Origin of the sequence: Xanthomonas sp. A1809 (assembly GCF_017746015.1) — a bacterium.
GTDB lineage: Bacteria > Pseudomonadota > Gammaproteobacteria > Xanthomonadales > Xanthomonadaceae > Xanthomonas > Xanthomonas euvesicatoria.
In genome coordinates, this window is the sequence record NZ_JAGHWZ010000004.1 from 135224 (window position 1) to 192894 (window position 57671).

The 57671-nt window shown below is 65.9% G+C and carries 38 protein-coding genes (1 of these 38 cut by a window edge); 14 read left to right on the forward strand and 24 right to left on the reverse strand.

The annotated features are described in order from the left end of the window. The 3 genes from hmgA to hppD form a co-directional block, all read right to left on the reverse strand. On the reverse strand, positions 1–929 hold the 5' portion of the coding sequence (hmgA, locus tag J7396_RS04500; protein ID WP_065628705.1) for a homogentisate 1,2-dioxygenase. The gene continues 385 nt to the left of window position 1, outside the view; the window shows 929 of its 1314 coding nt (coding positions 1–929); the start codon lies at positions 927–929; its stop codon lies off the left edge, out of view. A 66-nt stretch (positions 930–995) separates the two neighbouring features. Further along, the gene (locus J7396_RS04505) at positions 996–1388 is read right to left on the reverse strand and encodes an endonuclease domain-containing protein (protein ID WP_209261058.1); all 393 of its coding nucleotides are present in this window, start codon (positions 1386–1388) and stop codon (positions 996–998) included. Between the two features lie 178 nt (positions 1389–1566). Further along, positions 1567–2682: a 4-hydroxyphenylpyruvate dioxygenase gene (gene hppD / locus J7396_RS04510; RefSeq protein WP_008575541.1), complete on the reverse strand. Its 1116-nt coding sequence runs from the start codon at positions 2680–2682 to the stop codon at positions 1567–1569. Between the two features lie 122 nt (positions 2683–2804). Here hppD and J7396_RS04515 point away from each other — a divergent pair, with 122 nt between their 5' ends. Further along, entirely contained in the window at positions 2805–3293 is a 489-nt protein-coding gene (locus tag J7396_RS04515) for a MarR family transcriptional regulator (protein WP_008575539.1), read from the forward strand. 370 nt (positions 3294–3663) lie between these two features. Here J7396_RS04515 and J7396_RS04520 read toward each other — a convergent pair whose 3' ends face one another. The 3 genes from J7396_RS04520 to J7396_RS04530 form a co-directional block, all read right to left on the reverse strand. Then, positions 3664–4254 carry a thioredoxin family protein gene (locus tag J7396_RS04520; RefSeq protein WP_008575538.1) on the reverse strand — a complete coding sequence of 197 codons (591 nt, stop codon included), beginning with the start codon at positions 4252–4254 and terminating at the stop codon, positions 3664–3666. 11 nt (positions 4255–4265) lie between these two features. Beyond that, positions 4266–5786 (reverse strand): oligopeptide:H+ symporter, encoded by a 1521-nt coding sequence (locus tag J7396_RS04525; RefSeq protein ID WP_209261059.1) that lies wholly within the window; start codon positions 5784–5786, stop codon positions 4266–4268. 249 nt (positions 5787–6035) lie between these two features. Further along, a complete protein-coding gene (locus J7396_RS04530) occupies positions 6036–6932 on the reverse strand; it encodes a tryptophan 2,3-dioxygenase family protein (RefSeq protein WP_008575535.1) in 897 nt (298 codons plus the stop codon). Between the two features lie 447 nt (positions 6933–7379). On the opposite strand from J7396_RS04530, the gene J7396_RS04535 reads away from it, so the two are divergent. The 5 genes from J7396_RS04535 to J7396_RS04555 all read left to right on the forward strand — a co-directional run bounded on the left by J7396_RS04535 (position 7380) and on the right by J7396_RS04555 (position 15168). Then, the gene (locus J7396_RS04535) at positions 7380–10961 is read left to right on the forward strand and encodes a lamin tail domain-containing protein (RefSeq protein ID WP_209261060.1); all 3582 of its coding nucleotides are present in this window, start codon (positions 7380–7382) and stop codon (positions 10959–10961) included. 177 nt (positions 10962–11138) lie between these two features. Next, on the forward strand, positions 11139–12227 hold the full coding sequence (pdhA, locus tag J7396_RS04540; protein ID WP_209261061.1) for a pyruvate dehydrogenase (acetyl-transferring) E1 component subunit alpha: 1089 nt from the start codon (positions 11139–11141) through the stop codon (positions 12225–12227). Further along, on the forward strand, positions 12220–13290 hold the full coding sequence (locus J7396_RS04545; protein ID WP_011346140.1) for an alpha-ketoacid dehydrogenase subunit beta: 1071 nt from the start codon (positions 12220–12222) through the stop codon (positions 13288–13290). Before pdhA ends, J7396_RS04545 begins: the two co-directional genes overlap by 8 nt. 1 nt (position 13291) lies before the next feature. Next, positions 13292–13675: an SH3 domain-containing protein gene (locus tag J7396_RS04550; protein WP_008575527.1), complete on the forward strand. Its 384-nt coding sequence runs from the start codon at positions 13292–13294 to the stop codon at positions 13673–13675. Next, positions 13672–15168: a dihydrolipoamide acetyltransferase family protein gene (locus J7396_RS04555; protein WP_065628860.1), complete on the forward strand. Its 1497-nt coding sequence runs from the start codon at positions 13672–13674 to the stop codon at positions 15166–15168. The genes J7396_RS04550 and J7396_RS04555 overlap by 4 nt, the downstream gene beginning before the upstream one ends. A 242-nt stretch (positions 15169–15410) precedes the next feature. On the opposite strand, the gene J7396_RS04560 is transcribed toward J7396_RS04555, so the two are convergent. Continuing rightward, entirely contained in the window at positions 15411–15818 is a 408-nt protein-coding gene (locus J7396_RS04560) for a hypothetical protein (RefSeq protein WP_244669533.1), read from the reverse strand. 758 nt (positions 15819–16576) lie between these two features. Here J7396_RS04560 and J7396_RS04565 point away from each other — a divergent pair. Then, positions 16577–17869 carry a DEAD/DEAH box helicase gene (locus J7396_RS04565; protein ID WP_209261062.1) on the forward strand — a complete coding sequence of 431 codons (1293 nt, stop codon included), beginning with the start codon at positions 16577–16579 and terminating at the stop codon, positions 17867–17869. A 435-nt stretch (positions 17870–18304) separates the two neighbouring features. Here the strand turns inward: J7396_RS04565 and J7396_RS04570 are convergent, their stop codons facing one another. The 5 genes from J7396_RS04570 to J7396_RS04590 all read right to left on the reverse strand — a co-directional run bounded on the left by J7396_RS04570 (position 18305) and on the right by J7396_RS04590 (position 24697). Continuing rightward, a complete protein-coding gene (locus J7396_RS04570; RefSeq protein WP_008575519.1) occupies positions 18305–18640 on the reverse strand; it encodes a DUF6172 family protein in 336 nt (111 codons plus the stop codon). Between the two features lie 178 nt (positions 18641–18818). After that, the gene (locus tag J7396_RS04575) at positions 18819–19742 is read right to left on the reverse strand and encodes an oxidoreductase (RefSeq protein WP_209261063.1); all 924 of its coding nucleotides are present in this window, start codon (positions 19740–19742) and stop codon (positions 18819–18821) included. Between the two features lie 15 nt (positions 19743–19757). Next, positions 19758–22856: an efflux RND transporter permease subunit gene (locus J7396_RS04580; RefSeq protein ID WP_127168078.1), complete on the reverse strand. Its 3099-nt coding sequence runs from the start codon at positions 22854–22856 to the stop codon at positions 19758–19760. Continuing rightward, entirely contained in the window at positions 22853–24001 is a 1149-nt protein-coding gene (locus J7396_RS04585) for an efflux RND transporter periplasmic adaptor subunit (protein ID WP_209261064.1), read from the reverse strand. The genes J7396_RS04580 and J7396_RS04585 overlap by 4 nt, the downstream gene beginning before the upstream one ends. Before the next feature lie 78 nt (positions 24002–24079). Further along, positions 24080–24697: a TetR/AcrR family transcriptional regulator gene (locus tag J7396_RS04590; protein ID WP_008575513.1), complete on the reverse strand. Its 618-nt coding sequence runs from the start codon at positions 24695–24697 to the stop codon at positions 24080–24082. 88 nt (positions 24698–24785) lie between these two features. On the opposite strand from J7396_RS04590, the gene J7396_RS04595 reads away from it, so the two are divergent. Beyond that, entirely contained in the window at positions 24786–26294 is a 1509-nt protein-coding gene (locus J7396_RS04595; RefSeq protein ID WP_209261065.1) for an efflux transporter outer membrane subunit, read from the forward strand. 125 nt (positions 26295–26419) lie between these two features. Here the strand turns inward: J7396_RS04595 and J7396_RS04600 are convergent, their stop codons facing one another. Together J7396_RS04600 and J7396_RS04605 are read right to left on the reverse strand one after the other, a co-directional pair. After that, complete coding sequence (locus tag J7396_RS04600; protein ID WP_003486419.1) at positions 26420–26851, reverse strand: VirK family protein; 432 nt, start codon at positions 26849–26851, stop codon at positions 26420–26422. 230 nt (positions 26852–27081) lie between these two features. Next, positions 27082–28491, reverse strand: a complete 1410-nt coding sequence (locus tag J7396_RS04605; protein ID WP_008575506.1) for an FAD/NAD(P)-binding protein — start codon at positions 28489–28491, stop codon at positions 27082–27084. A gap of 377 nt (positions 28492–28868) precedes the next feature. Between J7396_RS04605 and J7396_RS04610 the strand changes: the two genes are divergently transcribed. Further along, the gene (locus J7396_RS04610) at positions 28869–29627 is read left to right on the forward strand and encodes an SDR family oxidoreductase (RefSeq protein ID WP_209261066.1); all 759 of its coding nucleotides are present in this window, start codon (positions 28869–28871) and stop codon (positions 29625–29627) included. Positions 29628–29797: 170 nt separating this feature from the next. On the opposite strand, the gene J7396_RS04615 is transcribed toward J7396_RS04610, so the two are convergent. The 8 genes from J7396_RS04615 to glgA all read right to left on the reverse strand — a co-directional run bounded on the left by J7396_RS04615 (position 29798) and on the right by glgA (position 43057). Continuing rightward, positions 29798–30430: an NAD(P)H-binding protein gene (locus J7396_RS04615; protein ID WP_029818445.1), complete on the reverse strand. Its 633-nt coding sequence runs from the start codon at positions 30428–30430 to the stop codon at positions 29798–29800. 16 nt (positions 30431–30446) lie between these two features. Continuing rightward, on the reverse strand, positions 30447–32609 hold the full coding sequence (gene glgX / locus J7396_RS04620; protein WP_008575501.1) for a glycogen debranching protein GlgX: 2163 nt from the start codon (positions 32607–32609) through the stop codon (positions 30447–30449). Between the two features lie 117 nt (positions 32610–32726). Continuing rightward, positions 32727–32912: a DUF2934 domain-containing protein gene (locus J7396_RS04625; RefSeq protein WP_008575499.1), complete on the reverse strand. Its 186-nt coding sequence runs from the start codon at positions 32910–32912 to the stop codon at positions 32727–32729. Positions 32913–32933: 21 nt separating this feature from the next. Then, the gene (gene treY / locus J7396_RS04630; protein WP_209261067.1) at positions 32934–35543 is read right to left on the reverse strand and encodes a malto-oligosyltrehalose synthase; all 2610 of its coding nucleotides are present in this window, start codon (positions 35541–35543) and stop codon (positions 32934–32936) included. After that, entirely contained in the window at positions 35540–37489 is a 1950-nt protein-coding gene (locus tag J7396_RS04635) for a 4-alpha-glucanotransferase (RefSeq protein ID WP_065628473.1), read from the reverse strand. The genes treY and J7396_RS04635 overlap by 4 nt, the downstream gene beginning before the upstream one ends. Next, positions 37486–39243, reverse strand: a complete 1758-nt coding sequence (treZ, locus tag J7396_RS04640; protein ID WP_209261068.1) for a malto-oligosyltrehalose trehalohydrolase — start codon at positions 39241–39243, stop codon at positions 37486–37488. Before treZ ends, J7396_RS04635 begins: the two co-directional genes overlap by 4 nt. Positions 39244–39245: 2 nt before the next feature. Continuing rightward, positions 39246–41477, reverse strand: coding sequence for a 1,4-alpha-glucan branching enzyme (locus tag J7396_RS04645; RefSeq protein WP_057681064.1), 2232 nt, complete (start codon positions 41475–41477; stop codon positions 39246–39248). Further along, positions 41474–43057 (reverse strand): glycogen synthase GlgA, encoded by a 1584-nt coding sequence (gene glgA, locus J7396_RS04650; RefSeq protein WP_008575489.1) that lies wholly within the window; start codon positions 43055–43057, stop codon positions 41474–41476. The genes J7396_RS04645 and glgA overlap by 4 nt, the downstream gene beginning before the upstream one ends. 487 nt (positions 43058–43544) lie before the next feature. Between glgA and J7396_RS04655 the strand changes: the two genes are divergently transcribed. Then, positions 43545–45173, forward strand: a complete 1629-nt coding sequence (locus J7396_RS04655; protein ID WP_014089156.1) for a GGDEF domain-containing protein — start codon at positions 43545–43547, stop codon at positions 45171–45173. An 86-nt stretch (positions 45174–45259) separates the two neighbouring features. Here J7396_RS04655 and J7396_RS04660 read toward each other — a convergent pair whose 3' ends face one another. Beyond that, the gene (locus J7396_RS04660) at positions 45260–46201 is read right to left on the reverse strand and encodes a DUF808 domain-containing protein (protein WP_184423296.1); all 942 of its coding nucleotides are present in this window, start codon (positions 46199–46201) and stop codon (positions 45260–45262) included. A gap of 243 nt (positions 46202–46444) precedes the next feature. Here J7396_RS04660 and J7396_RS04665 point away from each other — a divergent pair, with 243 nt between their 5' ends. Together J7396_RS04665 and J7396_RS04670 are read left to right on the forward strand one after the other, a co-directional pair. Beyond that, the gene (locus tag J7396_RS04665) at positions 46445–48163 is read left to right on the forward strand and encodes an AarF/UbiB family protein (protein ID WP_033478989.1); all 1719 of its coding nucleotides are present in this window, start codon (positions 46445–46447) and stop codon (positions 48161–48163) included. 569 nt (positions 48164–48732) lie between these two features. After that, positions 48733–50841: a phosphoglycerol transferase I gene (locus J7396_RS04670; protein ID WP_209261069.1), complete on the forward strand. Its 2109-nt coding sequence runs from the start codon at positions 48733–48735 to the stop codon at positions 50839–50841. 96 nt (positions 50842–50937) lie between these two features. On the opposite strand, the gene J7396_RS04675 is transcribed toward J7396_RS04670, so the two are convergent. Next, positions 50938–53439: a DUF3772 domain-containing protein gene (locus tag J7396_RS04675; RefSeq protein ID WP_206516367.1), complete on the reverse strand. Its 2502-nt coding sequence runs from the start codon at positions 53437–53439 to the stop codon at positions 50938–50940. A gap of 464 nt (positions 53440–53903) precedes the next feature. On the opposite strand from J7396_RS04675, the gene J7396_RS04680 reads away from it, so the two are divergent. Continuing rightward, positions 53904–54245 carry an HPF/RaiA family ribosome-associated protein gene (locus tag J7396_RS04680; RefSeq protein ID WP_007974834.1) on the forward strand — a complete coding sequence of 114 codons (342 nt, stop codon included), beginning with the start codon at positions 53904–53906 and terminating at the stop codon, positions 54243–54245. Between the two features lie 1426 nt (positions 54246–55671). Then, positions 55672–57231 carry a hypothetical protein gene (locus tag J7396_RS04685; protein ID WP_209261070.1) on the forward strand — a complete coding sequence of 520 codons (1560 nt, stop codon included), beginning with the start codon at positions 55672–55674 and terminating at the stop codon, positions 57229–57231. The last annotated feature ends 440 nt before the right edge of the window (positions 57232–57671 follow it).

Genomic DNA, 57671 nt, shown 5'->3' on the forward strand with positions numbered 1-57671 from the left:
AAATCCATGTTCGCCGTTCCGTGCGTGTCGCTGGGTGAGGTCAGCACGGTGAAGATGCTGGGATCGGGATGATCGAAACTGATCGAGCCGATGGTGTTGAAGCGACGCAGGTCGTAACGATAAGGCGCGTAATTGCCGTGCCAGGCGACGACATCCAGCGGCGAGTGACCGATGTCGGCACGCCAGAGATGGCCCTGGAATTTGGCCACCAGTTCGAACCTGCCTTCGCGTTGTTCGAAGGCGGCGCGAGGTGTCTGGAAATCGCGCGGATTGGCCAGGCCATTGGCGCCGATCGGTCCCAGGTCCGGCAGGCGCAGCAGGCCGCCGAAGTTTTCGCAGACGTAGCCACGCGCTTCACTATCGAGCAGTTCCACCCGGAAACGCACACCGCGCGGTATCACGCCGATCTGTTGCGGCTCCAGTTCGAGCACGCCCAGTTCGGTGCAGACCCGCAACCGGCCGAGCTGCGGCACCAGCAGCAGCTCGCCGTCGGCGTTGTAGAAGAAACGATCGCGCATGGAGGCGTTGGCCGCATACAGATGCACGGCCACGCCGGTCATCGCCTCCGGGCTGCCATTGCCGGCCATGGTGTACAGGCCATCGACGAAATCGGTGCGCGTGGCCGGCAACGGCAACGGACTCCAGCGCATCTGATCCGGCGGCACCGGGCCGCCGCCGAAGTCGTTGTGGAGCCGAGACTGCTCGATCAGCGAGAAACGCCCATGCACCGCTGCCGGACGAATGCGGTACAGCCAGCTGCGCCGGTTCTCGCCGCGTGGCGCGGTGAAGGCGGTGCCGGACAACTGCTCGGCGTACAGGCCATGCGCCACGCGCTGCGGTGAGTTCTGCCCGACCGGCAGACTGCCGGCCACCGCCTCGGTTGCGAACTCATTGCCGAAGCCGGTCATGTAGGAAGTCTGGTCATGCATGGGCGTGGGCTCTTCGGTTGCGGCACCACCGTTGCAGGGAGGTGCGATGTTAGAGAAACGCAATGTTCAAGCCCCTCTCCCACCGGGAGAGGGCTTGGGGTGAGGGTACGGCGTCGCGACTATCGTGAAGATCGCCTCAACCACAGCATCCAGCGAAAGCAACACATCGTTATTCCAAAAGCGCAGCACGATCCAGCCTTTCGATTGAAGCCAACGCGTCCTTGCCTGATCGAAGGATGCCTGATGCTGCGATCCGTCCAACTCAACAATCACCTTAGCTTCAATGCAACAAAAGTCTGCGATGTACGGTGGAATCGGATGCTGACGTCTGAACTTGAAGCCTTGTAGCTGATTGCTTCGCAGACGGCGCCAAAGTGCACGCTCTGCGTCGGTCATGTGGCGACGCAATGCGCGTGCGTGGGCACGGGTGACGGTAGGCAATGGCGGTTTGATTTTCATCGCTCCACCGTACCCTCACCCCAACCCCTCTCCCGTGGGGAGAGGGGCTTCAAGCACGTCCGTTTTCATGGGCTTTTCTTATTAGACAGCCTGGTCTTGCTGAGGTGGCGCTCGAGGGTCTTGCTCCAAGCGAATCCCGAATCCCGAATCCCGAATCACCAATACCCAATCCCCGCCCTCAAAGCACCCCGCGCTTGATCTGATCGCGCTCGATGCTTTCGAACAACGCCTGGAAATTGCCTTCGCCAAAGCCTTCGTTGCCCTTGCGCTGGATGATCTCGAAGAAGATCGGGCCGATGCAGTTGGTGGTGAAGATCTGCAGCAGCTTGCGCTGCTTGGTATCGGGGTCGGCGTCGATCAGGATCTTGTTGCGGCGCAGGCGTTCGACATCTTCGCCATGTGCGGGGATGCGCAGGTCCACCACATCGAAATACGTGTCCGGCGTATCCAGGAAACTCACGCCGGCGGCGCGCATCTTTTCCACGCTGGTGTAGATGTCGTCGGTAAAGCAGGCGATGTGCTGGATGCCTTCGCCCTGATACGCGTCCAGATACTCGTTGATCTGGCTCTTGGGGTCGGAGGATTCGTTGAGCGGGATGCGCACGATGCCGTCCGGCGCGGTCATCGCCTTGGACACCAGGCCGGTCTTGGCGCCCTTGATGTCGAAATAGCGGATCTCGCGGAAGTTGAACAGGCGCTCGTAATAGTCCGACCAGCGCTGCATGTTGCCGAAATACAGGTTGTGGGTCAGGTGGTCGATGAAGGTCAGTCCGAAGCCGGCCGGGTGCTGGTCGGCACCGTCGATCGGCTCGAAATCGGCGTCGTAGATACTGCCGGCCTCACCGTAACGGTCCACCAGGTACAGCATGCAATCGCCGATCCCCTTGACCACCGGCGCCGGAACCGCGCGGGTGTCGGGCTTGTTCTGCACGGCTTCACCGCCGTTGCCCAGCACCGTCTGCAGCACGGTCTCGGACGGGGTGCGGAAGCGGATGGCAAAGCCGCAGGCGCAGGGGCCGTGCGCGGCGGCGAAATCGGCAGCGAACGAATCGGGATCTTCGTTGAGCAGGAAGTTGACCCCGCCCTGGCGATAGACGGTAATGGGGCGGCTGCGGTGACGCAGCACCGCGCTGAAGCCCATCTTGCGGAAATAATCGTGCAGCTGTTCCCCCTGGCCGGCCGGTGCGGCGAATTCGACGAACTCGAAGCCGTCGATGCCCATCGGATTGTCGAAGGTGGTGACCTGCATGCCAGGATCGGGGCGGGTTGCAGTGGTGTTCGGTTGTGCGCTCATCTTCGTTTCTCCACGCTTGGGGGGCCGCAGGGCTATGCGGAGTAGCAGAAGACCCGCGAGAATGCGCAGGCCACCCTCGGTTTGTAGTTGCAAATGAAACCAAAATCAAGACACAGTGCAACATGAGCGATCTCGACAGCCCCCACCCGCCGCAATATCCCGTGCTGCTCAACCTCGAGCAGTTCCTGCCGTATCGCCTGAGCGTGCTGTCCAACCGTATCAGCAGCAACATCGCCAAGGTATACGGCGATCGTTACGGCATGGCGATTCCCGAGTGGCGGGTGATCACGATCCTGGCGCTGTATCCGGGTTCCTCGGCCAGCGAGGTCTCCGACCGCACGGCGATGGACAAGGTGGCAGTCAGCCGCGCCGTGGCGCGCCTGCTGGAGCGCGGCTTCATCCGCCGCGAGACCCATGGCGACGATCGCCGCCGCTCGATGCTGGCGTTGTCGCCGGCCGGGCGGCAGGTCTACGAGACCGTCGCGCCGCTGGTCAACGAGATGGAACAACGGCTGATGTCGGTGTTCAGCGCCGAAGAACAGCAGGTCCTGGAAACGCTGATCGACCGGCTGGCCAAGGACGGGCTGCCGCGCATGGCCAGCAAGGACTGAACAGCGCTACGCCGGGAGCCAATGCGTGGTGCCTTGGCGCCGCACAGGATCGGATCCGGTTGCAATCGGCGCTGGCGCATGCGCTGGCGCAGCACTGGCCTCGATGCCGTGCCGCGGCGCTGTCGCGCGATTTCGATAGATTGTCGGCGCGCTCGGAAACGACTGTTCGCTGGCTCGCAAATCGCGCATTGACGCAGCGCATCGCATGCCGGTGTGGCTGCCGTCGCCAGCAAGGCCTCATCACATCGCGCCAGGGCTGCGCGCGTGGAAGTCACAGGCTGAGTTCGCGCCGGGCGATAGCCATCGGCACGATGCAGACAAAAACCCCCGCAGCAATGCGGGGGTTTTTGTGTGACGCGTTCGCCCAGCATCAGGCCTGCGGTGGCGCCCACTGCTTGAGGAAATCGAACAGCTTCTTGCGGTCGAAACCCTCGCCCTTGCGCAGCTCCGGGCCGGACTGCGTGGTCAGCAGCTTGCCGTCGCTGTCCAGCACCAGCAGCGACGGGGCGTCGTTGAGCTGGGCGAACGCCGACAGGAAGGCAGCGTTCTCGTTGGCTGCATCGCGGTTGACCTTGACCACCACGAAGTGCGCGTCGCGGAAGCTGCGCAGCTCCGCATCGCCGCCCATCAACTCGTCCAGCGCCTTGCAGGGCTCACAGGCGGCATTGCCGACATTGAGCACGATGCGCTTGCCGCCGCGCTTGGCCTCGACCTTGGCCGTCTCCAGATCGGCCGCCGGATCGCGCGAGGGGTCGTATTGCGCATTGAGCGCAGCGGCCGCGGCGATGTCGGCCGCGGTCGGCGTGTTGCCCGAAGACACCGGCTGGCTGGGATCGGCGCTGGGCGGCTTCTGCATCGAGGTATCCAACGGCTTGGGCGCCTCCTGCGGGCTGCTGGTCTGCCCGCAGGCGCTCAACAGACCGGTCAGCAGCAGGCCACAGACAAGGGGTTTGATCGGCATCGCTGTTCTCCTCACTTCACACCATGCATCAATTTATTGATCAGCGGCGCGATCAGGAACAGCAACGCGCCGGCGCCCACCAGCGCCCAGAACCCGAACGTATACCCACCCAGCGCCGAGGACACGCTCATGCCTTCGTTTCCGCTGACATGGCCGGCGAAAATGCCCGACAGGTTGTTGCCGATGCCGGTGGACAAAAACCAGCCACCCATGCCGAAACCGACCAGGCGTACCGGGGCCAGCTTGGTCACCATCGACAGGCCGATCGGCGACAGGCACAGCTCGCCGACCGACTGGATGACGTAGACCATGAACAAGGTCCAGAACGGAATCTTGCCGGCGTCGTTGACCAGGCTGGACAGCGCAAACATCAGCAGCAGGAAGGCCAGGCCGTTGAACAGCAGGCCCAGGCCGAACTTGCGCGGAATCGACGGATTGAAGCGGCCGGACTTGACCCAGATCCACGCGATGACCGGTGCCAGCGCAATGATGGCGATGGAGTTCACCGACTGGAACCACGCGGTGGGGAAGGTCCAGCTGCCGAAATTGCGGTTGACGATGTTGTCGGCCAGGAAGGTGAACGAGCTGCCGGCCTGTTCGAAGAACATCCAGAACAGCACGTTGAAAGCGAAGATGATCAGCATCGCGATCACCTTGTCGCGCTGTACCTTGCCTTCACGGATGCCTTCCACCAGCAGCATCACCGACAGGCCGATGAACAGCACCGTCAGCACGATCTGCAACACGTCCGCACCGACGGCGAGCAGGAAGTACACGCCCGGAATCGCCAGCAGGCAGCCCACCAGCACCATCAGCACGCGGCCCATGCCCTGCGCACCCGGCGCCGGTGCGCCGATGCCCTTGAGCTGGACGCGGCCGAACCAGAACCACACCAGGCTGATCAGCATGCCCACGCCGGAAGCCATGAACACCATCTTGTAGGACGGCATGACTTCAGTGCCGAACACCTTTTCGGCCAGCAACTGGGTCAACACCGGCGAGATCATCGCGCCCAGGTTGATGCCCATGTAGAAGATGGTGAAGCCGCTGTCGCGGCGCGGATCGGCCACCGAATACAGCTTGCCGACCATGGTGGAAATGTTCGGTTTGAACAGCCCGTTGCCGACCACCACGGTGGCCAGGCCGATCTCGAACATGGTGTGGTCGGGAATGGCGATCAGGAACAGGCCGGTCGCCATGACGGCCGCCCCGACCAGGATCGAGCGCTGGTAACCGAGCACGCGGTCGGCCACGTAGCCGCCGAAGATCGCCGCCGCGTACACCAGCGCCAGGTAGGCGCCATAGGTCCGCCCCGCCGGCGCCTGGCCGGTGGCATCGCCATTGAAGAACTGCGCCACGATGTACAGCACCAGCGCCCAGCGAATGCCGTAGAACGCAAAGCGTTCCCAGAATTCGGTCATGAACAGCAGCCACAACGGCCGGGGGTGGCCGAGCAACGTGGGGAACTCGGGAGGCGCCGGCGGCTGCGGCGGTGTGGAGGCGGATGTCGGCGCGGTCGCGTCAACGCTCATAGAGGTCCCTTGCGTATTCAGTGATGGCTGGGTGCACCGAGGCGAGCCCGGGCGACGCGCGAGGATCACTTAGACGTCATGTACGCGTCAAATTCGCCGGAGTCAGCTGCCTGATGGCCGTGGGTGGAGTTGGCGGAATTTGGCCGCGTGCTGGGGCACCAGGGGCCGGCGTGAGATCGCGCCGGCCCTGTTCCGAAAGCACAAGCGCTTGCGTGCGCTTGCCTTGCCCTTGCGCATGCCTGGCCTTGCTCAGCCCTGCGCGGCGTCCGGGGCGCCTTGCGGGGGGCGGCCGTCCACGCCCACCGAGGTGCGCACGTCGAACAGTTCCGGGAAGAACGTCAGCGCCAGCGCCTGCTGCAGGAAGCCGACGCCGCTGGAGCCGCCGGTGCCGCGTTTGAAGCCGATCACCCGCATCACCGTGCGCATGTGGCGGAAGCGCCACAGCTGGAACTGGGTTTCCACATCCACCAGGTCCTCGCACAGCGCGTACTCGCGCCAGTAGCGGTCGGTGTTTTCGTAGATGCGCTCGAAGACCGGCCGCAGGCTGTCGTCGGCCACGTGTGCGGCGGTCCAGTCGCGGGCCTGGTAGTGCTGCGGAATCGCGTGACCGAAGCGCGCCAGATAGCGCAGGAACTCCTCGTACAGGCTGGGTGCTTCCAGCGCCTCGCGCAGCCGCGCCTGGCCGTGCGGGTCGTAGGCGAACACCTGCAGCATCTGCGGGTTCTTGTTGCCGAGCAGGAACTCGATGTAGCGGTATTGCAGCGACTGGAAGCCCGACGACGGCCCCAGCACGTCGCGAAACCCCATGTACTCGCTCGGGGTGAGCGTTTCCAGCACCGACCACTGCTCGGTCAGTTGCCGCAGGACCTGCTTGCTGCGCGCCAGCACCTTGCGGCATTGCCAGACTTCGTCGCGCTGCAGATGCACGATGGCCGCGCGCAACTCGTGCGCCAGCAGCTTCAGCCACAGCTCGGAGGTCTGGTGCTGGATGATGAACAGCATTTCATCGTGATGCGCCGGCTCGGACAGGGGCTGCTGCGCAGACAGCAGTTGATCCAGCCGCAGATACCCGCCGTAGGTCAGCCGCCCCTCCAGGTCGGTGTGGATGCCAGGTTCCAGGTCACGCAGGTTCTTGTCGACGGGCATGGCATCGCGCTGAAGATCGGGCCACGCAGGGTAACGCAGCGGCCGGGATTCGGGATTCGGGATTCGGGATTCGGGATTGGCGGATGGCGGATGGCGGATGGCGGATGGCGAAGCGTATTGGCCCACGGCTATCGCCGGCCCTGGCTGGCTGCTTGCAGCCCTGGCGGGATTGCCTGAGGGGATCGGGGCCAGCGAGATACGTGCGCAGGTGCCTCGTAGAAAATCCGTATGCACGATTGGCACGCCCGGGCCTCAGCGTCGAGCCCGCTTCCTTCAGCTTTGAACCACTTGGCAGGCGCCCGGTGCGGTCTCAGCCACTGCGCCGCTGTCACCATATCGTCAACCTAGGTCTGCAAATTCATGCAGAATCGAACGGCGCTGCCGGCCAGGGACGTGGCCGGACCAGGGGAGCGTTTCACGTCTCAAGGATCAGGGGACTCTCATCTCATGCATGTGTTGCAGCGTCGTGCAGCCGTATTTCTGTGTGCGCTGGCCGTGGCCGGCCACGCCAATGCCCAGGTCGTCATCAGCCAGGTCTACGGCGGTGGCGGCAATAGCGGCGCCACCCTCCGCAGCGATTTCATCGAGCTGCACAACATCGGCGGTGCCCCGGTCAGCCTGGATGGCTGGTCGGTGCAGTACGCCTCCGCGGCCGGCAGCAGCTGGCAGGTCACCCCGTTGGCGGGCACTGTCCCGGCCGGCGGCTATTACCTGATCAAGCAGGCCGACGGCAGCGGCGGCAGCGTGGCGCTGCCCACGCCCGATGCCATCGGCACGCTGGCCATGAGCGGCACCGCCGGCAAGGTGGCGCTGAGCAATAGCGCCTCCGCGTTGAGCGGCACCTGCCCCACCGGCAATGCCGATCTGGTCGGCTATGGCAGCACGGCCAGCTGCGCCGAAGGCAATGCGCCCACGCCGGCCCCCAGCAACACGCTGGCGGTGCTGCGCGGCAACGACGGTTGCACCGATACCGACAACAACGCCGCCGACTTCGCCACCGGCGCGCCTGCCCCGCGCAATGCCGCCAGCCCCGCGCGCCTGTGCAGCGGCGGCAGCCAGCCGGTCGCCACGCTGGCCGATGTCAGCCAGGCCGAAGGCAATGCCGGCACCCGCAGCTTGGTGTTCACCCTGAGCCTGAGCCAGCCGGCCGGTGCGGGCGGGGTGAGCTTCACCGCCGCCACCGTCGATGGCACCGCCACTGCCGGCAGCGACTATGTCGCCCTGCCCGCCACTACCCTGCGCATCGCCGCTGGCGAACGCAGCGCCACCATTTCCGTCGATGTCCTGGGCGACACCACGCCGGAGCCGGATGAAAGCTTCCGGCTGCAGATCAGCGGCCTCACCGGCGCGCTGCCGGCCACGCTGAGCGCCACCGGCACCATCCTCAACGACGACTTCAGCCTGTTGCCGATCCACGCCATCCAGGGCAAGGGGGCGCGCTCGCCGCTGGAGGGCCAGGTGGTGGCCACCTCGGGCATCGTGACGGCACGCCGCAGCGCCGGGTTCTTCCTGCAGGCGCCCGATAGCGAAGCCGACGCCGACCCGTCCACCTCCGAAGGCGTGTACGTCTACACCGGCAGCGCACCGCCGGAGGCGGCCGCCATCGGCAACCGGGTGCGCGTGCAGGGCACGGTGATCGAATACGTGCCCACCGCCGACCCCACCCAGCCACCGCTCACCGAGATCGGCGGCAGCCTGACCGTGCTGGCCGATTCCACCGGCAACCCGTTGCCGATGCCGGTGGCGTTGAGCGCGAACTTCCCCAACCCCAACGGTGCCTTCGATCAGCTCGAAGCGCTGGAAGGCATGCGTGTGGCCGCCGCCAGCCTCACCGTCAATACCCCCACCGGCGGCAGCGTCAACGAGACCAACGCCACGGCGACCAGCAATGGCGTCTTCCATGCCGTGGTCACCGGCGTGCCGCGCGCCTACCGCGAGCCGGGCGTGCAGTTGCCCGACCCGCTGCCGGCCGGCTCGCCTGCCGGCGTGCCGCGCTGGAATACCAATCCCGAAGTGATCGCGGTCGGCAGTGCCGGCGTCGGCGCCGAGCGGCTGGATCTGGCCTCCGGCTGCCAGGTGCTCGATGTGGTCGGCCCGCTGGATTACAGCTTCCGCCGCTACACGCTGTATCCGGAACGCACCCCGCAGGTGAGCTGCAACGGTGCCGACCAACCGCGCCCGGCACCGGTACCGCAGGCCGACGACGTGGCCGTGGCGACCTACAACATGGAGCGCTTCTTCGACGACCAGAACGACCCGGCGATCGGCGAACCGGTGCTCACGCCGGCCGCCTTCCAGGCCCGCCTCAACAAGGCCTCGCTGGCGATCCGCAACTACCTGCACACGCCCGACATCCTGGGCACGGTGGAAGTGGAAAACCTCAGCGTGCTGCAGACCCTGGCCGCGCGCGTCAACGCCGATGCGGTGGCCGCCGGCCAGCAGGATCCCAAGTACGTGGCGTACCTGCAGGAAGGCAACGACGTGGGCGGCATCGACGTCGGTTTCCTGGTCAAGACCGCACAGATCGCCGGCGGCGTGGCGCGCGTGGAAGTTCTCTCGATCGCTCAGGAAGGCAAGACCACCACCTGGACCGAGCCGGGTGGCGGCGTGAGCCTGCTCAACGACCGCCCGCCGCTGGTGCTCACCGCCAACGTGCACCAGGCCGACGGCCGCGTGCTGCCGCTGACCGCCATCGTGGTGCATCAGCGTTCGCTCAACGGCGCCGAAACCGACGATGCGGCCGGCATGCGCATCCGCGCCAAGCGCCAGGCGCAGGCCGAGTATCTGGCGCGCCTGCTGCAGACGCGTCAGCAATTGAACCCTGACGAAAAAGTGCTGGTCATGGGCGACTTCAACGCCTTCGAATTCAACGACGGCTATGTGGATGCGATGGGCACCGTCACCGGCAAACCGGCGCCGGATGCGCAGACCGTGGTGGGCGGCGATGGCACCGATCTGGTCAACCCGGATTACACCGACCTGACCTGGTTCAACACGCCCGACCAGAGCTACTCGTACGCCTTCGACGGCAACGTGCAGTCGCTGGATCACATCCTGGCCAACGATGCGCTGATGCGCGCGCCGCAGATCGCCTCGCTGTCGGTGGGCCACGCGCGCATCAATGCCGACTTCCCCGGCACCGCGCGTAACGATGCCAATACGCCGACGCGGCTGTCCGATCACGATCCCACCGTGGTGCTGTTGCGCATGACCAAACAGGTCAATGCGGACCTGGGCGTGGCGGTCACTGCTGCGCGCGATCAGGTCACCGAAGGCGAGCGCATCGATTTCAGTGTGGACGTCGAAAACCGCGGCCCCGACAGTGCGGCGTTCGCTGCGGTTGCCTTGGCGTTCGATGCCGCAGTGAGCCCACGCGTCACCGCCGCACCTGGCTGGGTGTGCCAACCGCCGCAGACCGGCACCCAGACGGTGGTCACCTGCACCATTGCAGCGTTGGCAGCCGGTAACGCGCAGAACTTCTCGGTGCAGGTGGAGGCGGGTGCGGCATTGGCCGGACGGACGTTGACCCTGGCTGCATCGGCGGCTTCGCAAACCCCCGATCCGCAGTCGGGCAACGACACCGATGCGGCCAGCGTGACGGTACAGGCGCAACCCCGCAGCGACCTGGCGGTACGTTTCGACGGCCCAAGCAGCCTGCCGACCACCGCCTTCAGCGCCACCTACCGCGTGCTGGTGAGCAATGTCGGCGCCGCACCGGCGCAAGGCTCCGGCCTGGTGATCGAAGGCAACACGGTGTCGGCGTTGTCGCAATTGGTACCGCCGCAAGGCTGGCGTTGCGACAAGCAGACCCAATCGCTGCGTCGGGCCCGCTTCGTCTGCAGCACCGCCGCGGTGGTACTGCCCGGCGCGCAGGCAACTTTCCAGTTGACCGTCGCTGCCAGGCCCATCCCGGCCGACGGCGCGGTGCGGGTGCAGGCCACGGCCACCTCGCGTTCGCCCGATGCCAACCCAGCCGACAACACTGCGCTGATCGTCACGCCGATCGGCGGAGGTGATGGGCGCCGCTGATCGCAGTGCAACACGTCGCAGTTCTCTACTGCGACAAAGGGCGCGGCCTGGTCCGCGCCCTTTTTTTTGTGCAAGCCAGCATGATTGTCTGCTGCGGTGCAGGACAGCGTTTTGCTTCGCCGTCCTTAACATGGCAACTCATATCATTTGAAACTTCTTGATGAAGGTGTCGTCGCAATGAGCGTAGCCGCGCAGTTCCAGATCGACTATCTGCAATACATGGACGCGGACGGCCAATGGGTCCGCGACGACCTTCCGGCCGACGCCGCCAACCCGCAACAACTGCTCGCCCTGTTCAAGCGCATGTTGTTCGTGCGCACCTTCGACACCAAGTCGGTGGCCTTGCAGCGCACCGGCAAGCTGGGCACCTACGCGGCCTGCATCGGCCACGAGGCCACGCATGTGGGCATCGGCGCTTCGATGCGCAGCGGCGATGTGTTCGCGCCCAGCTACCGCGAATACGGCACCATGTTCGAACGCGGCGTGCGCCCGCGCGATGTGCTGCTGTACTGGGGCGGCGACGAACGCGGCAGCGACTATCCGCGCGATGCCGATGCGGCGATCGACTTCCCGATCTGCGTGCCGATCTCCACCCAGTGCCTGCACGCGGCCGGTTCGGCGCTGTCGTTCAAGCTGCAGGGCAAACCGCAGGTTGCGGTGGCCTGCTGCGGCGACGGTGGCAGCTCCAAGACCGACTTCTATGCCGCACTCAATTCGGCCGGCGCCTACAAGCTGTCGCTGATCCTGTGCGTGATCAATAACGGCTGGGCGATCTCGGTGCCGCGCTCGGCGCAGACCGGCGCGCAGACGCTTGCGCAGAAGGGCCTGGCCGGCGGCCTGCAGTGCCTGCAGGTGGACGGCAACGATCTGGTTGCCGTGCTCGAAGCCATGCGTCAGGCACGCGTGCGCGCACTGGCCGGCGATGGCGGCACGGTGATCGAGTTTTTGACCTATCGCCTGTCCGACCACACCACCGCCGACGACGCGCGGCGCTATCGCGGCGAGGAAGAGGTCAAGCAGGGCTGGGCGCGCGAACCGCTGCTGCGCCTGCGCCGCTACCTCACCGCGCAAGGCCTGTGGGACGCCGCCCAGGAAGACGCCTGGAAGGCCGAATGCAGCGCGCGCGTGGACGAAGAGGTCAACGCCTATCTCAACACGCCGGTGCAGCCGGTCGAAGCGATGTTCGATTATCTCTACGGCGACCCGCCGGCCGAGTTGCTGGCACAGCGCGCCGAGGTGATGGCGCTGGAGTCGCGCCATGGATGAGCTCACCCATGTGCCCGCAGACACCTCGCAGCACGCCAGTGCCCCTTACAACGCTGCGGCAACGCGCGGAGAGATCGCCATGAGTTCGCCCATCACCCTGATCGAAGCCATCACCCAGGCGCTAGCCTGGGAGCTGGAACACGACCCCGCGGTACTGGTGCTGGGCGAGGATGTCGGCGTCAACGGTGGCGTGTTTCGTGCCACCGCCGGCCTGCAGCAACGCTTCGGCAGCGACCGCGTGCTGGACACGCCGCTGGACGAAACCACCATCGCCGGGCTGAGCGTCGGGCTGGCCGCGCAAGGCATGAAGCCGGTGGCCGAAGCGCAGTTCGACGGCTTCGTGTATCCGATGGTCGACCATCTGATCTGCCACGCCGCCCGCCTGCGCAACCGCACCCGTGGCCGCCTGCATTGCCCGATGGTGCTGCGCGTGCCGTGGGGCGGTGGCATCCGCGCGCCGGAACATCACAGCGAAGCCAACGAAGCCATCTTCACCAACGTGCCGGGCCTGCGCGTGGTGCTGCCGTCCTCGCCGCAGCGCGCCTACGGCCTGCTGCTGGCCGCCATCCGCGACCCGGATCCGGTCATCTACATGGAGCCCAAGCGCATCTATCGCCAGTACAAGGAAGTGGTGGCCAACGATGGGCAAGCGCTGCCGCTGGATGTGTGCTTCGTGTTGCGCGACGGCACCGATGTCACCCTAGTGACCTGGGGCGCGCAGGTGAAAGAGGCGCTGGAAGCGGCCGACAAACTCGCTGGCGAAGGCATCAGCGCCGAAGTCATCGACGTGGCCACGTTGCGCCCGCTGGACTTCGACACCATCGCCGAATCGGTGGCCAAGACCGGCCGCTGCGTGATCGTGCAGGAAGCCCCGCGCACCGCCGGTTTCGGTGCGGAAATCGCCGCGCGCCTGGCCGAACAGTCGATGTACGACCTGGTGGCGCCAGTGGAACGCGTCACCGGTTACGACACGCATATCCCGCTGTTCCGGCTGGAAATGAAGTTCCTGCCGAGCGTGGAGCGCATCGTCGCCGCGGCACGTCGCGCGGTGGCTGCCGGCTGATATGCGCGCCCGTCTGCTTTGCGACCATCGCGCCGCCTACGCCAACCCGGTCCGCTTCCAGGCAGGCCAGCAGGTCGGCGTGGGCGTGCGCGACGAAGAATGGCCGGCGTTTGCCTGGGTCACGACCGATAGCGGACGCGCCGGTTGGGCGCCGCTGGCCTGGTTGCGCCCGCTGGGGGACGGCCGGGCCGAAGCCCTGCGCGATTACGACGCACGCGAACTCGATGCCCAGACAGGCGAGGACGTGTTGCTGCATCACGAACACGGTGGCTGGTGGTGGTCCGAACGTGCCGACGGCACGCAGGGCTGGCTGCCGGCCGCCGACCTTGAACTCCTCGACGACACCACGCCGCAGCTGCCGGCCGCGCAAGAGAATCTGCCATGAGCGACAACAAGAACTTCCACCTGCCCGACCTGGGCGAAGGCCTGCCCGACGCCACCATCGTGGAATGGTTCGTCAAGGAGGGCGACACCGTGCGCCTGGACGACCCGCTGGTGTCGATGGAAACCGCCAAGGCGGTGGTCGAGGTGCCCTCGCCGTTTTCCGGGACCGTGGTCAAGCTCGCCGGCGCCGCCGGAGATGTGATCGTGACCGGTTCGGTGCTGGCGCAGTTCGCGCTAGATGCCTCGCAGCCGCAACGCGCCGACGGCCAGGACACCGGCCATTCGCATGGACCGGCGCCGACGCACGCACCCACGCCCAGCACCGGCGACAGCGCGGCTGGGCACACCACGCGCGTGGTGGCCTCCGATAACGGCGGCGAAATTGCCGATGCCGATGCTGGCGATGGCAGCGGCGATCGCGACGATGCCGGCACCGTGGTCGGCGCGATGCAGAGCTCCAACGCCGTGCAGAGCGAGCAGGCCATTACCGTCGGCGGCGTGCGCGCCATGCCGGTGGTGCGCGCGCTAGCGCGCAAGCTGCGTGTGGACCTGGCACAGGTGCGCGCTACCGGCCCGGACGGCACGGTCACGCTGGCAGACGTAAAGCAGGCCGCGGCTGCCGGTACCGCGCAGCCCTCACCCGGCGCGCATGGCGCGCCGACCTCTCCTGCCAGCGGGCGAGGTGGTCCGATCGGTGACGGTGGGAGAGCTGCCGACGGCAGGGATCGACCCGCAACAGCAACCCTTCTTCCGCCTGCGGGAGAAGGTGCCCGCAGGGCGGACGAGGGCAACGCCCGCTCCACGCTGTCGGCCAGCGGCAAGCCGATGCGCACCCAGTCGCCCGGCATCAGCGCCAAGGGCCAACCCGAGCAACTCAAGGGCGTGCGCCGCAACATGGCACGCGTGATGGCCGATGCACACACCAAGGTGGTGCCGACCACGCTCAACGACGATGCCGATCTGCACGCCTGGCAGCCCGGTAACGATGTCACCGTGCGTCTGGTGCGCGGTATCGTGCGCGCCTGCCAGGCGGTGCCCGCACTCAATGCCTGGTTCGACGGCGACGCACTCAACCGCACCCTGCACCACCAGGTCGACATCGGCATTGCCGTGGATACCGAAGAAGGCCTGTTCGTGCCGGCGTTGCGCAACGCCGACATGCTGGATGCGCACGGTATTCGCGAAGGCGTCAACCGGCTGCGCCAGCAGGTGGAAAGCCGCAGCATCGCCGCGTCCGAACTGAGCGGCTACACCATCTCGCTGTCCAACTTCGGTATGTTTGCCGGCCGCTACGCCACGCCGGTGGTGGTGCCGCCCTGCGTGGCGATCGTGGCCGCCGGCCGCGCGCGCTACCAGCTCACCCCGGTGATGGGCGGCGTGGAAACGCACAAGGTGATGCCGCTGTCGCTGACCTTCGATCACCGCGCCGCCACCGGCGGTGAAGCGGCGCGCTTCCTGCGCGCCTTGCTGGACGATCTGGCGTTGGCCAACTGAGCACTTGCGCGGCGGGCTTGCCGGCTCGCCGCGCAGGCTGGACCAGGACGCGCTATCGCAACCGGTCAATGTTGGCGCAGACGGATGCGTGCGCGGAGCAGCTAAGCGAGCGCAAGGCAGTTGCCGATTCAGACATCATGGTGCCGGCCGCCGCGCAACATTTGTGTGTGCTAACGAACTGACGCTCTCGCCTTGCGCCGCGTCAGTGGCCAAGCGTGATTGCAGCGAGCGCATTGGCCGATTCAGCTGCCACTACCGGAAGCACCGCCTTGTTCTTTCTCAGCACGTTTCAGCTCACGGAGAAAACGTTCCCTTTCGCCTCTGGGCGCCCGTAGCGTCTTGTGTTCGTAATTCACTTCGGGGTCGGCGGCATCACGCCTAAAGTATTCGTATTGTTGCAATGCCATCTTTCCCTCTTTTTTCCTTTCCTTCTTATTTCCATCAATTCTTGCGTAATTTCCTGACTCGTAACCCTTCTTATCGCTCTTGGACAATGGAGATCCTTGGAACATATCGTACGAGTTCGCAGCACTCTTGTGCGCGTTATCCGAGATCTTCATCTCCCTGTTTTCAGTAGAAAATTTGTATTTAGCATCCGGATATTTTTCGTGCTTCTCCCTTGAATCAAGACCGTCGGCTGCGGGATGCACTGGTCAACCCTTGTAGCGCGGGGTTTACCTGCTCATGCGAAACGGCTCCGGACGATTGCTGCTGCCGGTTGCTGGTGCCGCCCACCGCTTCATCGGTGCCGCCGTAATAGGAAGAATGCACGTTGCCGATGTGACTCGGTTTCATCATTACACCTCTTTGATCCGAAAAACGGTTTGAATACCACATTACAATTGGGCAACCCCAAGCAGCGGGGCGTTACGCCGACACCAGCAGGACTACGTCAACCAATGCCGTGTATCTACTCAATCTCTTGGCTAGGACCAGAGGTCACTTCTGATACACATATCGAAGCTAGATAAGACGGCCTGCCACACGCAAGGCGACTTCAACAGATAGTTAGCGAGACATTCATTTGTTTAATTAATTAGCCGCACACCGCTTCATGTTTCGGCTTTTAATATACTCTCGCTCACTTGACGGCACGCTCGACGCCTGCAACTTTGTAGATCCTTGCGAACCTTCGGTAGCGCCGAGCGCAATGCCCTGCGGCAGCCGCATGCCAATCCAGCAATGCCATCGGTGCTGCGACCATCGCAGATGACATTGCACAGGGCCACAACGCTGGCGATCACTGGCCACGGCCGTGGATTAGTCGCATTGGACGCAGCAGACCCCGGGTCGACACACCGGTTGTTACCACTGCCGCTTGGCGGCGCCGTGGAGCGCCATGCGCGGCCAGCGCACCTGCACTTCGTTTCGGCATGCACGCCGTCGACAATGCGCGGATAATCGCGCGATGTCACTGAAAGCAGATTTGCTGTCGCTACAGCTACAGCCCGTATTCGAGTCCGCGCTCGCCAGGGCCGGTGTGCATGCGCTCACGCCGATCCAGGTCGCGATGATTCCGCCGATGCTGGCCGCACGCGACCTGATCGCCACCGCGCAGACCGGCTCGGGCAAGACCCTGGCATATGCCTTGCCGCTGCTGCAGCAGCGCCTGCAGGCGCCGGAACAGGCGCCGCGCGTGCTGGGCGGGCTGATCCTGGTACCGACGCGTGAGCTGGTCGCGCAGGTTGCGCAGACCCTGCTGTCGCTGGCCGCCGCCTTGCCGCGACGGCTGAAGATCGTCGCCGCCACCGGCGGTGAAGCCATCAATCCGCAGCTGATGGCCTTGCGCGGTGGCGCCGACATCGTCATCGCCACCCCGGGGCGGCTGCTGGACCTGGTGACGCACAATGCGCTGGGCCTCTCGCAGGTAAGCACGCTGGTGCTGGACGAAGCCGATCGCCTGCTCGACCTGGGCTTTGGCACCGAGCTCGATCGCATCCTGGCCTTGCTGCCGGCGCAGCGGCAAAGCGTGCTGGTCTCGGCCACCTTCCCAGCCGCCATCGCGTCGCTGGCCAAGCGTCGCCTGCGCGATCCGTTGCGCATCACCCTCGACGCCACGCCCGAACAGGCACCGGCGATCGCGCAACGCGCCATCGCAGTGGATGCCGGCCAACGTACGCAGCTGCTGCGTCACCTGCTGCTGGAATACGGATGGCCGCAACTGCTGGTCTTCGTCGCCAGCCGCCACAGCGCCGACAAGGTTGCCGAGAAACTGAGCAAGACCGGCATCGCCGCCTTGCCGCTGCACGGCGAATTGAGCCAGGGCCGCCGCGAACGCACGCTGCGCGCCTTCAAACAGGCGGACGTGCAGGTGCTGGTGGCCACCGACCTGGCCGGGCGCGGCATCGACATCGACGCCTTGCCGGCCGTGCTTAATTACGACCTGCCCCGCTCCACTGTCGACTACACCCACCGCATCGGCCGCACCGCACGCGCCGGTGCCAGCGGCGTGGCGATCAGCTTCGTCACGGCAGACAGCGCCCAGCAGTGGCGGCTGATCGAAAAACGCCAGGGCCTGCGCGTGCCGACCAGCGTGATCGAAGGGTTCGAGCCAACTCCGATCCAGGCGCCTGCCCCCGACCATGCGCCCGGCGCAGCGGTGCGTGCAGCGGATGACAACGGCGGCATCAAGGGCAAGCGGCCGAGCAAGAAGGACAAATTACGTGCCGCGGCGCAGGCGCAGGCTGGCAAGCCGGGCTGAGAGTAGCGAACGCATCGTCGCGAGCAGTCGTAGCACCGGCGCGTGATGACTGCGCCCACACCGCCGCACTGCAGCGCGGGCTGGCCTGGCAACCGCGCGCCTCGGCAGCCGAACGCGCTCAGCATGCCTAAGCCGCAACCGCCCAGCAAAACGCGCTGGCGCAACAGCGTCGGCCAGCCACGGCCCGCTCGAACCGCTGCGTCCGAGCGGTAAGTATCCGCTACCAAGCACCAGCAGGGTTGGCCGGTGGCAGCGTCCCCGTCGCTTCGCCAATAAGGACGCTCGCCAGCGTCAAGGCACCGCAGGCCTCCTGCACCCCTGCCAGTTGCCATCCGCAACGCGCGAGGCCTGGCTCGTCCATGCGATGCGGTCGACAATCCGCCAGCAACTGCTCGTCCCGTAGCGGTGCGCCGCCGACGGGACGACGATCAAACCTCAATCCTGCTCGAAATCCAGTTCGCCATCACCGAACGCATGATCGCTCTGCGCGCGCGGCGTGCGCTTGCCCGGCTTGCGCAGGATTTCGACGAAGAACTGCTCGCCACCGTCGGCGACGAGTGCGTTGATCGAGCGGATCAGCTCGGCCGGCGGCAGTGCCACGGCACTGGCTTCATCCACACCGAAGCGCATCTCGAAGTCCCAGTAGTCCGCGCCGGCCGGCAGCTCCTTGCGGCGCTCGCGGCGGATGTACTTGCGGATATCGTGCTTGCTGGATTCCAGCAGACGATCGCGGTTCTTGCCTTCGAGGTTGAGCTGGTAGGTCTTGCGCATGGCGACATCGGTGGTGGGGACTGGCCGCCTATTGTGAGGCCAAGGCGGCATCCTCGGTGAATCCAGCATCAAGTGGCGCTGCAGAACCGCCAAATGGCGGCATGCGCGCCTGGACTGACGCAATCACGCCGTACGGCCCACCCCTGCGTTCACGGCCGCATCGACGCCCTGACGCATCTCACCGCAGCCCGAGCTGCTTGCGCAGGCTGCCGTCCACCGCGCTGGCGGGCAGGAACCGGCGCAGCTTGCTCAGCAGCGATGCCTGCCCGGCGGGTGTGCGGCGCATGCGCCACCTGCCCAGGGCCGCCTCCACCACGGTGGCGGCCACGCCATGCGGTTCCGGCGCGGTGTCGATGCTGTGCGTGACTGCCCGCGCCACCACGCCACGCTCGCGGTCGTAATCGGCAATGGTGGCCTGCACCACCGGCGAATTGCTGCCCAGGCTGGTCTTCGTATACGCAGGCTCCACCAGCGTCACGCGAATGCCGAATTGACGCAGTTCGTGATCCAGCGTTTCCGACAGCCCTTCCACCGCATGTTTGGAGGCGGCATACACGCCCATGTACGGCGCCGGCAGGAACCCCAGCACCGAGCTGACATTGACGATGCGGCCCTGGCCGCGTGCACGCATGTGCGGCAGCACGGCCTGCACGGTGCGCAGGATGCCGAGTAGGTTGATGTCGAATAATGCGGCCGCTTCGTCGACGCTGGTTTCTTCAATGGCACCGACAAGATTGGTGCCTGCGTTGTTGACCAGCACATCGATGCGGCCCGCGCGGGCGACGATGCCATCGACCGCACGCTGCACCGATGCGGCATCGCGGATATCCATTTCCACCAGCTCCACGGCCGTCAACGGTGTGGCACCGGCCAGGTGACGCACGCTGCCGTAAACGAGGCAGCCGGCTCGGGCGAAGTGTTCTGCGGCGGCACGGCCAATGCCGGACGACACGCCCGTGATCAGCACAACGGTCTGCTGTTGCATTGCGGTTCCTTCAATCAAGAGAAAGACATCGGCGATACGCGTGCGGCCTGCAGGGCATGCGTTCGGAAGGTGGTGACGATGGCGCACGACATTGCGCTGCGACGGCACTGTGGCCACGGTCGCAGAAGTGCTTCATGCAGGCCGGGCAATGTCCGGTGCGTTATTCCCTTTGCCGGGATCGGGCCGAATCTTGAACCAGATCGAATACATCGCCGGCAGGAACACCAGGGTCAACACGGTGCCGGCCAACGTGCCGCCGATCAGCGTGTAGGCCAAGGTGCCCCAGAACACGGAATGGGTGAGTGGAATGAATGCCAGGATCGCCGCCAGTGCCGTCAGAATCACCGGACGCGCACGCTGCACGGTGGCTTCCACCAACGCATGGAACGGATCCAGACCCTCGGCTTCGTTGTGATGGATCTGTCCGATCAGGATCAGCGTGTTGCGCATCAGGATGCCCGACAGCGCAATCAATCCCACCAGCGCATTGATGCCGAACGGCTGCTGGAACAGGATCAAGGTCGGCACCACGCCGATCAGGCCGAGCGGGCTGGTCAGAAACACCATCACCATCGCCGAGATCGAGCGCACCTGCAGGATGATGATGAGCAACGTGGCCGCCAGCATGATGGGGAACAGCGGCAGCATCGCGGCGGTGGCCTTGCCGGACTCCTCGATGGAGCCGGCCTCCTTGATCTGATATCCGCTGGGCAGTTTGTCGATGATCGGCTGCAGCTGCCTGGTGATCGCAGCCGAGACATCCGGCGGCTGCAGCGTGTCGTCGACATCGCCGCCCACCGTGATGGTCGGCACGCGATCGCGGCGCCGCATGACCGGCTCTTCCATCCGCACATCCACCTTACCTACCTGCGACAGCGGGACGCGTTGGCCGTTGCCGCCGGCCAGGGTGAAGTCGGCGATGCGTGCCGGATCCAGACGGGTATCGCCGGCCGACCGCGCCACCACCTGCACACTGCGGATATCCTCGCGCACCAGCGTGATCGGCACGCCGCTGAGCAGGAACTGCAACTGCTGGGCGACCGCGGCCGAGGTCAGCCCCACCGCCTGCAGGCGATCCTGGTCCAGGCTGAAATGCAGGGTCGGTGTGCGCACGCCCCAGTCGGTATTGACGGTGCGCAGCATCGGGCTGTCCTGCATCACCTGCATGACCTGCGCAGCGATGCCGCGCAGCACCGTCGGGTCCGGGCCGCTCACCCGGTAGGCGACCGGAAACTTCGAATACGGGCCGAAGGTCAATTGCGTCACGCGCACGCGCGCTTCCGGTGCCAGGCCTTGCGCGATCGCCTCACGCAAGCGCAGCTTCAACGCATCGCGCTCGTGCTGGTCGTCGGTGCGCACCACGATCTTGGCGAACGATGGGTCCGGCAGTTCCGGACCCATCGCCAGGAAAAAGCGCGGCGCGCCCTGACCGATGTAGGCGGTCACGATCTTTGCTTCCTTCTGCTTGGACAGCCAGGCTTCCACCTTGGCGGCCGCCGTGCTGGTCTGGTTGATCGAGGTGCCGTACGGCAGCTGCACTTCCACCAGCACTTCGGGCCGGTCGGAGATCGGGAAGAATTGCTTCTTGACCATGCCCATGCCCACGACCGCCAGCACGAACAGCCCCACCACGGACCCTGCGACCAGCCACTTGCGGGCAATGACGCGACCCAGCGCCTGGCGGAAGCGGTTGTAGCGCGGCGTGTTGTAGATCGCTGCGTGGCCGCCTTCGACCTTCTTCAGGTCGGGAAGCATCTTCACGCCCAGATACGGCGTGAACACCACCGCCACCACCCACGACACGATCAGCGCAATGCCCACGATCCAGAACATGTTGCTGGTGTATTCGCCGGCCGTGGAAGCAGCAAATCCGTTCGGCATGAAGCCCACCGCGGTGACCAGGGTGCCGGACAACATCGGTGCGGCGGTGTGGCTCCAGGCATACGCCGAGGCGGCAACGCGGCTATAGCCTTCTTCCATCTTCACCACCATCATCTCGATGGCGATGATGGCATCGTCGACCAGCAAGCCCAGCGCCAGGATCAGCGAGCCCAGCGTGATTCGGTCGAAATTCTTGCCAGTCGCCAGCATCACCACGAACACTGCTGCCAGCGTCAGCGGCACGGCTGCCGCCACCACGATGCCCACGCGCCAGCCCATGCTGACGAAGCACACCAGCATCACCACCAGCAACGCGACGAAAAACTTGGTCATGAACTCGCCGACCGACGCATCGATGTTGACGGCCTGGTCGGTGACCTTGCTCAGACGCATGCCCAGCGGCAGTTCGGCATTGATCGCCCCCACTTCGGCGTCGAGCGATTTGCCCAGATCCAGGCCATTCCAGCCATCGCGCATGATGATGCCCAGCAACAACGCCGGTTCGCCGCCGCTGCGGATCATGAAGGTGGACGGATCTTCGTAGCCGCGTTTGACGGTGGCGATATCGGACAATTTCAGCGTGCGGCCCTGCACGACCAACGGGGTGTCGCGGATCTTCTGCAGGCTATCGAGCGCACCATCCAGGCGAATGAACACCTGTGGCCCGCGCGTTTCCACCGAGCCGGCCGCATTCAACGCGTTTTGCGCGTTGAGTGCGGCAAACACGTCCTGCGGACTGACCCCCAGCGTGGCCAGACGCTCATGCGAGAACTCGACAAAGATGCGCTCGGGTTGCTCGCCGATGATGTTGACCTTCTTGACGCCCGGCACGTGCAGGATGCGCTGGCGCAGGGTCTCGGCATCGCGTGCCAGCAAGCGCTGCGGCTCGCCCTTTGCCTTGAGCGCGAACAGCGCAAAGGTGACGTCGGCATATTCGTCGTTGATCAGCGGCCCGATCACGCCGGCCGGCAAGTTGGCCACTTCATCGCCGGCCTTCTTGCGCGCCTGATAGAACTGCTCCTGCACCTCCCCAGGCGGAGTACTGTCCATCAAGGTCAGCGTCGTAAACGCAAGACCCGGACGCGTGTAGGTTTCGGTACGGTCGTACCAGCGCAATTCCTGCATGCGCTTTTCGAGTTTCTCGGCCACCTGGTCCTGCATTTCCTGCGGCGTGGCACCGGGCCAGGCGGTCACGATCGTCATCACCTTGATGGTGAATGCCGGGTCCTCGGCACGACCGAGCTTGAGAAACGCCACCAGGCCGGCCAGCGAGATCAGGAAGATCAGAAACAGCGTGATGGAGCGCTCGCGCACGGCAAGCGCCGAGAGATTGAACCGGCCCTCGCTCACGGCTGCGCTCCTGCCGCCTTGGCGGTGCTGCCAGCGGTGGCCGCGCTGCTACCGGCCACGCCTTCGCCGGCAATGCGTACCTGCTCGCCTTCGCGCAACAGATGCGCCCCCAACGCCACGATGCGCTCGCCGCGTGCCAGCTTGCCGGCCACGTTGGCGTGGTCATCGTCCAGGCCCAGCACCGTCACCGGCCGCCAGCTCACCCTGGTCGGGTTGCCAGCAATCACCCACACGCCCGGCCCCTTGCCGGCGTCGAACAGCGCGGCCAGCGGTACCTGCAGGCCGGCCTGGTTCCCGGAGGCGGTGCCGCCGGGGACGCGCACGCTGACCGTGGTGCCGAGCGGTGCCTGTGCGAGCGCGCCGTCCAGCACGTAGCGTGCCTCGAAGGTGCGGGTGAGCCGGTCGGCGCTCTCGGACAGCTGGCGCAAGGTGGCCGGCACGGTGACGGCGGCGTTGCCGAACAGCGTGGCTTGGGACACCGAGCCGACCTGCGGGCGCAGAGTTTCCGGCAGCTGGATCACCGCTTCGCGCGGGCCGGCGTGCGCCAGCCGCACCACCGGCTGCCCGGCCGCAACCACCTGGCCCGGCTCGACCAGCGTTTCCATCACCACGCCGTCGGCGTCGGCCGCCAGGTCGGTGTAGCGGTTGGCGTTGCGCGCCACGTCAGCCTGGGCCTGGGCGGCGCTCAGCTGCGCCCTGGCCGCATCGGCGGCTGCCTTGATCTGGTCGTAGGCCGAAGCCGAGATGGCGCCGGTACCGCGCAGGTCGCGGTACCGGGCTTCATCTTCGGCGGTCTGCTGCGCCCGGGCGCGCGCGGCGGCCACCGTGTCCTGCTGCGCACGCGCAGCCAGTTGCAGATCCACCGGGTCGATACGCATCAGCGGTTGCCCGCGCTTGACGCTCTGCCCGGCATCGACCAGCCGCTCGGACACCTTGCCGGCCACCCGGAACCCCAGGTCGCTCTGCACGCGCGCCGCTACCGTGCCGGAGAAGGTGCGCACCGCAGCGCTGGCATCGCCAGCCGTGGCAACCCGCACCCGCGGCGCGGCGGTCCGTGGATCGGGCTGCGCCTTGCCGCCGCAGGCGCTCAGCGCCAGCGGCAAGACACAGAGGAAGGTAAAGGCGACAAGGCGGCGGCGACGCATGGCAATCCCGGAGCGATCGGATGAAGGCTCGCATCCTGAGACTTGTGACTAAATCAGTCAATAGTCACAAACATCTTTTTACGGCGACAGGCTTCGCAATACCAGGCTGGACAACAGCAGCGGCACGTCGCCGGCATGATCCAGGCTGTGCTGCAGCAGCACCGGATTGATGTAGGGGCGCATCACCAGATAGGTGGCCTGGGTCAGTTCGTCCAGCGGCGTCTTGCGCTCGAAGTCACCGTTCTGGCGCCCTTGCACCAGAATGTCCTGCAGCAGTGCCTGGATGTGGCCCTCGTACGCAATGACGGGCGGCCAGCGCTCGGTCGCGGCCGACGTGGCGATCTCGTACAACTTGCGCTCGCGCGAGTACAGCCGCAGGCTCGCCTCGATAATCGCCTTGAAAAGGCTACGCAATTTCTCTGGCGGCGACGCCGCGGCAGACACCGCAGCCAGCACCTCGGCCTCGATCTCCCCCAGGCAATGCGAGCAGATCATCTCGCCGATGGCCTGCTTGGATTCGAAGAACTTGTAGATGTAGGCCTTGGAAAAACCGATCTCCCTTGCCAGGTCGGACACGGCCGTCTTTTCGTAGCCGTAGCGGCTGAAATGCTCGGTGGCGGCCACCACGATCTGGTCGCGAACGTCATGGTCGGCCGGGCCGCGGCCCGACACGGGATAGTTGGATGCTTTGCTCATCGCGACAGCTTAGCGCCGTCGTTGCCGACTTACAAAAGTGACTATTTCGTATTATAGTCACTCACCACTTGTCATTCCGGCCCCGCACATGTCGTCATTCCGCACCCTCGCAGTGTTCGTTGCCGCCAGCCTCGTCACAGGTTGCGCGGTTGGTCCCGACTACGCCCGGCCGGAGGTGCCGCTGCCGGACCGCTACATCGGCCAGGCGGATATCGCGCAGCGCCAGGCCGCAGTGCCAGCCGACCTGTCGACCTGGTGGGACGGCTTCAACGATCCCGACCTGAGCCGCTACATCAATGCGGCGCTGGCGCAAAACCTGGACCTGGCCCAGGCCGGCGCACGCGTGGCCCAGGCGCGCGCCGGGCTGACCGCCGCCACTGCCGCGCTGCTACCGGCGGGCAACGTGAGCGGCAGCGCCACGCGTGCCTACCAATCGCTGGAAACCCCACTGGGCCAGGTGCTCAACAGCACGCCCAACTTCGACCGCCATGCCAGCGTGTACGAGGCCAACCTGGGCGCCAGCTGGGAGCTGGATCTGTTCGGGGGCCTGCGCCGCGGCCGCCAGGCGGCCTTGGCCGACTACCAGGCCACCGAAGCCGGCGCCGCGGCCACCCGTCTGGCGGTGGCCGCACAGACCGCCGATATCTACATCAGCATCCGCGGCCTCCAGGCGCGGCTGGACGTGGCGCAGCGCCAGGTCGCCACCCAGCAAGGGCTGGTTTCGATGGTGACGCTGCTGCACGGCAAAGGCCTTGCCGCCGAACTGCAGTTGCAGCAGGCCCAGGGCGCACTCGCGCAGGCGCAGGCCGGCGTGCCGCCTCTGGAAGCCGGCCTGGTTGCGGCAATGAACGCGCTGGACGTGATGCTTGGCGTGCCGCCCGGCACGCACCGTGCCGAGCTGTCGGCGACCAAACCCATTCCGCCAGCCCCCCAGATCGCCGGCAGCGGCACCCCCGGCGACCTGCTACGGCGCCGGCCCGACCTGATCGTGGCCGAGCGTCGGCTGGCCGCCTCCAATGCGCGTATCGGCGTGGCGATGGCCGAGTACTACCCCAAGTTTTCGCTGAGCGGCCTGCTTGGCAGCGCCACCGCCATCTCCGGTGCGAACCTGTTTACCGGCGACGCCGCGCAGTCGTCCGGCGTACTCGGCCTGCGCTGGCGGCTGTTCGACTTCGGCCGCATCAACGCACAGATCGCACAGGCCAAAGGCCAGCAAGCCGAACAACTCGCGGCTTATCGCCTTGCGGTATTGCGCGCCACCGAAGATGTCGAAAATGCATTCACCGCACTGATCAAACGCGAGCAGCAGGCAGCGGTGCTGACGCAGGGCGTGGATGCACTCGGCAAGGCGCGCGGCGCCTCTGCGCTGGCCTACGAAAAAGGCACGGTGAGCCTGATCGAAGTGCTCAACGCCGACGACAGCCTGCTACGCGCCTCCGACGCGCAGGTGCAGGCGCGTACCGACGCGGCGCGCAGCGCGGTTGCGACCTTCAAGGCGCTGGGCGGCGGTTGGCAGGCCGGCGGTGCGAGTCCTGCTGCGATCGCTGTCGCCGTGGACAGCAACCGTCACCAAGACGACACGACAGCAACTAACTGAATGACACGCCACGCCGACGTTGATGGGCGTCTGCGCAGGTGGCACGCCACCGCTACCGATGTCGCCGGCTACACGCAACCGCAAGAGCTGGCCGACAGGGTCAGCAAACGGCTTGTCAGCCGTGCTCAATCGGCATGGAAGCGCACGCCTGCATTGATCTTGCATTGATACGCCAGCACCGGCCCGCGTTGCTGCAGGCCCGGCAAGTCGTACATGTAGGTGGTGAAGCGCAGCGTGTCATCCGGGCGCAGCTGGTAGCGCATGAATTGCTGGATCGGCTTGCCGTCGTTGGCCACGGTAAAATGCGCATCGGAAAAGGCCACGGTACCGTCGGCGGTGATGCGATAGGCGTCGATGTGGCGGCCGCCGCGGGTCTGCGTGGCCGGCGTGCCTTCTTCGGGCGTGCAACGTGCAAGGTCGGTGCTCACACTGACGTCGTAGCCGGCGTCCAGGGCAGCGAGAACTTCGGCGCGGTTGTTCAGCGATTCGGTGGCCAGGGCAGGCAGCGCACACGCGCACAGCGTGGCGAACAGCGCGGCAGGAACAAGACGTGGCATGGCGGACTCCAGGCGGGGAAATGGATGCGACGGCCTGGGCTTGCATGCGCCCAGGACCGCCAACATGACCCAGTTCGGCCTGCATGAGCGCGCGGCACTACGCATCGCGCGGCATGAGTGCGCTCGCCGGCGGACGCCGCGCACAGATCCAGAGGCCGGCCATCACTGCGCATGCGCGGGCGGCGCGATGCGCAGGTCGAGATCGTCAAAGATCTCGTCAATTGCCACATCTACAACCGCGCATTGACCTCGCGCGGTACGTGCTCGGGCGTGGGCTGTAATGCCGGCGTTGCGCCCAGCAACAAGCGGTCGGCCAATGCACGCGTGGCCACGCGCAGCTCGGGCACGGCGGTGATTTCCCAGTAACGCCCCCGCAAGAGCGGCCCGACGCAATACAGTCCCGGCACGATCTGCCCGGCGCTGTCGCGGACGCGCAACTGCGCATCGGTGTCCACGCCCAGGCCCAAGGGATCGGCCCGCAACAGACCGGCTTCGCGCATGCCGGCGATCAAGGGATCGCTGGTGCGATCGATGTCGGTATCCAGCCCGGTAGCGCGAATTACCGCATCGTAATGACCGGTCTGCGCGTCGGCAGCACCACGCGGGCGGATCACCGCCTCCACGCCATCTGGCACCCAGCGCGCCCGCAGCAAGCGCGCAGAGACAATCTGCAACTGGCCCGATGCCTGCAGTTGCGCCAGCTGTTCGGCCGCACCGGGCGCCACGCGATGGCGCGCCACTTCCCAGTACGGGCGCAGGTGCCGCAAAAAGCGTGCACGCTGGGGAAGTTCCAGGCGCTGCCACAGCGGCTGCAGATGCGGGCGCAGCGCATCCACCACGCGACGCCAATCGTCGACCACCGCACTGAGCTGACGCACTCCACGCAGCAGGCCGCGCAGGTCGGCATCCTTGAGCGCACGCTGCAGATGCGGTGGCAATTCCAATGGCGCGCCGGGCTGGCGCAGATGCGCCTGCGGTGCCAGACCGCGCCGCGAAATCGCCAGCAAGCGGCCGCGATGCCCGCGTGTGTGCAAGGTCAGCGCCACGTCCACCATGGTCAACCCGGTACCGACGATCAGCACATCGTCGTCCGGCGACAGCCGCGCCAATGCGTCGCCCTGCCACGGCCACCCGATGTAACGCGGATGCACGCTCAAGCGCGGGCCGATACCCGCCAGCGCCTGCGGTTGCAGTGCGCCGACCGCCAGCACCACGCGATCGCTCTGGAAGGCATCGCCATTGGCCAGAAACACGCGGAACCCCTTGCGCACGCGCTCCACCGCCACCGCTTCCTGCGACAGCCGCATGACCGACGCCTGCGCACTGCTCACTGCTGCATCCAGTTCGCTGCGCAGATAGTCGCCGTACGCCAGCCGCGGCAGGAATTCCAGCCGCCCGCTCTCGCCCAGGTGCAGCGTATCGGCAAAGGCACCGGGCGCCTGTGCGTCGATGCCCAGGTCCTTGGCACGCACGTTGAGCAGATGCTCTGGCCGCGCTGCGCCGTAGGCGATCCCGCTGCCAAAGGTCTCGGCCACGCCGACCAGGGTGATGCGTACCTGCGCATCGGCCGTCTGCGCCAGCGCACGGACCAGCGCGGTGCCGCAGAAGCCGGCGCCGATCACGGTGATATGGGTTTCCATGTGCAAATCCCGCTGAATGACCCGCACGTTGTGCCCGCAGCGCGCCGCCGATGTGTAAACGTTTGGTTAGCGCCGGGCAAGCAAAAACGCATGAGCTGATCGCCGGCAGTGATGAGGCAGGCGGGGCATGCAGCGCCGATCGTCCATGGCAGCGATATGACAGCGATCGCCACCGTACGCGGCGGTTCCGCGTGCGTTTGCGCATGTCTGTTTTCTGCGGCGCTGCGCAATGCGGCGATGCAAACGGCTGAGGCCAATGGTCCGGTGCAGCGCAAACATGCAGGGCGATCGTCGTCCGTGCCGCACTTGCGATACGCGTGGCGACCCCGTGGCCCGCGGCTATCGGATAATACGGCCATCCAAACCGAGCAGCCGCCATGTCAAACACCGCAGTTCGTCCGCAACGCGTGCTGATCGCTGGCGGCAGCCGTGGCATTGGCCTGGCGATCGCAGAAGGCTTCGTGCGTCATGGCGCGCAGGTTTCGATCTGCGCACGCAATGCCGCCGGTCTTGCACACGCTGCAGACGCACTGGCAGCGCATGGCACCCCGGTGCATACATTGCCTTGCGACCTGGCAGACGCCACGCAGATCGATGCCTACGTGCACGCTGCAGCACAGGCGCTGGACGGCCTGGACGTGGTCATCAACAACGCCTCCGGCTTTGGCCATGGCAACGACGATGCAAGCTGGCAGGCGGGCCTGGATGTCGACCTGATGGCCGCAGTGCGCTGCAACCGCGCCGCGTTGCCGTATTTGCGCAGCAGCGCGGCTGCGGTGATCCTCAACATCAGTTCGATCAATGCGCAACGCCCCACCCCGCGCGCGATCGCCTATTCCACCGCCAAGGCCGCGCTCAATTACTACACCACCACCCTGGCTGCAGAGTTGGCGCGCGAGCGCATCCGCGTCAATGCGATCTCGCCTGGCTCGATCGAATTTCCAGATGGTCTGTGGGACAAACGCAGCCGCGCGGAGCCGGAGCTCTACGCACGCATCCGCGACAGCATCCCGTTCGGCGGCTTCGGACAGGTGCAGCATGTTGCCGATGCCGCGTTGTTTCTGGCATCGCCACAGGCGAGCTGGATCACCGGGCAAGTGTTGGCCGTGGATGGCGGGCAGTCGCTGGGCGTGTAAGCACCATCCCTGCTGGCGGAGATAACGATCGGCTGCTCGCGGACTCGTAGGAGCGTGCCTGCGCGCGACCCAGCTGCATCGGTAACGCGTCCTCGCGCGCAGGCACGCTCGACGACACGGTGGCGTTTCGCCCGTATCCGATGTTCCCACGCCGAAGCGACGAGACCGCGTTAGCCAGCCAACTCCGCCGCCTCGATGCTGTGCTCACCCCGTGCCGGTGCCAGCGCAGCTGACACCATCGCCGCGGCAATCCGTTCGGCCGGATTGATGCGAAAACGACGTGGCAGGAGCGGGCCGAGCGCGCCAAGGACGACGCTGCCGATGTGCTCGCCGGTGCGGCGCTCTTCGCGTTCGCCGCCGATCAGGCCGGGCCGCACGAAGGTGAGCGAAGGGAAACCGATCTGGCGCAGATCGCGCTCCAGCTCGCCCTTGACGCGGCTGTAGAAGATGCGCGACTGCGCGTTGGCGCCGGCCGCCGAGTTCAACACGAACACCGAGGTACCTTGTGCGCAGGCGGCGCGCGCGATGGCAAGCGGGTAATCGTGGTCGATACGATAGAACGCATCGCGCGAGCCGGCCTGTTTCATCGTGCTCCCCAACGCACAGATGGCCGCTTCCATGCGCGGTGCCGTCCAGTGCTCGAGCCGTTCGAAGTCGATCACCTGATTGCGCAACTTGGGATGGATCTGCGCCAGCGGCCGCCGCGTCATCGCGACCACGCCGGTGCACCGCGTATCGCCCAGCAATTGCTGCAGCACGTGCCTGCCGACCAGGCCGGTCGCCCCTGCCAACAAGACATCCATCAGGCCATCCTCGCCATCAGCGCGCGCCTTCGGAGACAATCCGCGCACTGCTGACGATGCGATCGCGCTCCACCGCCAATAGCGTCAGCGAATGCGCCGGGGCCTTCCATTCGCTGCCACCGGCCACCACACGGCCGCCGTGGCGCGCGGTGTCCACCAGCACGCGCCAATGTTCGTCATGCATGGCCGGCAGCGTAAACGACACCGCGGTAGAGGCGGCATTGATCAGCATCAGCAAGGTCACGTTGGCGGCAATCTCGCGCAGGCCGGTGGTCGGCGAGCGGCCATCCAGACGCAGCATCAATGCGCGCGCTTCCGGGTCGTGCCAGGCGGCTTCATCCATCTCGGTGCCGTTGGGCGCCAGCCAGGTCAGATCCTTCAGGCCCAGCGCTTCGTCGAACTTGCCGTCGAAGAAACGCGCACGATGCAACAGCGGGTAGCGCTGCCGAATACGAATCAACCGGCGCACGAATGCGGCCTGGTCGGCGGCGGCAGCCTTGGTGGCAGCGGTCCAGTCGATCCAGGTCAGCTCGTTGTCCTGGCAATACGCGTTGTTGTTGCCGTTCTGGCTGTGGCCGAACTCATCGCCGGCCAGCAGCATCGGCGTGCCCTGCGACAACAGCAAGGTGGCGAGCAGGTTGCGCATCTGCTGGCGACGCAGCTGCTTGATCGCCGGGTCGTTGGTCTCGCCTTCCACACCATAGTTGGAAGAGATGTTGTGGTCGCTGCCGTCCCTGCCGTCTTCGCCATTGGCGAGGTTGTGCTTGGTTTCGTAGCTGACCAGATCGCGCAGGGTGAAGCCGTCATGCGCGGTGACGAAATTGACCGATGCGGTGGGGCGGCGGCCACTGTGATTGAACAGGTCCGCAGAGCCGGTGAGGCGCGTGGCCAACTCGGCCAGCTGGCCGCTGTCGCCGCGCCAGAACGCGCGCACGTTGTCGCGGAACTTGTCGTTCCATTCCACCCAGCCGGGCGGGAAATTGCCCACCTGATAACCGCCGGGGCCGATATCCCACGGCTCGGCGATCAGCTTGGTCTGGCTGAGCACCGGATCCTGGCGCACCGCATCCAGGAAACTGCCGGACGGATCGAAGCCATAGCGTTCGCGGCCCAGGATGCTGGCCAGATCGAAACGGAAGCCGTCCACGTGCATTTCCTGCACCCAGTAACGCAGCGAATCCATCACCATGCGCAGCGCGCCGACATTGGTGAGGTCGAAGGTGTTACCGGTGCCGGTGTCGTTGATGTAGAAGCGGCGATCGTCGGCCAGGCGGTAATAGCTGGCGTTGTCGATGCCCTTGAACGAGAGCGTGGGCCCGAGCTCGTTGCCTTCGGCGGTGTGGTTGTAGACCACGTCCAGCAGCACTTCCAGGCCGGCGTGGTGCAGGCGCGCCACCATCTGCTTGAACTCGGCCACCGTGCGCGTGGACATGTAACGCGCCTGCGGGGCAAAAAAGCCCAGCGTGTTGTAGCCCCAGTAATTGCGCAGGCCTTTTTCCAGCAGATATTGATCGTCCACGAACGCATGCACCGGCAGCAATTCCACGGCGGTGACGCCGAGCGAACTGATGTGGTCGATCAATTCGTCGGTCTTCAGCGCCGAAAAGGTGCCGCGCTCTTCCGGCGGCACCGCCGGATGCAGCATGCTCAGCCCGCGCACGTGCGCTTCGTAGATCACCGTGCGGTTCCAGGGCGTCTGCGGCGGGCGGTCCTGGCCCCAGGTGAAGGCCGGGTCGATCACGGCGGATTTGGGCATGAACGCGGCGCTGTCGCGGCGGTCGAAGCTCAGGTCCTTGTCGCGATGGCCGATGATGTAGCCGAACAGGTGCGGCGCCCATTTGAGTTCGCCAACGATCTGCTTGGCGTACGGGTCCAGCAGCAATTTGTTGTGGTTGAAGCGGTGCCCGGCATCGGGCGCATATGGCCCGTGCACGCGGTAGCCATACAACTGGCCGGGCCGTGCGTCGGGCAGATAACCGTGCCAGACCTCGTCGGTGTATTCGGGGAGCGCAATGCGCTCCTGTTCGCGGCCACGTTCGTCGAACAGGCACAGCTCCACCCGGGTGGCATTGCGCGAATACAGCGCGAAGTTGACGCCCAACCCATCCCAGGTGGCACCGAGCGGGTTGGGACGGCCTTCGCGAATGCGCGAGCGCTGGGTGAACTTGCGAGTGGCCATCGGTGACTCCTTAGAACGGTGAACGCAAACGGTGCGCGATTTTGCACTGGCGGCGCAGTCCGCAGCACACGGGCCGGCGCGCAGCAGGCCGGCCCATGCACGCTGCCAGACGCGCCGTTACTGGCGTGCAGCGATCGGGGTGGCCGCGTATTCGGCGGCCTGTTCGGCGGCGCGCTCCTCGGCCTCCACCAACCGCTCGGCCATGGCCCAATGGCGGTCCGCGTGCCCGTCCGGGCGGCCCTCCGCCTCCCAAATCTCCCGTGCCAACTGGGCAAGCCGCGCCTGCCGTTCCATGTCATTCATTGCGTACGTTTCTCTCAGGGGTCAATTTTCTTGGGACAACAACACTGCCACCGGCGCACGTGCAAACAGCGTGGATAGCGTCACGCGGCCGCGCTGCGACTGCAGCGTGCTGCCATCGAGCACATTACGGTATGTGCCCTCGCCCAATGCCAACGACGCCTGACCCCAGGTAGCAGGCGCCACCAGCAACGGCAGATCGCCATCGCCTTCGACGCCGGCGCCCAGCCGCGTGACGGCCACCACCAGCGACTGACCGCGATACTGGCGACGGAATGCCAGCGCCTGTGCATCGCCGCCGACCGCCACGTTCAAGGGTTGGTAGTCGCCCTTCGCAAATAGCGCTGGAAATTCGCGGCGCAACTGCAGCAACAGCGCCGTCAGGCGCGCCTTGACCGCGCCATCGCGCCAGCTGCGCAGCAACCCGGAGAAGTCGCGCGCCTGCTGCAGCCACTGCTGGCGCTGGACGTAATCCACCGGACGGCGGTTGTCCGGATCCACCAGCGACAGATCCCAGCCTTCGGTCCCCTGGTACAGGTCGGGCACGCCGGGCACGGTCAGGCGCAAGGTGGTTTGCACCAGGCTGTTGCGCGCGCCGGCGGCGGCGATGTAGTTGCTTGCGCGCAGCAGCGCGCGCCGCAGCGGCAGCCCGGCGCGGCTGCACAGCACCTGCTCCACGGTGGCCTGCACGGCGTGCTCATAGGCCGGCGAGCCGTCGGTCCAGCTGGTGTGCAGCTTGGCTTCGCGCACCGCCTTGAGCAGCCATTGCGCGATGCGCTCGGCGTAGCCGGCAAGCGGCTCGGTCTGGTCGGCGCCCAGGCCGATCGGCCAGGCCGCCACCAGGGTCTGCCACAGCATCTGCTGGTCGCCCCCGGACAGGGCCGGCGATTCCAGCGCGTCGACCAGCGCATCGAACTGGGCACTCTGCTCGACCCACCAGCGCGGTTGCTCGGACAACACCGCCAGCCGCATGCGCAGGTCTTCGCCACGCTTGTGGTCGTGGGTGGCGGTGGCCAGCAACGCGCGCGGGTAATGCTTGGCACGCTCGAGATTCTGCGCGTGGAACTCGGCCGATTCGTTGGCGAAATGGGTCGGGTGGCTGCCGACCTCGTTGCGCGACAGCAGCACGCCGTGCCGGTAGAACGCGGTGTCCTCCACCGACTTGGCATTGAGCGGTGCGGACAGCTGCTCCACGCGACGGCGCAGGATGCGCCGCAAGGCGATCTGCGCACGGTCTGCGCCGGCATCGTCGAGCAACCACCGCTCGATCGCATCCACGGCCGCCACGATCGATTCCGGCATCCCCTCGCGCGCCTTTGCGGAGGTAGCGTGCAATCGCTCCGCTTCGCTGCCGGTGATGCCCTTGGCGCCGGCATAGGTGCGGTACACCGGGAACCAGCGCAGCAGCACGCACAAGCCGCGCGCCAGCATCTGCGGGCTGAACTCGCGCGTGGGCGGATCCAGCCGCGCCAACGCCGACAACGCACCCACGGCGCGATTGAATTCGCTCTGCAGCGGGCCACGCAGGATTTCGTCGCGGGCGGTGCGTTCTTCCTGCGCGAAATCGCCGCTGCGCCCGCTCACCTTCTGCCAGGCACGGACCAATGGCCGGAAGCCGGCCGCATCGTGCAACAGCCCGCCCACCTGGTCCATGAAGTCGTAACCGGTGGTGCCATCGCACGGCCAGTCGGCCGGCAGGTGCTCGCCCGGTGCGAGGATCTTTTCCAGGTACAGGCCCAGCGTGCCGGGCTTGAGCCCACGCGTGCGGCCGGCCGCATCCAGCCGGCTGCGCAGCTTGCGCACATAGCCGGTGGGGTCGGTCAGCCCGTCCACGTGGTCGATGCGCAAGCCGTCCAGATGGCCTTCGGCCACCAGCCGCAGCGGCAAGGCGTGCACCGCGTCGAACACCGCCGGCAATTCCACCCGCAAGGCCACCAGCGAGGTGATATCGAAGAAGCGGCGGTAGTTGAGCATGTCGTTGCCTACGCGCCACCAGTTCAGGCGATACGGCTGGCGTTCGATCAACTTGTGCAGGCGGCCGTCGCCGCGTTTGGCGCCGTCGTTGTAGTCGCGCAGCCACTGCGCACGTGCGCCCTTTTCGGGGATGTCCAGCGTCTGCGGACGAATCGGGTAACGCTGGTCGTAATGCGCCAACGCCGCGCTGCCGTCGTCTTCGATCACCAGCGTGATCAGGCCTTCGGCCAACGCTGTCGCATACGGGCGATCCAGCACCGCCAGCCACAGCTTGCCGTCGCGCCCGGGCGCGCGCCAGTCGATGTCGAACCAGTCGGCGTGCCTGGCGCTGCGGCCATTGCGCAGCACATCCCACCACCACGCATTCTGCGCATGCGTGGCCATATGATTGGGCACGATGTCGGCGATCAGACCCATGCCGTGTTCGCGCGCGGCCTGCGAGAGCGCCACCAGGGCGTCTTCGCCGCCGAGTTCGGGATTGACCACGGTGGGGTCGATGTTGTCGTAGCCGTGGGTGGAGCCCGGCACGGCCGTGCCGATCGGCGACAGGTACAGGTGACTGATACCCAGGCCTGCGTAGTACGGCACCTGCGCGAGCGCATCGTGCAGGGTGAAGCCGGCATGCAGCTGCAGGCGGGCGGTGGCGCGAAGATCGATCATGGATGCGGTTCCGAAACGGCCGCGACGCGACGCGCCTCGGCAAAGCCGTGCAGCGCCGAATGCAGGCGCGCATGCGGCAAGGGATCGGGCAGGCGTCGACGCCAGTTGGGATGCACTTCGACGGTGCCCGGCAGGTTGGGTTGTTCGTCCAGGGCCAGCGCGTCTTCCACCGGCAACAAGGCCAGCGGCGAGACACTGGTGGCGGTGAAGCGCAATGCGCCCAGCAGCGGGTCGTGCGCACTGCTCAGGCCGGCAAGTTCGACAGCGGCATCCAGCCGTGCCACGTCCTTGTTGCGCGCGGCGGCATCGTCGCTGGCCTGCGCGGGCTGGATCAATTCCAGCTTGCGCCGCCATTCGATATCGCGGCCGGTGCGCCAGCCGGTGAGCGTGGGCAGGTCGTGCGTGGTGGTGGTGGCGATCGCATCCGGCCGCCACAGCGCCGGCGAGACGAATGCGCCATCGTCGTCGCGGGTGAACATCAACACGTCGATGCCCATCACTCCACGCTGCGAGAGTTCTTCGCGGATGCCCGGCGGCACCACGCCCAGGTCCTCGCCGATGACGATCGCCCGGTGCCGCCACGATTCCAGCGCCAGCAGGTTGAGCAGATCGTGCAACGGGTAGGCCAGATACGCACCTTCATTGGAACTGGCACCATCGGGGACCACCCATAGCCGCATCAGGCCCAGGATGTGGTCGATGCGGATGCCGCCGCGGTCGCGCAGCACCGCACGCAGCAGCGCGATATACGGCGCGTAGCCGCTGCGCCGCAGCGCCGTGGGCGAATACGCCCCGATGCCCCAATGCTGGCCATCGGCATTGAAGGCATCCGGCGGCGCGCCCAGCACCAGCCCGCGCAATACGGTGTCGGCCGCCGCTGCGGCTTCGGCGCCGTTGGGGTCGAAGCCCACCGCCAGATCGGCGATCAAACCGATCTTCATGCCGCGCTCGTGCGCCTCGCGCTGCGCATCGGACCAGCTGCGCGCCGCCAGCCATTGCGTGAACACATGCAGCTGCGGATCGTTGTCGCCGAAATCCTGCGCAGCAAAGCGTGCAAAGCCCTCCAGCGCCGCGCCGCCTGCGTTGCGGAAGGCGACCAGATCGGCATGATCGGGCGAAACGCGCGTGTACAACTGGCGCAGCAATTCCCACTTGGCGTGCGCCGAGGCCTGCCAATCGATCAATGCAGCGTTATGCAAGCCATCGAAACGTTCGCGCAGGCCGGGCACCGCGTTGATGGCATCCAGCGCCAGTTCGCCCAGGATGCGCACCGGCGCGGCATGCAAGGGATCGAGAAAGCGCCGATCGCTGGGCGAATACGGGCTGTAGCCGCCGCTCACCGGGCGCGCGGCGTGCACCGGACTCAATGCCAGGGCGTCGGCGCCGGCCAAGGCCGCGTGCCGCAACCATTCCACCGTGCCGGCGGCATCGCCGATACCGCCGTCATCCAGGCTGCGTGCCGAATACACCTGCAGCGCCATGCCCCAGGCACGCGGCGATGGCTGGCCACAGGCATCGGCCACACTGAAGCAACGTGGCGGCGCCACGGCCACCTGCTGGGTAATCGCGCCGATCTGCAGCGTCCAGTAACCGAAACGCTGCGGCGCGCGCAGGCGCCCTTGCGCATCGGCACGCACGTCTTCGCTGGCGCCGCTGTCGTCGCTCCAGCGGCCACTGGCGTGTGCCGCCACGCGCAACGGCAGCGGCTGACCCACCTGCACCGTCAGCAGCGGCGCCGGCTCGTCGGCCTGCGCCTGGCAGCGGCGCAGGCTGTCGGCGCGCTGCGCCGCGGTGGCGGCCGGAAATTCCAGCGCGCTGAGCACCGCATGCACCGATTGCTCGGAGACCTGCCGCGGCTGGTCGCTGGCATCCACCCAATCCACCATCACCCCGGCCGCGGCGGCCAGGGTGTTGAGATCATCCCCGCCCGGATCGCGCGTACTCATGCCTGCGCCTCGTGCCAGGCGATGAAGCCATCGACCGGTAGTTCCCGCGCATCGGCAGCCACGTTTTCGACATGCGCCACGCGTCCGCGCAGCGGCGGCAACGGCACCGGCTGGGTGCCGACATTGAAGGCGATATGCCACAGCCCGCCCGGCAGCTCCCAGGTGGCGGCCACCGCGCCATCGGCAAGCACGCTGGCATGCACGGCGCGCGCCTGCGCCAGGCCCGGCACCAGCCACTGACGACGCACGTCCAGCAGCGCCGTGAACCAGCTTGCCCACTGCGCGCCGTCGCCATGCGCGGCATCGGCGATCGGCGCACGCGATGCCGCGAACGTGGCATGGCTGTTCGGATCGGGAATGGTGGCGCGCTGGGCCTCATCGGCAAACGCGGCGAAGTGCGCGAACTCCTTGCGGCGGCCTTCGCGCACCGCATCGTCCAACGGTGGGCCGAAGTCGGTGAAGAACAGGAACGGTTGCTTGGCGCCCCACGGTTCGCCCATGAAAAACAGCGGAATCATCGGCGTCAATGCGGTCAGCGCCAACGCCGCGCGCAAGCGTTGCGGCGACACCAGCACGCTCAGCCGCTCGCCGCGGGCGCGGTTGCCGATCTGGTCGTGATTCTGCGCAAACACGACGAATTTGTGCGGCGGCAAGGCGCCACTGGGTTCGCCCCGCACATGCCCGCGCGGGTCCGGCTCGCCCTGATAGGCGAACCCTTCGCCCAGCACGCGCGCCAGGTGCTCGGTCGGCTTGTCGGCGAACGCGGCGTAATAGCCTTCCTCTTCGCCAGTGAGCAGCACATGCAGTGCGTTATGAAAGTCGTCGTCCCACTGCGCGGTATAGCCACGCTGCAGTTGCGAGGCCTGATTGGCCTCGTTTTCCAGCACCAGATGCACATGCCGCCCGGCCGGCAGGCTGGCCTCGACGATCTCGCGCAAGGTATCCAGGAACGCGTTGGGCGATATCGCATGCACCGCATCCAGGCGCAGGCCGTCGAAACCGTATTCGTGCAGCCACATCAGCGCGTTGTCGAGAAAATACCGCTGCACCGGCGGCTTGCGGAAATCGATCGCTGCGCCCCACGGGGTGGGCTTGTCCTCGTTGAAGAACGGCGCGGCATAGCTGTGCAGGTAATTGCCGTCCGGGCCGAAGTGGTTGTAGACCACATCCAGCAACACCATCAGGCCATGCCCGTGCGCGGCATCGATCAGCGCCTTCAATTCATCCGGTGTGCCATACGCCTCCACCGGTGCATACGGCAGCACACCGTCGTAGCCCCAGTTGTGCGCGCCGGGAAACGCGCTCAACGGCATCAGTTCGATGGCGGTGATGCCCATCGCCGCCAGCTGCGGCAGTTGCGCCTGCACACCGGCATAGCCGCCGCAGGTGCCGACATGCACTTCGTAGATCACTGCCTCGTCCCACGGCCGTCCCTGCCACTGGGCGTTTTGCCAGGCATAGCCGTCGGTCGGCTGTACCGCGCTGGGGCCGTGCACGCCTTCGGGCTGCCAGCGCGAGGCCGGGTCCGGGACCGGCTCAGCGCCGTCGACGCTGTAGCGGTAACGCGCATTGGCAGCGCAGTCGATGACGGCGCTGAAAAAACCGTCCTGTCCCGCCTGCAGCGCGCGGCGCGCGCCGTCGTCGAAGACCACGTCCACGCTCTTGGCTGCTGGAGCCCAGAGCGCAAAGCGCACCTGTCCCTCACCCGCCGGCCAGGCGCCCCAGGCCGGTGTGATTGCATTGCGCTGGTTCATCGTTATTTCTCCGCTTGCAGATAGATCGTGGCCAGCGGCGGTAGGGTCAGGCGCAGACGTTGCGCATGCCCATGCATGCCCACCGGCTCGGTCGCCAGGCGACCGCTGTTGCCGAGGTTGCTGCCGCCGTAATGGGCACTGTCGGTGTTGAGGATCTCGCGCCAGAGGCCAGCACGCGGCACCCCCACGTGATAGTCGTGATGCGGTTGCGGGGTCAGGTTGCTCACTGCCAGCAACGGTGCGCCGCCGGCAGGATCGTGGCGGACGAACGCCAGCACGCTGTTGCGCGCATCGTCGGCCACGCTCCAGTCGAAGCCGTCGGCGCGATGGCTGCCGCGATACAGCGCCGGCGTGCGGCGCAGTGCGGCGTTGAGATCGCCCACCAGTTGCTGCATGCCACGATGGCGCGCGCCGTCCAGCAGATGCCAGTCCAGCGACTGGTCGTGATTCCAGTCGGCCCATTGGCCGAACTCGGCGCCCATGAACAGCAGTTTGTCGCCCGGGTGCGCCCACATCAGCGCCAGGTAGGCGCGCAGGTTGGCGAAGCGGCGCCAGTCATCGCCCGGCATCTGCCCGAGCAGGCCCCCGGTGCCGTGCACCACTTCATCGTGCGAGAGCGGCAACACGAAGCGTTCGTCGAAGGCGTACACCAGCCCGAAGGTGAGCTGGCTATGGTGCTGCGCACGTTCGGCCGGATCGCGCTGCATGTAGCCTAGCGTGTCGTGCATCCAGCCCATGTTCCATTTGTGGGTGAAGCCCAGGCCGCCATCGCTGATCGCGGCGGTCACGCCCGGCCAGGCGGTGGATTCTTCGGCAATGGTGAGCACGCCGGGGAACTGGGTGGCGATTTCGCGGTTGAGCTGGCGCAGGAACGCGACCGCCTCCAGATTCTCGCGGCCGCCATGCGCGTTGGGCACCCACTCGCCTTCGGCGCGGCCGTAGTCGCGATACAGCATCGAGGCCACCGCATCCACGCGCAGGCCGTCGAGGTGGTAATGCTCAATCCATTCCAGCGCGCTGCCCAGCAGGTAAGCGGTCACCTCCGGCCGGCCGTAGTTGTAGATCAGCGTATTCCAGTCGCGATGCATGCCTTCGCGCGGGTCGGCATGCTCGTACAGCGCGGCGCCGTCGAACTGGGCCAGGCCGTGCGCGTCATCGGGAAAGTGCGCGCTGACCCAGTCCAGGATCACGCCGATACCGGCGCGGTGACAGGCATCGACGAACTGCGCAAAGCCGTCCGGGCTGCCATGTCTCGCGGTGGGCGCATACAGGCCCAGCGGCTGATAGCCCCAGGAACCGCCGAACGGGTGTTCGGTGATCGGCAGCAATTCGATATGCGTGAAGCCGAGCTGCTGTACGTAAGGAATCAACTGCTCGGCCAGCGTTGGCCAGTCCAGCGGTTGGTTGTGTCCGTCGCGGCGCCAGGAGGCGGCATGCACCTCGTAGATCGACAGCGGCGCCGGCACGGCGCCGGGGTCGCGGTTGGCCATCCAGGCCGCATCGGTCCAGGCGAATGCGGCGGCGCTGGGCACCACCGAAGCGGTTGCCGGCGGCAATTCGGTTTGCCGGGCCACCGGGTCGGCCTTGAGCAGCACCCGCCCATCGGCTGCGGTGACGGCATATTTGTACCGGGCGCCGGCTTCCACGCGCGGCAGGAAGAGTTCCCAAAAGCCACCGATGCGCTGCCGCATCGGATGCCGCCGCACGTCCCAGCCGTTGAAGTCGCCAACCACCGCCACGCGTTGGGCATGGGGTGCCCACACCGCAAAGCGCACGCCCGGCACATCGCCACAGTGGACATGCTGCGCGCCCAGCGCACGACGCACGGCCTGGCCATCGCCGGCAGCGATCTGCAGCAACAGCGATTCGTCCAACGTGGCCGCGAACGCGTACGGGTCTTCGACCTCCTGCACCCTGTCTGGCCACACGATGCGCAGCCGGTACGGCCCATCGGCCGCCAGGATGCCTTCGAAGACGCCATAGATGGCGCTGGCCTGCATGCGCGCGAGCAGCTTGCCGCGCGGGTCGATCAAGCCCATCGCCTCGGCGCCCGGTGCCAACACGCGCACCTGACGGCGGCCATCGGCCAGCGGTTTCGGTCCAAGCACCGCAAAGGCATCGGCCGGCAAGCCGTTGGCCAGGGCTTGCAGGGTCTGCGACGTTTCCGAGATCCCTTCCGTGGTCATGCCGTCTGCTTCCGTGCGCTGCTCCTGCCCGCCCTGCCGTTCGCTCATGACACCGTCGCGAGCGCGGGCGCGGTTGCGGCGGTGTGTTCGTAGAGCGAGAGGTATTTCTTGCCTGCCACGTCCCAACCGCTGGGACGCAACATGGCCGCGCGCCGCATCGCAGACAGCAGGCTGGGCAGGCGGAAGGTGCGGAAGGCGCGCTCCAGGCAGCGGCGCAGCGCTTCGACGCTGGCGTGCTGGAACAGGAAGCCGGTCACGCCATCGTCCACGGTGTCGATCAGCCCGCCGGTCGCATGCGCGATTGGCAGGCAGCCGAAGCGCTGCGCATACATCTGGCTCAGGCCGCAGGGCTCGAAGCGCGAGGGCATCAGCAGGAAGTCGGCACCGGCGAACATGCGCCGCGCCAGGCCTTCCTCGAAGCCGATGAAGGCGCCCACCTGACCGGGATAGCGCCTGGTCAGCTCGGCCACCTGCCGTTCGATCTCCGGCTCGCCGCCGCCGATCACCGCGATCTGGCCGCCAGCGGCCACGATCTGCGGGGCCACCTCGCAAATCAGGTCCAGGCCCTTCTGATGCACCAGCCGCGACACCACCGCAAACAGCGGGCCGGTGCTCTCGCGCAGCCCGAATGCCTTGCGCACCTGCGCTGCATTGGCCTGCCGGCCCTGCCACTGGTTCACGCTGAAGTGCGAATCCAGGTATTCATCGGTGCGCGGATCCCAGCTGGCGTCGATGCCGTTGACGATGCCGGTGAGCGCGCCCTTGGCAGCGCGACCGGCCAACAGCCGGTCCAGGCCGCAGCCCTGTGCCGGGCCGGTGATCTGCTTGGCGTAGCTGACGCTGACCGTGTTGACGTGGTCGGCATTGACGATGCCGCCGCGCAGGAACGACATCTGCCCGTAGAACTCCAGCTCGGCCACCCGCTCGGCAGGGATGCCCAGCGCGGCGGCCATCGAATACGGCACCAGGCCCTGGTAGGCCAGGTTATGGATGGTCAGCAGGCACGGCGTGGTGCCGCCGGACCAGCGCACATAGCCGGCCGCCAGCGCGCAGGGCCAGTCGTTGAGATGCAGCAGGCGCGGTTTCCAGCCCAGGCCGGCGTGGCCGGCCGCAATCTGAGCGGCGGCATGCGACAAGGTGGCAAAACGGATCGCGTTGTCTTCGAACTCCGAACCGCTGGTGCTCACATAGGGCGAGCCGTCGCGTTCGAACAATTCCTTGGACAGCAGGATATAGATCGGCAGCCCGTCCGATTGCACGATGCGGCCGATGTCGCAGGCCGGCAGCGCGGCATGCGCCAACACGCGGCCCACGATCTCCACCTTGCCCGCACGCTCGAGCACGGCGCGGTAGCCAGGGATCAGCACGCGTACGTCGTAGCGGTGGCGCAGCGCGCGCGGCAACGCAGCCGCCACATCGCCCAACCCGCCGGCCTTGATGAAGTCCGCCATTTCCGACACCACAAACAAGGCACCGCGCGTGTCTGCCAACGAGACCGGCAAGCGCTCGTGGTGACGGATGAAGCGGCCACGCGCATCGCGCGGGCGCCCGCTCTTCTTCAGAGTCGGGAGCAGCGTGCTGCGCTCTAAGCGTGCGGTAGTAGCGTGAAGCGGCATCATGGCAACCATCGAAACATCCGTCGTAATGTGGGTGGAGACGGAAAAACGGCGAAGCGAAAACCGCCGTCTGCCGATTCAGCCAGACGACTTGCTACGAGTGAGGAGCGTGGGCAACGCGCGTACTCCACGTCGCCCTTGCAGAGGAATCTACACCCCGACCAAATAAAATATGCGTGAACACGTGCTGACTTTTCTGCGACAGCCCACATTCCTTTACGCGCAGTTGCGCACGCCTCAAGGCATAAGCGCCACATTGCAGTGCGATGACATCCCCGTCTCGGTGCGTTGGCCGTGACATGCACCGAATGCGGGAACTTCCGGCCGCGTTCGCCCTCATCCGGGTAACCGGTTCATCAATGCCTTGTTTCGCGCCTGGCGACCATGCTTCGCGCCCGGCCTGCATGCCGTTGCCGCGCGCTACGGCCCGGCTTGCTCAAGCGCCCCCTCCATGGGCCGATATCGAGCGTTAGCACAAGACCTCTCGAGACCCTGGCGCATGGCAGACCAGCCCGAACACCCAAGCCGCCCCCGTGGCGGGCTGCGCCGCCTGTTGCCCTGGGGCGGCACGGACACCGCGCGCCCTGCCGCTGCCCTGCCGACGGTGATCAATGGCGAGCGCAGCGGTCATGGCCTGGCCGCGCACCAGCTGGTGCCGGCCAAGGCCAAGTCCGGCGCGCACGATCCGGCCGCTGCCACTGCATTGCTGATACGGCTGTTCTCGCATGCCGCGCATCCCGAAGCGCTGCTGCTCGCGTTCGCCGAAGGCATCGCCAGCCTGCATGGCGAGCTCGGCGACATGGGCGTGCGCCTGAGCGCGGCGTATGCGGCCGGCGATTGGCCCGGCTATGGCCGTGCCTTGCGCCAGCTCATCGACAAATACATCCGCACCATCGATATCGGCGATTCGCTGGCCGAAGGCCGCACGGAAGCCGAGCAGCTGCGCGATCTGCTGCGCCACGCGCTGGGCAATGCCCTGGCCACGCTGTTGCAACGCAGCCCGGAGCTGGCCGAAGAGGCGCAAACGCTGGCATCGGCGCTGCGCCACTGGCGCCCCGGACACGAGCTGATCACGCTGGAACAACGCCTGCGCGAACTCAGCCACCAGATCGGCCTGCGCGCCGAAGATGCCAGCGAACAACAGAACCTGTTACTGGGCCTGTTCGACCTATTGCTGGAGAACGTCGGCGAACTCCTGGACGATCGCAGCTGGTTGCAGGGCCAGATCTCGGTGGTGCGGCAACTGATTTCCGGCCCGCTGGATGTCAGTTCCATCGAACAGGCACGCGGCACCCTGCGCGAGGTGACCTACAAGCAGGGTCTGCTCAAGCAGGGCATCGCCGAGTCCAAGACCGCCATGCGCGAAATGATGGTGTCCTTCGTCGACCGGCTGGACGGCATGGCCACCAGCACCGGGCAATACCACGACCGCGTTGCCGGCTATTCGCAGGCGATCGGCGAGGCGCGCGGCATCCCCGACCTCAACCGGCTGCTGCAGGACCTGCTGCAGGACACCGCCGGCGTACAGGCACAGGCCCTGGCAGCGCGCGACGAACTGCTCGCGGCACGCCGGCAGGTGGAAGATTCCGAACAGCGCATCGCCTTGCTCGAACAGGAGCTCAAGGACGTCGCCGGTTTGGTGCGCGAAGACCAACTGACCGGCGCGCTCAACCGGCGCGGCTTCGAAGAACTGTTCCAGCGTGAAGCCGTGCGCACCCAGCGCAGTGGCCAGCCCCTATGCGTGGCAATGCTGGACCTGGACGACTTCCGCCGCCTCAACGAGACCCACGGCCACGCCGGCGGCGACGCCGCGCTGCGCCATACGGTGGAGGTGGCCAAGGCGGTGCTGCGCACCACCGATGCCATCGCCCGCTTCGGCGGCGAGGAATTCGTGCTGCTGCTGCCGGACTCGACCATCTTCGAAGCCAGCGCGGCGGTGATCCGCCTGCAACGCGCACTGTCGCAGCGCTCGCTGCTGCATGACGACGTGCGCGTGTTCATCAGCTTCAGCGCCGGCGTGGCGCTACGCGGGACCGACGAGACCCAGGACGAGGTCATCCGCCGCGCCGACCGCGCCATGTACGACGCCAAGGCGGCTGGCAAGAACCGGGTGATCAACGCCGATTAGCGGCGATCGTCGGCGAACGCCCGGTGCACCCGGGCGATCGCTAAGCGGTATGTACCGTGCTGGCTGGCCTGGCGGCGCGCCGTGCATCAATGCGCGGGCTTGGCTCCGCGCAGCTTCTGAAACAGCATCACCGCGCCCAGCACGAGCGCGCCGGCGACCACGCCAACCAGCATGTTGCCCAGCGCTTCGACCAGCCAGCCCATGCCGCCGGCCGACTTGGCCAGATCCACCACCAGGTGATGCAGCGCCGGGATGTTGTGCACCAGGATGCCGCCGCCGACCAGGAACATCGCCAGCGTGCCGGCCACCGACAGGAACTTCATCAACCACGGTGCCGCCACCAGGATGCCGCGGCCCAGGGCCGCCAGCGCGGCGCCCTTCTTGGTCAGGTACAGGCCCAGGTCGTCCAGCTTCACGATCGCGGCGACCACGCCGTAGACGCCGATGGTCATCGCCAGCGCAATGGCCACCAGCACCGCCACCTGCTGCCCGAAGGACACCTCCGAGACCACGCCCAGCGAGAGCACGATGATCTCGGCCGAGAGGATGAAATCGGTGCGGATCGCGCCCTTCACCTTGTCCTTTTCCAGCGCCACCACGTCCACGTTCTGGTCGGCCAGCGCGCGGGTGCGTTCGGCATGCCGCTGTGCTTCTTGCTCATCGTTGTGCAGAAACTTGTGCGCCAGCTTTTCCACGCCCTCGAAGCACAGGTAGGCGCCACCGATCATCATCAGCGGCATCACCAACGGGACGTTGTAGCCGCGCCCGCGCAGCCACGCTTCCAGCGCGCTGATCGCCAACGCCGCCGGCACCAGGATCATCTTGTTGACCAGCGAGCCCTTGGCTACCGCCCACACCACCGGCAATTCGCGGTCGGCCGTGACGCCGGTGACCTGCTGCGCATTGAGCGCCAGATCGTCGCCCAACACGCCTGCGGTCTTCTTGGCCGCAACCTTGGTCAGGATGGAAACGTCGTCCAGCAGTGTGGCGATGTCGTCGAGCAGGGTGAACAGGCTGGCACCGGCCATGCGCAAGGTCCTTCTGGGGTGGTCGCGAATTCTCGCCGATCCCGCACCCGCGTGGGGTGATGAGCGGCCATTGCGCGGTCGTTGCACGCTGTTGGCAGAGCGATGCAGGCACCGCAGCGCCTGCGCTTGCGGCCGTTCGTACTCGCCTTGGGCAGGTTTGCCTGCGGTGTGCGCAAGCGCGCGGATTCACTACGCGACGACCCGTCGCTGGCCACACTCGCCGCCTGCATGACGCCCCCGGAGATGGCCTTGAGTCACAACGACCCGCACCGCGCCCCGGCCGCAAGCCCGGCAGATCATGCCGTGGTTGGCGGCATGAGCCGGCGCACGCAGATCCTGCGCTTGTTGTTGCGCTATCGCGGCTCGGGCGTGTTCGCTGGCATGAACCTGGACCCGGCGGCCATCAACGAATACGAAGTGCCCGCAGAAGGCACCCCGGACCAGTTCGTCTCCGACCTGGAATCGCTCGGGCCCACCTTCGTCAAACTGGGCCAGATGCTGTCGACCCGGCCGGACATCGTGCCGCCGGAATTTGCCACCGCGCTGGAGCGCATGCAGGAGAACACCAGCTCGGTGCCGGTGGAGCGCATCCGCCAGATCATCGAGGAAGAGCTCGGGGTCTCGGTCAACAAGGCGTTCTCGTTCTTCGACCCGGTCCCGTTGGGCTGCGCCTCGCTGGCGCAGGTGCACCGCGCTGCGCTGCGCGACGGCACGCCGGTGGCGATCAAGGTGCAGAAGCCCGAAGTGGCCGCGCAGGTGCGTTCGGATCTGGACGTGCTCAAGAGCTTCGCCACTGCCGCCGACCGTCTCACCGGCATTGGCCGGCGTGTGCGCTTTGCCGACTGGCTGGGCGAATTCGGCAAGACCCTGCGCGCCGAGCTCAACTACGAAGACGAAGCCGAAACCCTGGCGCGCTTCGGCAAGCACCTCAAGCCGTTCCCCTTGCTGTGGGTGCCGCAACCGGTGTGGGACCTGAGCAGCCGCAAGGTGCTGACCATGCAGCTGGCCGAAGGCGTGCGCGTGGACAAGATCTCCGGTCTTCGCCGCACCGAACAGCCGATGGACGAGCTGGCCGCGGAACTGGTCAAGGGGTATCTGGACCAGATGTTCGTGCATGGCGAAATCCATGCCGACCCGCATCCGGGCAATTTGCGGGTGCTGCAGGACGGGCGTCTGGCCATCTTCGACCTGGGCATGGTGGCGCATGTGCCGCCGCGCCTGCGCGAGCGCCTGCTCAAGTTGCTGTTTGCCGCGGTCGATGGGCGCGGCGAGGAAGTGGCCGAAGAGACCATTGCGCTGAGCACGCGGCTGGAGGATTACGACGAAGAACGCTACCAGCGCGAAACCGGGCAGATGATCGCGCGCTACGCAGCGCACGATGCCACCTCCGAAGGCCGGGTGGTGCTGGATCTGGTGCGTATCGCCACCTCGACCGGATTGCGGACGCCGCCGGAGTTGAGCCTGCTCGGCAAGACCTTGCTGAATCTGGAAGGCGTGTGCCGCGCGTTGTCGCCCACGCTGGATACCCGCCGCATCGTCGAGCGCCATCTGCAGCACGTGATGCGCGCGCGCCTGAAGAAATCCCTGTCCGCGGCCAACCTGGCCAGCGAGGCGATGGAACTGCAGCACCTGGTGCGCGAAGGACCGCGCCGCATGTCCGAGATTCTGTCGCTGGCTGCGGAAAACCGCCTGCAGATGCGCGTCACCGGGCTGGAAGAATCGCACCTGATGGAAAGCCTGCAGAAGATCGCCAACCGCGTGGCGGCGGGCATCGTCACGGCTGCGCTGATCATGGCGTCGGCGCAGATGATGCGCATCGAAACCGGCTTGAAGTTATGGGGCTACCCGGCTATTGCGATGGTGCTGTTCCTGCTCGGGGTCGTGCTGGGGCTGGGCATTGTGGTCAGTGCGCTGCTGTTCGACCGCCGCGTGCGAGCGCGCGAAGAGCGTGGGCACCGCTAGTCGTTAGGGCTGGTTGCCGCAGGTGGGCGCCTTGGTGCCCTGCGGGCAGGCATTGGGTCTGCGTCAGTCACCAGCCTGCGAACAAGTGCCCCTGACAAGACCGCGCCGCACGCACCCGGCGGGCGCGGCCGGAACCGGCATGTGACGTGTAAGCGACGGTTGCTGCGCGCTGTCCACGTTCAGTGACGACTGCTTCTTATCGTGTCGACAGTCCGTTCAACCGCGCAGGCAGGTGTGAGCGATTGCGCGTCAGGGGTAGCGCCTGTGATCTCCGCATTGCATGCGTGCACGACACGTGCAGCGAGCACAACCACTACCACGCGTGGGCGCAAGGGATCTGACGCCACCTGCGCTTCAGCATCTTCGCACTGGTTGGTGCGCACGGATGCGTCGCCGCTGTCCGGCGATGCTGGGCCGGAGGTCAGGCCGGATCTGTCTGCAACAAACATTTCAGTCAGCTTCGGCGCGGCATAGTCCGTCATCCGGGTGTCACATTGCAGGTGGCGCACAGGACATGGCGAGCAAGGCGTCCGGTACGCGCTCGCACCATTCCCCCACGGACGCTGCGCATGCATTGGATGTTGTTGGTTTCGTTGTTGCTATTGCTGTGGCTGTTGGTCGCTTCTCCGCGTCTGGCATGGCTCAAGGCTGGCCTGTTGTCGCTCTTTCTGCTGCTGCTCAGCGCCTGGGGATTGGTCGACCGGCTCAGCGGCGACGGTATCAATGCAGCCACGCTGTATCACCTGCGCGCCGACATGGACGGCGCCGGCGTCAGCGACTTTTCCGGCTATATCGCGGTTTTCGTCGGCATGCTGTTGCTCTCGCTGAGCCCGCTGTTGCTGGTGCGGGTACGCCGCTTCCAGCGTCCGCGTGACGGCGGCGCCGTGTTCGCAGGCTTTGTGGGCATGTTGCTGGTCGGCATCGCCGCAAGCCCGCTGTATCGCGATGGCAAGCGCCTGTACTACCAGCTGCGCCCGGTCGATTACGCCACCGTGGTGCCGGAATACCAGGTGCCGCAGCAACCGCTGCACAAGCGCAAGAACATCGTCTGGATCTACGGCGAAAGCCTGGAGCGCACCTACTTCGACGAACAGGTGTTTCCGGGCCTGATGCCCAATTTGCGCGCGCTTGCGACCGAAGCGGTGGACGTACGCAATCTCGCCTCCGCCGAAGGCAGCGGCTGGACCATCGCCGGCATGGTCGCCTCGATGTGCGGCGTGCCGCTCACCACCGCGCCGGGCGATGAAAACAGCATGGACCGCATGGGCATGTTCCTGCCCGAAGCGCGCTGCCTGGGCGATTACCTCAAGGATCAGGGCTACCGCAATCATTACGTGGGCGGTGCCGATGCCAGCTTCGCCGGCAAGGGCCGTTTCCTGTCCAGCCATGGCTTCGACGTGGTGCATGACGTGCACCATTTCCACGACCAGGGTGTCGCGCCAAAGCACTTTTCTGCATGGGGCGTGCACGACGATGTCCTGCTGGACGACGCCTGGGATACCTTCCAGACGCTGTCGCGTGCCGGCCAACCCTTCATGCTGACCACGCTGACCATGGACACCCACCATCCGGCCGGCCACCTGCCACTGGCGTGCAAGGGCCAGCAGTACGACAGCGCACTGGGCGATATCGGTCTGCTGCATGCAATCAAATGCAGCGACCGTTTGATCGGCGAACTCGTCGCACGCATCCGCAGCAGCCGGTATGGCAAAAACACCATCATCGTCATCGCCTCCGATCATCTGGCCATGCCCAACGACCTGAGCGACGTGCTGGCCAAGCAGAAACGCGAGAACCTGCTGTTGTTCCTGGGCAAGGACATCGCGCCACAACAGGTCCACACGCGCGCAGGCAGCACGCTCGATTCGGGCGCAACGCTGCTGCAGTTGCTGGAACCAGGCATGCGCACGCTGGGCTTTGGCCGCTCGTTGCTGGCCCGCGATGCCCCACCCAGTGCCAGCGCGGCCGCCAGCCGCGACAGCGGCAAGGACTATCCGCGCTACCTGGCCTACGCGCGCACGCTGTGGACCGGGCGCAGTACGCGCATGCTGCGCATCAATGGCAATGGCGATGTGGTGGTCGGCGTGCAACAGGTGCGCCCACCGGTGCTGCTGGAATACGACAAGGACACCAACCTGAAAACGGTGTACCTGGAAAACACCTCGCGTCAGTTCGACCGCACGCATTCCAAAGGCACGCTGGCCTATGTGGACCGCTGCACGGCGTTCGAAGACGGCTCGGCCGATGGCCACTGGTGTGCGCTGGTGGTGGACCGCCACCAGAGCATGAAGCTGTATCGCGACCCGGACCTCACCCGCGGCATCGCCGTCGACGCGCCGCTGGAAGCCACCCAGCAGGGCCCGCGTCCGCGCGTGCGTCAGCCGATCATGCTCACCCAGGCTGCGCGCAAGACCGATGCCGGCCGCTACATGCTCGAGCTATACGCCAAGCGCCGGCCCACGCGCGCGTTCTGGGTGGAAGCGGTGTCCTCCGAACGTAAGGTCGTCCTGGCACAGCAATGGGTCGTGCCCGACGCCGCCGGGCGCATCCGCATGCCGGTGGGCCTGGAACATGCGGTGGAAGACCTGGAGATTCGTGCCTGGCTTGATTACACCGAAGACGTCAGCGTGGACGACCTGGCCTTGGTCAAGGACATCCCGGTGGCGGATCGCTCCTGATGTGCCGACATGCGTCCATCGATGGTCGGGCATGGTTGTGCAATCAGCGCAAGCCGACCGACTTGCCGCTGCGCAGCCCTCGCCGACCTCGCCAGCTCAGTCATCCGACGCAGGCGCACCATCTCCGGCCTCGCGTGCCACGGCGGCCCCTGCACGACTGAAGCGGATCTCCTGCGGCGACTGCAACGCAATGCCCACCGTCGCCATGCGCTGCAGCAGCGCGAAGAACAGCTGGCTGCGCACGCCATACGAATCGCGCGGACTGCTCACGTAGGCGAACGAGTTGAAATTGACGTGCCCGCCGGCCAGCGAATCGATGAACACCGATGGCGCCGGTTCGGCCAGCACCTTCTCGTGCTCGGCGAACAAGGCCAGCAACATGTCGCGCACCCTGGCCACGTCGGTTTCCAGCGGCACCGAGAACTGCAACTGCACACGGCCCATCGGATTGGACAGCGTCATGTTGCGCACGCTCTTGGTGATCAACTCCGAGTTGGGCACGATCAACGTGGAGCGGTCGCCCACCTGGATTTCGGTCGCTCGCACGCTGATCTTGCGCACGTCGCCTTCCTGATCGCCGATACGCACCCAATCGCCGATCTTCACCGGACGCTCGGCCAGCAAGATCAACCCGGACACGAAGTTCTGCGTAATCGCCTGCAGACCAAAACCAATGCCCACCGACAGTGCGCTCAACACCAGCGCCAACCGCTTCAAATCCAGACCCAGCGCCGTGAGCCCCCACACCACCACGATCAACCAGCCCAGATAGCGCGCCACCGTGCTGATCGAATTCCGCGCTCCCGCATCCAGTTCGGTCTTGGGCAGATAGGTGTTGAGCAGCCACTTCTGCACCACATGGACCACGACCAGTCCTAGGACGGAGACGAGCAACGCACGCACCACCGCCGCCGGCGTGATCGTCAGCTCATTGCCGATTTTGATACCGTGCGAGACGTTTTCGGCCCAGCCGGTCACGGCGGACAGGTTGGCCCCATAAGGCGTGACCAATGCGGCAATGCCCAGCAGAATCAATAGGACACGCACCACTGCAGACAGCAACAGGCCCAGTTGCACCAGGCGCCCGCTGCCGGCACCAGAGGCATGCGACAGCGCACGGCTAAAGCGTCCGTCCGGGTTGAAGATCCAGGTCAGCAGGTCGTCGGCGAACACCACCAGTAACCCGAGCAGGCTGCAGATCAGCGTGATCCAGATGATCTGCCGGGCGATAAACAGCGACAGATTGATATAGCCGAACAGGGCAGCCAACAGCGACACAATCACCGCAACATGCCCGAGCAGGCGGATCAGCACGATGAAACCGCCACCTCGCGACACCACAGGTGGTGGCTCGCTGCTGTCGACATTGGCTTGCCCGGCGCTCGCAGCGCGTGCACGCAGCGACAGACTCAGGCCAGCCAGGGCTGACAGGATCAAACCGGCATACAACAGCGCAGCAATTGCGTCGGTGGCAGTGGTTGCGGCATCGCTCGTGTGCGCCACCTCGTTGAGCTTCATCGCCATACCGCTGAACCAGCTCACCGCCGCGGTCGCCAAGCAATGCAGCCTCAGGCGATCGACGGTCGCGTCATCCAGTGGAAACAACCGCCAGGTGGGCTGGTGCTTCATCAACAAGCTGGCGCTCAGCGAGCCGATAAACGCAGCGACGAAACTGATAATGACAAAAGCACTCAGCAATTGATCCAGATCGGCCGGCACCTGAGCAATGGCACGAACCGTTTCGACGAGGACCCATGCCGCGATGCCAAGACTGAGCGTTCCGATCAACAGAAACCACAGGGCCAATCCGGAGCGGCGCAAACGGCCCCCAGGCGCACGTGAGGCGGCATAGCGACGACCGAGATGTCGCAGGAAAATGCGCAGCGGAAATGCCAACAGTAGTGCGATCAGCGCGCCAGTCACCAGGCTGCCCACACCATTGGCGGCCGTCCCACTCCGCAGGAGCTGCGCTGCCTCATCATACAAAGCTCGCAAACGCGCGCGGTCATCCGGCCATTGCTGTGAAATCTGGTTCCAGAGAGCCGGCGATAGAGGAGATGCCACACGCGTGGACATCTGCACGCTGAACAGTTGTGCGCGCTTTTGCTCAAGTCGATCGGCCAGATCACGCGCTTTGGAATCCAGAAGATTGGCGCGTTTGAATTCTGCATCCAGCGCGCTCTGCTCTTTTTTTAGCGCTTCCCGCTGTTTTTTCAGATCGCTCGCTTCGCCGCTTTGGGCATCCCCCAATCCGGCCAGCTGTGAACTGATTTGCTTGAGTGGCGGATCCAGCTCGCGCGCCAGGTCCTGTACCTGCCGCTGCGCCGTTGTCACTTGGTCAATCAGCTTACGCAGCTGCTCGTCGTCGGCCTTTTCCAATGCGGCATCGGCTGTGTCCAGCGACTTTTGTGCATTGTCCAACTGCGTCTGAGCTGTCTCCAACAGCGTGTCTTCTTCCTGGGCGAAAGCACCCACATGGACAAGCCACAAGGCGCAGCACAGCAGCACACGCAGCAACACGCTCGAACGGGCAGACGCGGATCGAAATTCGGACACAGGCAGACATCGCACAAGCGCGGGACCGCGCGGTGCCGGCATTTTAAGGCACCTTCCTATCGGGCCAATCACCGCCGCGGTGTCGATTCATGCGGACGCAAGCGTACCGACCGGCACGCAATGCGCCGCGTCCGCAGGCAACCCAGCCGCGATGACTCACAGACTCGGACAGGACCGGGAGGACACTGTCGGCAAGTACAACGACGTTTACAGTGCAAGATCTGATTGATAGCGCGGAGCAGACCCACATGCCGCAGGCATCCTGCTGCTTCGCAGCAACCAAGGCGCAGTCACGCCATCATGGCCGCAGGCGGACCGGGTCTCGGCTCAGCGGCGCAGAACGCCAACCAGCGCGCGCCGCGCTTTGCCAAGGACCTGCGCGCCCACTCAGCCAACCCGCGCATGAATGGGCATGCCGCGTTGTCACTTTGCGACAACACGCCGCTGACGCAGAATCGAGCCACCGCTGCGGCAGACGCAGCGGATGACCGCGAAGGAGATCCTCTATGCAGATTCAGATCCAGACCGACAAGCACGTGCCACACGATCCGTCCGTTGTGGCGCATGTCGAAAAGACCTGCACCGCCCAGCTGGCCCATTTCGCCAGCGACATCACCCGTGTGGAAGTGCATTTGCGTGATGAGAACGGCCAGCGCGGCGGCGCAGCGGATCGAACCTGCAGCATCGAGGCGCACGTCGCCGGCCTGCCGCCGATCGCGGCTACCAACAGCGCCGAAACGACGGCCTCTGCCGTGACCGGAGCTGCGCGCAAACTGCGCACTGCCATCGAACATGCACGCGGCAAGCAGCACTCCAAGGCCACCGCCCCGCCGCCGGACATGCTTTGATCTGATCTGGAGGTTGGCATCTGCCTCGGCGGCTGCCAACCTTTGCGGCGATGGCATCGCGGCACGTCATCTAGCGATGCGCGAAGCGCCCCTCCAAAACCTGTGACCCTTAAACGGCATTCGGCCCGTCGCACTCATCTTGCGGCGGGCCGAATGCTTTGAATCTCTTGGTGCTTACGGAAAGAGCCCAATCCCAAGCACACGGCGCCGATTTTTAGGATTGTCGACCTGATTTCTGGCTTTTATGCCAGCAGCAGCCAGGCAACATGACTAGCGACGCAGATAACCCGCGTAGCGACAGGCTGAGCCGCACCAATCGGGTGCAACGTAGCCTGGATCCTTTCGCCCATTGCACGGCATTGCTGAAGGTATACGTATGGTTGCTTCCCACAGCAGCACGGGATTATGTCTTGAGTCCGGCAGCAAACGGATCGGACTCGCCTTGCGCAGTTCGGCTTTCGATCTCCATTTCTTACCGGCAGATTCGTAAGTCAGCCCGTTCGAGTTCCCGGCAACTCCCAGGCGCTTCAACCGTAATTGCATGGCCTGGAAAAGATAGCCAACCGCTGCTGCAATTTTCCATGATCGCAGCAATGCAATCGCTCGACAGCGAACTGGCCACGGACCGACGCAGCCACTCGATTCCCTCATCCAGCCCGGCTCGCCCCGGCCCGCAGGGTTCGGCAGCGTGTGGCTGGCATGCGAATCAGGGTATGCGCAGAAACAGATAAGCCGCAGTGGTGTTAGGGAAAATGCGGCTCAAAGGGCCGGCTGCTGCCTTGGTGCGGTTGCACCTTGTTGGTTTCGCGATCTTGGTGCTCGGAAATGCTGCCATCTGCTCTCCAAGCCACACCACGCGTCCTGGGCGATCGCTCGAACACTCCACCCCGTCATCGCGCCATCGCTCCGCGCGGGCACCGACGCCCATCAACCAACGCATGTCTCCACGCTGGCGCACACACGCGCACGTCTTCGTCCCTGCAAGGACGGCCGCGGCAGCAAACATATTTGGCCAGCACAGACGAATTGATTGTTCGGATGTGGAATGATCGTTTCGCCAAGCGCGCGTCAAGATTCTGTGGATTCATGCGAACTTCAAGCTCGCCGACGACGATGACACATACCACGCAAGGTGGCCGTGGATAGCAGGGACGCCTGGGCGCATCGATTGCGAGCGAAGAAGTCACGCTCTGGTTGCACGGGCAGCTGAGCGCAGCATATGCACCTTGCCGGGTCGGCGTGCCGCACGTCACGCATGATTGTCCGGTCCACGCGTCTGGCTGCCGATCGCGATCCCCACGCTGCAATCAAGCCCCTCGCCGCCATGCCCTTCTTGATGAGGTACCCATCGTCCGGCGCTATCGATCAATCGCCCCGCAAGCCTGGGCGAGAGCATGCCGATATCCCCCCAACGCGAGGACAAGCCGTGACGAAGATCTCTTCAGCCAGTACCTCTCAGCAACCGCAAGCCACAAGCGGCGATATTGTGATCGAGATACCGGCACAACGATGCGACGATACATCGACGCCCAGGATCGATTCTCCCCTCTCCGCCCTGCCGCCCAGACCTTCGGGACGACGCAATAGCACAGGAAGCGACAGCGGATATGAAACCGCCAACGATGCAGACCTGTCCCCCTATGGAAGTCCGCAGCTGCATGCTCCGCTGCGTGGGGAAGAGGGCAGCAGCGAGCAGTTCTACGACGCTGAAGACTCCTTGGAACCGTCGGCCTTGCCATCACTTTCCCAGGAACACGCTGCACAACATGGCTCCCAAGCGCATGCATCCACCTCTGCGACAGGCACTGCGCGCTTGGGCGCACTGGCGGCGTCGGTCCGCGCAGGTGCAACACATGGAGTCACCACCCTCCTTGGACCCGCCGCGACAGCGGTCGCAGCTGCGGCGCGCGGTGTCATACCGATCAACTTCGACAAACAATACCTGGGCGCTGCGCTGGGACATCTCGTGCACCAGACCACCTCCGTGGGACCGACCACGTTCGTGCGCGAGTTGATCGGCGAAGCGCTGTTTGCCGCGTTTCGCCAGCTCCCACCCGAAGCAGTCGTTGCCATGCAGGCGGTGTCGGGCACGCTGCATCTGGCCCTGCATACGCTGCGGCGCAACCGCGAAAACCGCAACCCGGATGCCGCCGCCCGAGGTTTTCACAATCTGAATCTTGAACAGTGGGAAGCGCTGTCCGAAGACGAACGTCATCACAAGAGGAGCGAGCAGCAACATTACTCGAATCTGGTCACCCGGCTCGCGCTGACCGGCATCTTGAGCAATATCGCCATCGGCGCTGCGGGCAAGGCTTCTGGCCGACCGGAGATGGCGGCCAGGCTGCTGGCCAGTGAGCTCAAGGTCGCCCCTTATGCTGCGGCCCGCGACGCCATCCAGGCGACATTCCGCATGGTGGGAATGCGGTCACCGACCAACGGTGGCGTCAGCGATCCCCACGTCACCAGTGCAGGCAGGTTTTACGGCATGGCCAACGTCCTGACCAACCTGGCGTCGAACGAGCTGGAGGCACCAGACTTTGCATCGGCCAGGCAGCGCTGGGCAGGACTGATGTCGCCCTTCAACATGGGAGAGGCGACCAGGGTCGTCTTTCAGCAAGCGGCGGTGAACGCGGCCTTGAATGTCGGTCTGGAGACAGCCGACTGGCTCAATGTCACCCAACACGAAGCCGACGAAGCCGGGACGCAGCAGATCTGGGAACCAACCTGGAAGGCCAAGCGCGAGGATTATGAGCGGGTCATGGATCATTCTGTCGCGCGCACGGCCGCCATCAATTCCAACATCGCATTCGGTACAGCAGTCAACATGATTGGCACCTGGCTCGGTTTGTCGCCAGCACGCAGCGCATTGCTCTCCAATACGTTGGCGGGCATGGCTGCCGGCATGCAGTACAAGGTCATCGCCGGCACCTGGCAGGCTGCAGCGGCGGTGCGCGAAGCCGAGGCCGCTCGCACGCGAACTGAGTGAGCGTGGCCGCGCCTGGCGACGGCTATCGCGCAGCCATCGGCAAGTGCAGCACCTGGTGGTCGCACACGCACTGCCGGTTCACCGGCGGTGCGTGTGCGACAGCTGTGTGGTGGCTCCACGCGCAGCCTCCAGCACGTCCTAACAAACCGACCGGCGGCGGCGGACAGCAGGGATTGATCGAAAGCTAGGCTGCGTATGCCAATTCTCAGCTCAGGTCGCGGCTAGCGGGTCTCTGCACCACAGGTCTCCAGCCGCGCGACGCACCTTGTCGACCCATGATGACGGATGCTGCTGTGGCGATCGCCATTTCAGTCACCGTATGCGCGACAGCACGGTCACCGCTCTATTTCTGCAGATAGTTCCGTCGCGGGGCGCCGCCGCTTTGTACGGTCCTACGCCATCACACCAGGGAATCCCCGCGCACATCGGGCTGCGCCTAC

Excerpts from the sequence above, each read along its gene's own strand:
- J7396_RS04565 (WP_209261062.1), top strand. The coding sequence starts at position 16,577 with ATGTCACTGAAAGCAGATTTGCTGTCGCTACAGCTACAGCCCGTATTC.
- J7396_RS04530 (WP_008575535.1), bottom strand. The coding sequence starts at position 6,932 with ATGCCCGTCGACAAGAACCTGCGTGACCTGGAACCTGGCATCCACACC.
- J7396_RS04635 (WP_065628473.1), bottom strand. The coding sequence starts at position 37,489 with ATGAGTACGCGCGATCCGGGCGGGGATGATCTCAACACCCTGGCCGCC.
- glgX (WP_008575501.1), bottom strand. The coding sequence starts at position 32,609 with ATGGCCACTCGCAAGTTCACCCAGCGCTCGCGCATTCGCGAAGGCCGT.
- J7396_RS04525 (WP_209261059.1), bottom strand. The coding sequence starts at position 5,786 with ATGAGCGTTGACGCGACCGCGCCGACATCCGCCTCCACACCGCCGCAG.
- J7396_RS04555 (WP_065628860.1), top strand. The coding sequence starts at position 13,672 with ATGAGCGACAACAAGAACTTCCACCTGCCCGACCTGGGCGAAGGCCTG.
- J7396_RS04605 (WP_008575506.1), bottom strand. The coding sequence starts at position 28,491 with ATGGAAACCCATATCACCGTGATCGGCGCCGGCTTCTGCGGCACCGCG.
- J7396_RS04535 (WP_209261060.1), top strand. The coding sequence starts at position 7,380 with ATGCATGTGTTGCAGCGTCGTGCAGCCGTATTTCTGTGTGCGCTGGCC.
- treZ (WP_209261068.1), bottom strand. The coding sequence starts at position 39,243 with ATGAACCAGCGCAATGCAATCACACCGGCCTGGGGCGCCTGGCCGGCG.
- J7396_RS04505 (WP_209261058.1), bottom strand. The coding sequence starts at position 1,388 with ATGAAAATCAAACCGCCATTGCCTACCGTCACCCGTGCCCACGCACGC.
- J7396_RS04670 (WP_209261069.1), top strand. The coding sequence starts at position 48,733 with ATGCATTGGATGTTGTTGGTTTCGTTGTTGCTATTGCTGTGGCTGTTG.
- J7396_RS04645 (WP_057681064.1), bottom strand. The coding sequence starts at position 41,477 with ATGAGCGAACGGCAGGGCGGGCAGGAGCAGCGCACGGAAGCAGACGGC.
- J7396_RS04520 (WP_008575538.1), bottom strand. The coding sequence starts at position 4,254 with ATGCCGATCAAACCCCTTGTCTGTGGCCTGCTGCTGACCGGTCTGTTG.
- hppD (WP_008575541.1), bottom strand. The coding sequence starts at position 2,682 with ATGAGCGCACAACCGAACACCACTGCAACCCGCCCCGATCCTGGCATG.
- J7396_RS04515 (WP_008575539.1), top strand. The coding sequence starts at position 2,805 with ATGAGCGATCTCGACAGCCCCCACCCGCCGCAATATCCCGTGCTGCTC.
- J7396_RS04675 (WP_206516367.1), bottom strand. The coding sequence starts at position 53,439 with ATGCCGGCACCGCGCGGTCCCGCGCTTGTGCGATGTCTGCCTGTGTCC.
- J7396_RS04585 (WP_209261064.1), bottom strand. The coding sequence starts at position 24,001 with ATGCGTCGCCGCCGCCTTGTCGCCTTTACCTTCCTCTGTGTCTTGCCG.
- glgA (WP_008575489.1), bottom strand. The coding sequence starts at position 43,057 with ATGGTTGCCATGATGCCGCTTCACGCTACTACCGCACGCTTAGAGCGC.
- J7396_RS04660 (WP_184423296.1), bottom strand. The coding sequence starts at position 46,201 with ATGGCCGGTGCCAGCCTGTTCACCCTGCTCGACGACATCGCCACACTG.
- J7396_RS04615 (WP_029818445.1), bottom strand. The coding sequence starts at position 30,430 with ATGGATGTCTTGTTGGCAGGGGCGACCGGCCTGGTCGGCAGGCACGTG.
- J7396_RS04610 (WP_209261066.1), top strand. The coding sequence starts at position 28,869 with ATGTCAAACACCGCAGTTCGTCCGCAACGCGTGCTGATCGCTGGCGGC.
- pdhA (WP_209261061.1), top strand. The coding sequence starts at position 11,139 with ATGAGCGTAGCCGCGCAGTTCCAGATCGACTATCTGCAATACATGGAC.
- J7396_RS04600 (WP_003486419.1), bottom strand. The coding sequence starts at position 26,851 with ATGCCACGTCTTGTTCCTGCCGCGCTGTTCGCCACGCTGTGCGCGTGT.
- J7396_RS04595 (WP_209261065.1), top strand. The coding sequence starts at position 24,786 with ATGTCGTCATTCCGCACCCTCGCAGTGTTCGTTGCCGCCAGCCTCGTC.
- J7396_RS04590 (WP_008575513.1), bottom strand. The coding sequence starts at position 24,697 with ATGAGCAAAGCATCCAACTATCCCGTGTCGGGCCGCGGCCCGGCCGAC.
- J7396_RS04550 (WP_008575527.1), top strand. The coding sequence starts at position 13,292 with ATGCGCGCCCGTCTGCTTTGCGACCATCGCGCCGCCTACGCCAACCCG.
- J7396_RS04625 (WP_008575499.1), bottom strand. The coding sequence starts at position 32,912 with ATGAATGACATGGAACGGCAGGCGCGGCTTGCCCAGTTGGCACGGGAG.
- J7396_RS04545 (WP_011346140.1), top strand. The coding sequence starts at position 12,220 with ATGGATGAGCTCACCCATGTGCCCGCAGACACCTCGCAGCACGCCAGT.
- J7396_RS04570 (WP_008575519.1), bottom strand. The coding sequence starts at position 18,640 with ATGCGCAAGACCTACCAGCTCAACCTCGAAGGCAAGAACCGCGATCGT.
- J7396_RS04665 (WP_033478989.1), top strand. The coding sequence starts at position 46,445 with ATGGCCTTGAGTCACAACGACCCGCACCGCGCCCCGGCCGCAAGCCCG.
- treY (WP_209261067.1), bottom strand. The coding sequence starts at position 35,543 with ATGATCGATCTTCGCGCCACCGCCCGCCTGCAGCTGCATGCCGGCTTC.
- J7396_RS04680 (WP_007974834.1), top strand. The coding sequence starts at position 53,904 with ATGCAGATTCAGATCCAGACCGACAAGCACGTGCCACACGATCCGTCC.
- J7396_RS04655 (WP_014089156.1), top strand. The coding sequence starts at position 43,545 with ATGGCAGACCAGCCCGAACACCCAAGCCGCCCCCGTGGCGGGCTGCGC.